Below are 57671 nucleotides of genomic sequence, written 5' to 3'. Positions count from 1 at the left end.
TTGGAGTTGGCTAGAGGATCTAGCAGCGCACGCCGGAGTCGCAGATAGTTCTGAGTGACGAGAGCCAGAAAAGCTTGATTCGTTTCGCAACTTCGCCGGGAAGGGCTAGAAGTTGTGCTTCGGTGGTGCACTATCGAGTGCATGCTGACAAACGGAAGGGAGGAAGCGTGAACAATCGAATGTTCCACAACGAGTCTGTTCGAGGCTTGGAGTTCCAGGGGCTGATAAGCGCTGACGGCCCGTACATCACGTGCAAGAGCCGATCGGGCGGTGTTGCTCTCGGGGTCTGCGGATTGCGCAAATTCGCCCCCGTCGACCCTATGAATCGTCCGCGTAACCAGGGATGGTGGCTTGTTAAGTACGACAACGAACCTCGCCTAGACCTGACCGACTTCTCAGATTCGGATGTGAAACAACTGAGCGAGGCCTTTGGAATTGCGTTGCTCCCCCCGCATCTGCTCGTCGCGCAACAGGTACGGCGGGACTACTTTTTCAAGTCCCGGGCGGGGGAGGCCTTGTTTGCATGGGTTCGGGCCCACCCTCGATTGGCAAGTCAACACGCACGCTACGACGCGTATCTGCCAGGCTGGCATAGCGAGGCAGTCGCATCGCACGAATAAGGCGGATGCAAGCGAACACCATAAAAAAACGGGAGGCAGAGCCTCCCGTTCGTATTGTTAGCTTGTTGCAATGGATTTACAGCGCTGCGTCCTTGACCTTCTTCAGCGGGCGAACCTTGACGCGCACAGTGGCCGGCTTGGCTTCAAACCACTGCTCTTGACCCGTGAACGGGTTTTTGCCGAAACGACGCTTGGTCGCCGGCACCTTCACGGAGGTCACCTTGAAGAGGCCGGGAAGCGAGAACTCGCCAGCGCCCTTCTTGTGGACCGCGCCGAGGATGGTGTTCTCCAGATGCTGAAGTACGGACTTGACCGCCTTGGCTTCGACTCCTGCCTTCTCAGCGAGGTGGCTCACCAGGCTGGCTTTCGTGAAAGTGTCCTTCAACGGTTTGATCGCAGTAGCGGCGGCTGGTTTGGCTGCTGGTGCTGCCTTCTTTGCCGGTACGGCTTTCTTTGCTGCGGTCTTGGTTTTCGTCGCCATGGAGTGAGTAGTTTTCAGAAAGTTAACCATCCAAGGATGGCGAATGACAGTGCGATTTTTCGCGTGTCAAGCATAGCAAAGCCAAAGCCTTTTTGGCGATCTACGGCTGAAGTTTCCAATCGCAAATCAATGTCTCTGCTGGAGGACATTCTAAGAGGGCAGGGCAGGGTGCCGGTTTCCTGGATCCCTCGGGTGGCTCAATTGCTGGTAGTCTCGCTGCTGCGCTAATTGAGCGCAAAAGAGGCAGGCAAGGATTCAACTCACCTCTTTCACATTCGGCATAAATTAGGAACACCATGGCAACCTATAAAGAATTGATGGCCAAGAAGGCTGCTCTCGATGAGCAAATTGAAGCCGCGCGCAAGGCGGAGGTGGAACAGGTCGTTCAACAGATCCGCCAAATCATGCAAGACTATGACCTCACCGTTGAGGATCTGGGGGTGAAGCGTGTACGGAAGGCGCACGGTAAAACGCCTGTGGCACCGAAATACCAGGATCCGAAAACAGGGGCGACTTGGTCGGGGCGCGGTCGGGCGCCTGCGTGGATCGGTAAGAACCGGGACCGATTCCTGATCGCCTAACGCTAGCGTCGACTCTCGCTTGGGTAGATCTGCACAGAGCAGCGATTCGCCGGCCGGTGAAGCTCGCTGCGCGCTGCGGGCGTCAAAATGGGTCAAATGACGTTGCGATCCACACCACGCGCCAACTGTTGTGGGGACTTAATGGATGCAGAACTGCTCGCCGTGGTCGAGGTTGATCGCGCTGAACGGGGTAGTCGTCCTTTTCGCGCAAAATCTGGCGGTTTCGTCTGAATTTCCTTTTTAGATCAGTGACTTGGAAATTCAGCAATTTCGCGGCAGTCGTCCTTTTGATGCAGAATCTGGCGGTTTCATGCCGCCGGCGCCGCTACTCCGAGCTGCGCCCGGTAGTCAGCCAGTAGCGTCTGCTGGGCTTCGAGCCGTGCTGCCAGCTTGGCCAACTCCGTCGCCGTCTGCTCACGTTCCGCACGCGAGGCCGCAAGCTCATCGGCCTGGACCTGCACCGTCGCGCGCAACACATCCCGTTCCGTCTCCGCCCGCGTGTGGTCGGCGTGCGCTTGGTTCAGCGCCGCCAGTGTTTGCTCGCCGCGTGCTTCCAGTTCGCGGGCACGCTTCGTTGTGGCCCCGGCTTCGGCGACCAGCCTCGCGCCATCCCTGTTCAACTGCGTGATTTCTCCCTGCTTGACGATCAGCGCCTGGTTGGCCTGCCGGATTTCCGCCTGCAGTTGCTGGACCTGCTGCTCGTGCCGGCGCGCGTTCTGATCCCGCTGCTCCTTGCTAGCATTGCGGAAGTGGTCCAGCGCCTGGTGGGCGTGCTGCAGCTTTTCCTCCAGTGAGCGTCGGAAGCCTTCATGTTCGGCCAGCCGGGCCGTGAGGTCCTGAACCTGCTGCGCAGAGCGCTCCGCCTCGATGGTGCGCTGCTGTAGCGCCGCTTGCGTGTCGCTGTGCGCGGCCCGCTCCTTGGCAATGGTGGCATGAGCCTGCGCCAGTTCGGCGCGAAGCGCGACGAGATCTGCGGACAGCTTGTCGGCCTCTGCCCGGACTTGCTGGCGCTGTGCCGTGGCGGCCGTGACCTGCTGGTCGACCACCGCCTGCGCCTCTTCGTGCAGGCGCGCCGCCAATCTGCCCACCAGATCCAGGATGGCGTCGGAGGTGGTGCCGGCCCGCTTGAGCGCCGCGCCTTCCTCTTCTTCCAGTTCCTTCAGGTAGCGGTGGATCGTCGTCTTCGAGCCGGTGTTACCCAGCGCGATACGTATCGCATCAATCGAGGGGTGTTGTCCCTTGGCGAGCAGCGAATCGCGAGCACGCTTAATGTCAAGACGACTGAGTCCGGCACGGGCCATGGCGTTAGAATTTGATACTGTGGTACGTACCATGTATATACGTACCTAATTGACGCGTCAAGGTGATTGGTTTGAGTCGAAATCTCACATGTGATAATGGCGGATTATCACGTGTGAAACCTCTCACATAGGGCTCCAGTCCAAACCTTCGGTACGAAACTCCAGAAAAGCGCGATTCTCGAAATGCTGGCCGCGCTCACCTGTCTCACGGCGGAAGGCGACAGTACGTTGCGGCCGGCAACGCGAAAACTCACCTTGCGTAGCCGCGGTTCGTCGTTAGGCGAGATGCCAAGTGCCACACCCCAAAAACGTTCACCTTTCCACGGCAACGTATGGTGGTGCCCCAGCAGCCAATCTCCGCTGGTCTTGCATCTGTCGGGCCGGCTCGCATGCTTGTCAAATGCGAGACGCCAAGCCTCGCTATACGCGCACCCAGCTCGCTAATCGACGAACGGAAACCGGAGTGAGAACCGGGTGACGCTGCCAGGGAATGTCGCGACCGATGCAGTGCCCGCATGCAACTCCATGATAGATCTCACGATGGCGAGCCCTAAACCGGTCGACTGATCAGAGTGGGAACGCGCTTGGTCGCCACGATAGAACCGATCAAAAACGCGTTCCCTATCCTTGTCAGGTATCGGGACGCCCTGATTCAATACGTGCACTGTGACAGAGTCTTCGTCACGCTGACAGTTCAAGCTCACGACCGAGCCATTGTCAGCATGGCGGACCGCGTTCGAGAGCAGGTTGCCGACGGCGCGCCGGAACATGGTCAGGTCGGCACTCACGCTGCCGGACACCGAGACCTCAATCTTCACGCCCTTGTCTTCACCCAGCACGGCAAAGTAACTCGCCAGCTTGGACAACTCGGTGCTGAGCTCGATTGGCACACGACCCAGTTCGACCGTCGCCGCGTCGGCGCGTGCCAGGAAGAGCATAGAGTCAATCATGCGCGAGAGGCGCTGATACTCCGCCAGGTTGTCCTCCAGCAGGGTCACGTAGTCGGCTGCTTCTCGTTCACGCGAGAGCGCCACCTCGGTGTGGCCGATCAGGTTGTTCAATGGCGTGCGCAAATCGTGCGCGAGATCGGCGGAAAAACGATACAACCGCTCATAGCCCGACTCCAGTCGCTCCAGCATGGCATTGAATGCGACGCCAATTTCGTGGACCTCCGTTGGCGCACTGGGGGCGTCGATGCGGTAGCTGAGTCGTTCGACGTTAATCCGGTGCACCTGCTGAATCAATGCCCGTGCTGGCCTGAGTTCTCGTCGGGTGATCAAGGCGCCCAGAAGCGCGGTGAAAACCGCGCCCACCAGAATGCCGACGACAATGCTATTGCCCAGTCGGGTCACCACCTGGCGCCTATCGTTACCGCTCTTGGCCACCGATACCGTGGCGAACGGTACGTCATCACTCGCCTCGACGAGGCGCTTTCCAATGATCCATGTGCCGTCGTCATGAATTCCCACCCCAGTGGCCGCCTGATCGAAATCCGATGGCAGGTCGTCAGCCGTTCGATAGACGAGCCGGCCTTGCGGTGTTCGGAGTCTCAACGTCAAACCATCGTATCCCCTGACCAGATCGAACAAGCTGTGTTCGAATTTCTCGGTCTGCTCAAGGCTGCCAGCGTCTCGGACCAGGTGGCTCACCTGCGTCAGCTTGGCCTCGATGATTTCTACGTCCCGCGAGCGTAGTTGAGTATCCAGGGCGTAGTAGGCGTAGGCCCCCATGCTAGCCAGCGCAAACGTGACCAGGATCGAGAATAGCGAGGTCAGCCGACCGATCAGTGAACGCGCCACGTCTCATTTTCCGCGATGAGGATCAAGGACATAACCCATGCCCCGGACGGTATGGATCAGTTTGGTATCGAACGGCTCATCGAGCTTGGCGCGAAGACGGCGTATCGCCACGTCCACGACGTTCGTGTCGGTATCGAAGTTGACATCCCAGACGTGCGAGGCGATGGACGTGCGGGAAAGCACCTCCCCACTGCGGCGAGCCAACAGATGGAGCAGGACGAACTCCTGGCTGGTCAACTCCACCTTGACGCCGGCGCGTACGACTTTGCGGCCAAGGACATCGATATCGAGATCGCCGACGCTCAGATGCTCGGATTCGCGACCGCTGCTTTGCCGCAGGCAGCGGCGAATTCTGGCGAGCAGTTCGGCAAACGCGAACGGCTTCACCAAGTAGTCGTCGGCGCCGAGTTCGAAACCACGTACCCGATCGGCCACGTCATCCCGCGCCGTCAGAAACAGAACCGGGACATCACTCTTCTGCCGGATCATCTTGATCACGCTCCAGCCGTCTGCACCCGGCAGCATGACATCCAGCAGGATCAGGTCGTACCGCACCTCGCTGGCGAGATGCGCCCCGTCCATGCCGTTTGCGGCAATATCGACAACAAATCCGGATTCAGTCAGGCCCTTGAGCAGGTATTCCGCGGTTCGAGCCTCGTCCTCGATGACCAGTATTTTCAATGAGAGTGTCCTTGATGACCGTGGCGTTCGTCGGGTTGGCCGCTCGTCGCAGCAGCAATAGGCTCGCTGGGCCGGAAATGCGTCACGGCATCCGCCTGCGCGCACGGCCGCAGTTCGAACTGGATGGTGATATGCGTGATGCCGAAGCGTTCGGCAAGCCGGTCTCGGGCGACCGGCAGAATGTCGCGTTCGGGATTGACGGCGGGTTCGTTGACCAAGTGCACCGTCAAGCTGGTCTTGCCGCTCGTCAAGGACCACACATGCAGGTCGTGCATGCTGCGAACGCCGGGAATTGTCAACAGCGCCTGCTCCACGGATGGTAAGTCGATATCCTCTGGCACGCCTTCAAGCAGAATGTTGATGCTGGATTTGAGCAGGATCCAGGTGCGAGGCAGCACCCACAGCCCAATCAGCACGGCGATAGCCGAATCGACCCAGGTCCAACCGGTGAACCGGATAACGATCGCCGCAAAAATGACGCCGATCGAGCCCAGCAGATCGCTCCAGACCTCCAGGTAGGCCCCCTTGATGTTGAGGCTCTGTTCTCGGCCGCCTGCGAGAACTCGCATGCTGACGATGTTGACGACGAGGCCGATGGTGGCGATCCCCAGCATGCCCAACGATTGCACTTCGGCAGGCGCGCGCAAGCGCTGATATGCCTCGTAGAGGATGTACAGCGCTACCCCAAACAGCAACAGCGCATTGAAGGCCGCCGCCAGAATCTCAAAACGGTAGTACCCGAACGTCCGCTGCTTGTCTGCCGGCCGCTTGCCGATCTGGATCGCTGCGAGCGCAATGGCCAGTGCCGCGGCATCCGTGAACATATGCGCGGCATCGGAGATCAGCGCCAAGCTCTTGGTCAAAATGCCGCCGATCAACTCGGCGAGCAGAAACGTGCTGGTCAGCGCGAGCGCGATTTTCAATGCACGCTCGTTCCCGGTTGCATGGCTGTGGTCATGTCCTGCGCCCATGGCGAAAGCTCCTTGCGTAAGCGGCGCGGACCATCGGGGTCCGCGCCGTCAACTCCATCTCCGTCAGGCGGACCGCGGTGCCATCTCGCCCGTCCGCTCCATGTCCTCGGCTTCGTCCTTGCGGTGCGCCAGGCGATAGAGGACCGGTAATACCAGCAGGGTCAGTGCCGTCGAAGACAGAATCCCCCCAATGACCACGGTGGCCAGCGGTCGTTGCACCTCGGCTCCCGTTCCAGTCGCAATGGCCATCGGGACGAAGCCAAGCGAGGCGACCAGCGCTGTCATCAACACGGGCCGCAAGCGCGTGAGGGCCCCGGTGCGGATCGCGGTATCAAGCGATTGGCCTTCTTCGCGCAACGATCGGATGAACGACAGCAACACCAGACCGTTGAGCACCGCGACACCGGAGAGCGCGATAAAGCCGACCGCTGCCGAAATGGAGAGCGGTATGCCTCGCAACCACAACGCGAGAATACCGCCGGTCAACGCAAACGGAATGCCGGTGAACACGAGAAGCCCGTCTTTCACGCTGTTGAACATCCCAAAGAGTAGGACGAACACGAGCAGCAACGCAACCGGCACGACGATCTGCAGCCGCGTCGTTGCGGACTGCAATTGCTCGAACGTACCGCCCCAGGTTATCCAGTACCCCGTGGGAATCTTGACTTGCCGCTCAATTGCGGCCTCGGCCTCCGGAACGAACGACCCAATGTCCCGGCCTCGCACATTGGCGCTGATGACGATGCGGCGCTTGCCATTCTCGCGCGACACCTGATTTGGCCCGGGGGCCAAGTCGAGCGAGGCCACTTCACTCAAGGGGATGTAGGTCGTCTTCGACTCGCCAGCAGCGCTTTTTGGTAGTGGCACCGGCAAGCGACGCAACGCCTCCAAGTCACCCCGCACGGTATCGGGCAGGCGCACCAGAATGTCGAACCGTCGGTCGCCCTGGAAGAATGTGCCTGCCTCCTTCCCGCCGATCGCAATCGCAACCGCATCCTGCACATCGCTCATGTTCAATCCATACCGGGCCGCCTTTTGACGATCGATGTTGACCGACAGCATGGGAAGCCCCGTGGTCTGTTCGATCTTGACTTCCGTAGCGCCCTGTATGCCTTGCAATACCGCCGCAACCTTGCCGGCGGTTTCATTGAGCACATCGTTGTCGTCGCCGAAAATCTTAATCGCCACATCGGAGCGAACGCCGGAGATCAACTCGTTGAAACGCAGCTGGATCGGCTGCGAGAACTCGTAGTTGTTGCCGGGAATCCTCTCAGCTTCCGCCTGAATCGCACTGAGCAGCTCCTCTTTTGTCTTCTTTGGCTTGGGCCACTGCGCCTGCGGTTTGAGCATGATGTAGCCGTCCGAGATGTTGGGCGGCATCGGGTCGGAGGCGATTTCCGCCGTCCCGGTACGGGCGAAGATGCGCTCGATCTCGGGGAACTTGGCCTTGAGCGTCGACTCGACTTGCTTTTGCATCTCCAGCGATTGAGACAGGCTCGTTCCGGGGATGCGCAGTGATTGGATAGCGATGTCGCCTTCGTTCAGATTCGGCACGAACTCGCTTCCTAACCGGGATGCCACGGCCAGGCAGAAGACGATCGCAATGCACGCAAAAGTCAGCACGATGGGCGTGTTGGCCAATGACGCGTCGAGCATCGGCTGATAGCGATGCCTGGCCCACTCCATCAGCCGGTTTTCCTTCTCCGCCACCTTGCGCCCGATGAACAGGGCGACCGCAGCCGGCACGAACGTCATGGACAACACCATGGCTGCAAGCAACGCCAATACCACCGTGAACGCCATGGGGTGGAACATCTTGCCCTCCACGCCAGTCAGGGCAAAGATCGGCAGGTACACGATCATGATGATGAACTGGCCGAAGAGCAGCGGTCGCCGCGCTTCCCGCGCTGCTGCGAACACCTCGTGGAAGCGCTCGCTGCGGGTCAGCTCTCGCTTGTGGTGCTCCTGGGCGTGCGCCAGGCGACGCACGCAGTTCTCGACGATCACCACGGCACCATCGATGATGATGCCGAAATCCAGCGCCCCCAGACTCATCAGGTTCGCACTGATCTTGTAGCTGACCATGCCGGTGAACGTGAACAGCATCGCCAGCGGGATAACCATCGCCGTGATGACAGCGGCGCGGATGTTGCCCAGGAACAGAAAAAGAATGGCGATAACGAGGATCGCGCCTTCGAGCAGATTCTTCTTGACCGTCGCGATCGCCTTGTCGACCAGCACGGTCCGATCGTACACAGTCACCGCCTTGACGCCGGCGGGCAGCGTACGATTGATCTCCGCCATTTTCTTGTCGACGGCCTGGGATACCGCCCGACTGTTCTCGCCGATCAGCATGAACACTGTACCCAGCACGACCTCCTTGCCGTTCTCCGTGGCGGCACCGGTGCGCAGCTCCCGTCCGATGTCAACATCGGCGACGTCGCGGATGCGAATGGGCTGCCCTTGCGCCGTGCCCACGATGACGTCGCGTATATCGTCGAGCGATTTGACCTGTCCAGGGGCGCGTACGAGGTACTGCTCGCCGCGGCGCTCGATGTAGCCGGCGCCGACATTGCTGTTGTTCTTGTCGAGTGCGCTCACCAGATCCGTGAGCGTCAGCCCGTAGGAAGCCAGCCGTTCCAGGCTGGGCGCAACCAAGTACTCCTTGGCGTAGCCGCCAATCGAATTGATTTCGGTCACACCGGTCACGTTGCGCAGTTGCGGCTTGACCACCCAATCCTGAATTTCCCGCAGGTCGGTGGGCGTGTAGGCTGCACCGTCGGGCTTGCGAGCGCCGTCTTCCGCTTCGACGGTCCACAGGTAGATTTCCCCCAGCCCCGTGGAGATTGGACCCATGGCGGGCGTGACCCCGCCGGGCAGCCGTTCCTTGGCCTCCTGGATCCGCTGGTTCACCAGTTGGCGGGCGAAGTAGATGTCCGTGCCGTCCTTGAAGATCACTGTCACCTGGGACAGGCCGTACCGGGACAGCGAGCGCGTTTGCTCGAGCCCCGGCAAGCCGGCCATCACGGTCTCGATGGGGTAGGTAATCCGCTGCTCGGTCTCCAGCGGAGAATACCCGGGCGCCGCGGTATTGATCTGCACCTGGACGTTGGTGATGTCAGGCACCGCGTCGATGGGAAGCTTCCCGTAGTTGTAGACGCCGAGCGCCGCCATCCCGAGCACGGCGAGGATGACGAGCCAACGTTGCTCAATGGCAAACCGGATGATGCGTTCGAACATGCCCGTCTCCGTGTCAGTGCTCATGCTCGGCGCTAGCCTTGCCGAGTTCGGCTTTGAGGACGAAGCTGTTCGCGGTGGCATAGCGCGCGCCGGCGCTCAGGCCTTCCGTGATCTCCACCACCTTGCCAGTGGAGCGCCCGGTCTTGACCGGCTGGGCGACGAAACCGCCCGGCACCGCAACGAACACTGCCGGCTTGCCATTGACCTCCTGGATCGCATCCGCCCTGACTGCAACAGGGACTTGAACGGCTGGCCCTAAAACCTGCACCGTCACGAACAGGCCTGGGCGCCAAGCAATGTCGGGGTTCGCCAGCGTGACGCGCGCCTTTGCCGTGCGCGTCTGCTCACCAAGCAGAGAGCCCACATAGGACACCGTGCCGGTCGCCTTGCTGTCGAAGGCAGTCGAACTGATCGTGACTTGCTGACCGACGCGAACATTGCCCAGATCCTTGGCCGCCATCACGAACTCGGCCCACACGGAGGACAGGTCAGAAATCGTGAAGACGTTCGCATCCTCCTTGACGGCTTCGCCGATTGCCAGATGCTTCTCCACCACCATGCCGTCGAATGGTGCACGCAGCTCGAATCGGTTCAGGGCCGTCGTGGCCGGTGCGGCCCCGATCGCAACCAGCTTTTGCTGCGCGTTCTGCACGGCGATTTGCGCCTCTTGCAGTGCAGTCTGGGCCTGCAGGTAGTCCTGCTCAGCGGAGATCTTCTCTTCCCACAGGCGCTTCTCGCGCGCGTAGGTCGTCTGAGCCAGGTTCAAGCGCTTCTGGGCGGCAAGCAGCTCGCTGCGTTGCTCGGACAGTGCAGTGCTCGCAATGACCGCCAGCACCTGTCCGCTCTTGACCTGCTCGCCTATATTGGCGGGGACACGCTCGACAACCCCCGCAAGGCGCGGTACCACATGCGCCGTACGGTCTTCATTGAAGCGGATTTCTCCCGGGAATTGCACGCCCGACTGGACGGCTGCAGCGCCTGCGACTTCCACACCCACGCCGGCTTTGGCGACCTGGTCGACGGTCAATTCGATCTTGCCCTCCTCCTTGGAGAAGGCGACCGTCATCGGTTTCTGAACGCCCGGCAACGTGACGGACGCGGTCGCGTCAAACACGTGGGGCTCGGCAATAGCGGCCTCGCTCTCCAGACTGTCCTTCCCAGCCATGAAGTTGATCGGCGTCGATTCGCCCGCCGCTCGCTTGATGGCACCAGTGGCCGAGATATTGGCAACCAAAGGCTTACCGTCTCGGACGACCCACAGCCTTAGCTTGGGCTCCCCACCGTCCTCGGCCATGCCGAACTCGACGGTAGCGTTGCCAGCAGCGTAGACATTGCCGCCGTGTGGACCCTTCTTCGGCGCGTCATGGTGCTCCTGGTCGCCATGTGCTGCCGTGTCTTCATGCTTGTCCTTCGACGGCTCGCCGTGGTGTTCGCGGTCCTGGTGACCGGCGGACTCTGCGTGTTCGGCCGCCTCGCGAGCGGACTCATTGCCCTCTGTCGAGGGCCCCAACAATAGAACGGTGCCGGTGGCGATCAGGCCAGCAGCCACTAGAGCTGCGATCGCAGTCTTCTGCTTATTCGTGATAGACATGGTTCGGATTCTGAGTTAGCGGCCTAACAGGCGGTCGATGGTCGTCACGGATTGATAGACCTTCGCCAACACGTCGAGATAACGGATACGTGCTTGGAACAACGTTCTTTGTGCGTCCAGCACATCCAGAAAATTGAACTTCCCGGCTTCGAAGCCCCGTGCCGCTGCGCTATAGGCTTGCTCGGCGGCCGGCAGGATCGTCTCTTTGAGCGTCTGCGCGGAGCGACGAGAGACCGTCAACTCGTTCGACGCTTGCTGCATCTCATTTGCCAGCCGGATGCGATTAGCCAGCACCTCGTCCTGCGCCTTGTCGGCACGCCGGATGGCCTCGTACAGGTTGCCTTGATTGCGATCGAACAAGGGCAGCGGAATCGATACGCCCAATACCGCCATATTGCGATTCGCGCTGTTGTCGCGCTTGGCCCCCACGCTGACGGTCACATCGGGGTATTGGCGGCTGCGCTCCACGCCCACCAGGGCTTGCCGGCGATCCAGCTCGACCTGGTCGGCCAATACGAGCGGCGAGTGGTCGAGCTCGGTCAGCAGCTCCGTGAGACCGGGCCGTGACGGCAGCGCGTCGAGGCTACCCTGCGCCGCGGAGAACTGCGGCGTGGCGTTGCCCCAGAGCGCTGCAAGCGAGGCCCGTGCGGAACGCAGTTCGGCGTTGGCGTTGTCGAGTTCGAGTTCGGCGTTGGCTTGCTCGACCTTTGCCTTGGTTTCTTCGACCGGCGAGATCTTGCCCGCTGCCACTCTGCGCGTTGCTGCCTGCGCGCCCTTGGCGGCCAAGTCCGCCGAGGCCTGCGCGAGCTTGACCCGTTCCTGGGCAACCAGCACTTCAAAGAAGCCGCGAATCACGTTGGATCGCAGTTCGGCCCGCGTTGTCGCCAGTTGCGCTTGCGCGAGTTCCCGGCCTTTTTCGGCCGCGACGATACGCGCCGAACGCTTGCCGCCCAGCTCCACAGGAATATTGAGCTGTCCGGTCGTCGTGCGCGACTCCGAGCGCGTGTCCTCCATGGTCGCGGCCACTTCGGGGTTGGGAATGGTGCGTGCCTGCATGACCGCACCTTCATTGGCATCGACTTCTTTCTGCGCAGCAGAAAGCGTGAAGTTACCTGCACTCGCCAATTCCATGGCGCGCTCAAGCGTCAAAGGACCAGGAGCCTCCAGTACTGTGCCGGAAGAAACAAGGGGTGCCGCGTTGGAATTCGCAGCAAAAGATGGGCTGATCACAACAGCCGCTAGCCCAAGCGGCAAAAATAGTCGTCGCATCGAATTGCACCAGGATACAAACCGTGGGAATTCGGCGAGACGCAGGCTCAGTGGGTCTCGCCGTCTATGTGAGACGGCGCCACTGGGGGCGATCCGGTGCGCGGGTGCTAGATGAGGTCAGTTTCAACGCATGTGAAACGGGCGGCGTCTGGGCGCGATCGACCGTGTCGAGGCGAAGCGGCTGACCGCAGGCCATCGCAGCGGAGACCAGATGACATACGCCGCAGTCCGTATCGATCACGGCCTTCTTGTCATGCCCCGCTTTTGTGCTGGATTGATGGTGGTGCTCGTGGTGGCCGAAATGCCACTTGGATTGGCTGGCCTCTTCATGCTGGCAATAGGCGGCCGCTACCGCCCAGTTGAACTGGAATGGCAGGATCAACAAAAGCAGGATCAAGCAGAACCGCCGCATGAATGGCTGAAGAAGTGTTGGCTGGCGCGCGCAAATGGCACCGCTTTACGAATTTGCGCGTCAGTTTACTCGAAGAGCGGGATACGGATGATGACAGGGCGAGGTCTAGCGGCGCGCGCGCCCAACACAAGACTGCATCCGGGAGCGAATCCGGCGGCTACGACCGAGACCAAAAGGCCTGCTTGTCGGAGAGAGCCGCGCAGTGCACGACGAGGTCGGCGCTACAGCGCGGTGCCGCATTCGGCACAAAATTTTGCGCCCGGCTGGGCCGCGCTCCCGCATTGGCCGCACACCACCCCAGCCAGTGACTTGCCGCACTGCGGACAAAACTGGGCGCGCTGAGATGCAATCGAGCCACACCCGAGACAAGTGGTGGGCCAAGGATTCGAGGGGATCCCCGCCTGGGCGCGGTCGTGAGCGTCACCATGGCGTCTGCCGTGGTGACCGCCGTTCGGGCGGTGGCCACCGTGGTGACCGCCGAACAATCGCTTGAGCAGACTCATGCGTTTACATCCGTAGTTTTGTAGCGCTTCAGTATGGAGGACCAGGGGCTGCCCTGCGGGACCCGCTGCGATTGGCGAGTCGCCGGCCTTTGAAAGCATCAGCGATCGTCAATTCCAATGACTGAGTTACAGCCCGTTGGTGTAGACGTCGCGTTGTGCAACGTTCGCGCCGCCGGTATAGACGTCCCGCTGCGTGACACTCTGGCCGTCGGTGTACGGATCACGCGACTGCGCACGGCCACCATCGGTGTACGGGTCGCGCGGGCCCTGGGCGCGAGCGTTCTCGAGAACCGAGTTCACCTGGGTGCCGATGCCGGCCGCAAACGAAGGCATCGTCGAAGCAAACAGCAGGATGCCGGCAACTGCAATCTTGGACGTGGTCTTCATGGCTTTGTTCTCCGTGTCAGTGGTCAACCACCGTGGTTGACCGTGTGAGCAGTCTACGGAGACGGCACCCGCACGCTCATGACGACCTTATTACAATCTTGTCATGTAGAGCGCCGAGCGGCGCTTGGCTCCGGTGTCCGTGCGCGCGAGTCGCATCGTCACGATTCATGGCGCCGCAGCGCGAGCTCGCGTAGCGCCTGCAGCGTCCTGTCGGTAGCAGTCGCTAGCCGCGCAAACTCCTCCAGGTTCGAGCGCAACAAGGCCTCATATTCTTCGGCGCTGCGAGGGGCAATCAATGTCACTTCTGTTTGCAAGGCGAGAGTATGCAGCGGAGTGCGCAAGTCGTGATTGAGATCGGTGTAAATCGAGCGCACAGCCGCCACGGTCTCTTCGTGCTTCGACGAAACGTCGCGCAAGGCATCGACCAACGGTTGAACTTCGGTCGGTATGCTTCCCGACAGCGAAAGATGAACAATCCCAAAGGCTGTCTGATCGCCCTTGGCTGCGAGGCACCGCATTGGCGACAGGCTGCGCGAGACCAGACGATGGGTGCACATACCCACAATCAGCGGCAGGATCAGCGCCCAGATGAGAGCCCAGGTGAGACTTGGGGTCGCTGCGATCTGTCCTGAGCCCGCAAAGACCGATTGGACGACTACTGCTGCCATCGTTCCCAACGTCGCAAGTGCACTTGTCCGCCACGCCAACGAGCGGGGACCGTGCATGATTTGATGGTTCTTGAAAGCTGACACGATAGTTCGGCATGGCGCCCTGAGTGCGATTCGAACGGTTGGAGCCACCGGTTGTCCGGAGGCTCCAGATTTCGGCACCAGCGTAGACCGGAAAGCATCGCCGCAACCAAAGATGACAGAAATGTCATCTTGGTATAAACGTTTTGCAATGGTGAACGTGCCTGGACGTGTGGTGGAGTACCGCAGGCTGGGGGCTGCGCACGTGAGTACTGCCTGTCACATCACTTGGACTCGATGTGAAGGTGCAAGAGCTTCTCGACGGGAACAGCCGCCACGATCCCGGCACCCGGCACCGTCGACTTTCCGACCTCGACGATGGCGTTGGTGATGGCCTCGACGTCGGCCTCGTCCGCGAAAATTTCAACCTTGGTATGCACGCTGGTCAGGTCGCTGGAAAAGAAATTCTTGTACTCGCCATACCCCTTGACCCTTGTGATCGTCAGGTCCGGGGCGTGGACGGTCGCAAGCTTCCTTTCTAGCTGCTCCAGCAGTTCGGTGGGAACAATGGCAATCACCCATTTGATGCTCATGACCGTCTCCTTGATACCCCGGCTGCTGCGCCAGTTTTCGTTACGCTCTCGATGTCTTCAAGTCCTGCACGTCCAGGAAGCCATCAGCGGCGCTATCACGCGTGCTGAACGTCGCGTGTCCTCGAGTCCTGTGAGCTTCCAGCTTCCAACGCAGTCGGCCCAACCCAACCAACGGTATGGCTAGTCTGTTGGCAGCACGTCCAACTGCCTGTCATGCAACGGTGCATCGCCAGCATGCCCAATCCCCCGAGGATCGCGATGGCGCCGACGACGGCCAGGACGATCCAGACCACCTTCCATGTCGATAGTTCGCCCATCACGCCACCTCCTGTCCTTGGCGTGCTCGTGGCGGTGCTCGCATCTGTGATACGTGCCTGCACCGCGCCACGATTCACTTTTCGATCCGAAACGGCTGCTTCCGCTCAGGCGTGTCGTCGGTTGTCGAACGCCGCTGGTCGTCTTGACCTTGCATGCCTTTCATCATCAGCCACATCGATAGCGGGCAGACCAGAATCAACAGGTAGGGGCCAATGCCCAGCACGAAGGCACGAACTGACGGGAAAACGGTATAGGCGATCGCCAGGATCGCCACCAGGGCAGCGCCCACAGCGGCCATGGTTCTCGTATTGCATTTCATAGCGGTACTCCTGTGGTACTCGGTGGTTCTCGATACGGCCGGCCACCGTCATTTCGACGAGGGTGTCTGGATATTGTCCGCGTACTTGCGCAGAATTTCTCCCATCGCCTGCATCATCTCGCCGTGCATCTGCATCGAGAGCTTCTCGTTGCCGGGCGGCAGTTGCCCCATCATCGGACAACCGCCCATCATGCCGCTGTCCATCATGTGGCTCATCATCATGGAATGCATGGGGTCTGGTGACCCCGATTTGGTGCCGTCGGCGCCACGGCTAGGGCTGGCTGCCACGCTCCAGCCACCGGCCCCAAGTAGGGCAAGCACAAGCGTTGCGGCCACGTGTGATCTCGTCTTCATGTCGATCTCCATATTCGATTGAGCTTGAAGCTGTTCGCCGCCGATGCCATGTGCCGCAAGATCAAGCGGCTTAACTCCAGGAGCCGGTGGCGTCGATATGGGCGGCCCGGCCATCAGGCCGAAGCGCACGCGCTCATTTCGCCTCGGGAGCGCCCTTCGGGCTGACGCCGTCCATCGGACGGGCATCCGTCGATTTCATCATTTCAGCGCACTGCTTCTGCATCGCCTCTTTGCTCGACGCGGTGCCGGAAACGGCGGCAGAATGCTTTGCAGCCGCGCGTGCACTGTTGATGGCGTCCCAGTTGGGACCCGCGAAGGCGGCGCTAGCGGCGACACCGAACAAAAGAGATGCGGCGATTCTGAGAACGGAATGCATGATGGTCTTCCCCACACAAGGTTTCCTTCGGGCCCGATCCAGACGGGAATCCGCAGACATCCCGCCGGGAGGCGGCTGAAATCAAGGCTCGCGGCAATGGGTCGCCGCGTGTGGGGAGGATCAGATTCGCAAGCGCGCTGTTGCGAGGTAGATGGGCCCAGGTACTGCAGTGGGCCGATAGGCCTTCGGGTAAGCCGGTCCGGCGTATGGAGTCGGAGGAAGAACATGCACGAGCCCGATTGCGGCGGGCAGCATGCCAAGATCAGGCGCATGGCCGTTGGCATCCGCCCAATGGCGGCCATCGTGCCGATGGTCCGCGCAGAGCGCAGGCTGCGCATCGTCCATGTCCTGGCAGTTCACGACGGAAACAGCCATCGCCGAGGCGTCCACTATGGCCCCTGCCTCGGGCGGGCAAACGTATCCCGCAATCGCCACGCGCGTGAACAACACCGTCGCGAGCAACGCGAGCGCAAGCAACTGCGCGAGGGGGGAATGGCGATGCTTCATGTATCCCTGCAAACAGGTGCGTTCAGTCTAGGCCTGCCAAAACTTGACCACAAGACGGGCGCGAATGGAGGCCGGTAGGCGGTGGACATGATGTTCATCCAAAATGCTGCGCCTAAGGCACTTGTGTCCTCAATCGAAGCGCATTGGAGATCACCGACACCGAGCTCAAGCTCATGGCCAAGGCCGCAATCATCGGTGACAGCAGCCACCCCGTGAACGGGTACAGCGCCCCTGCGGCCAGTGGGATGCCCAGCGCGTTGTAGACGAACGCAAATCCCAGGTTCTGTTTCATATTGGCAATCGTGGCTTGCGACAGTTCCCGCGCGCGTGCAAGGCCGCGCAGGTCGCCCTTGACCAGCGTGACCTGGGCGCTGTGCATCGCCACATCGGTTCCAGTCCCCATGGCGATGCCGACGTCGGCTTTGGCCAGTGCCGGTGCATCGTTGATGCCGTCGCCAGCCATGGCCACTACGTGGCCCTCGCTCTGGAGTTTTGCGACCAGTGCCAGCTTGTCAGCCGGTTTGACCTCGCCGTGAACCTCGTTAATGCCAAGAGGGCCGGCCACGGCTCGCGCTGTCGCGATGCTGTCGCCACTTGCCATCACCACGCGAATCCCGGCCGCTTTGAGCGCCGCAAGCGCTTCGGGAGTGCTGGCCTTGACCGGGTCCGAGACCGTCAGCAGCCCCGCCAATTTCCGGTCAACGGCCAGGTACATGACACTGGCGCCGTACTGACCAAGCACATTTGCCCGCAACGCATGTGATTCAATGGCGACTTGCTCCCGACGCATCAGGGAGGCATTGCCGAGTATCAGTTGGTGACCGTCAACCCGGCCCCGCACGCCCATACCCGCGTCCGATGCGAAATGTTCGGCCTTGCCTAACGTCAGGCCACGCTCACGCGCCGCCGCAACAATGGTGGCTGCCAGCGGGTGTTCGCTGCCCTGATCGAGACTCGCCGCCAGACGAAGCACCGTGGTCTCATCGAGCGAATCGACGGCCAATGCCCGCTCGAAGACCGGACGGCCCTCGGTCAACGTGCCGGTCTTGTCGACGATGAGAGTGTCAACCTTGCGGAAATGCTCGATGGCCGCCGCATCCCGGAACAGGATGCCCTGGGTCGCGGCCTTGCCGCTCGCCACCATGATCGACATTGGCGTAGCCAGCCCCAGCGCGCATGGACAGGCGATGATCAACACGGCCACGGCATTGACCAGTCCAAAGACCCAGCTCGGCTCGGGGCCGAAAAATCCCCAGCCGAAGAAGGCAAGCACGGCAATCGCTACCACCACCAGTACGAATACCCCCGCCACCTGGTCCGCCATGCGCTGCATGGGCGCCTTCGAGCGCTGGGCCTGGGCCACCATCTGCACGATCTGCGACAGCACTGTCTGTGCGCCGACCTTTTCCGAACGCATGACCAGGCTGCCCGACGTATTGAGTGTGGCGCCGATCACATGGTCGCCAGCATGCTTGGAAACAGGCAACGGCTCGCCGGTGATCATCGATTCGTCGATGGCGCTTGCTCCTTCGGTCACGATGCCATCGGTTGGCACCTTTTCGCCGGGGCGAATCCGCAGCAGGTCGCCGACATGTACGTGCGTGAGCGGGATATCCTCTTCGCTGCCGTCAGGATTGAGGCGGCGCGCCGTTTTTGGCGCCAGACCGAGCAGCGACTTGATGGCGGCCGAAGTCTGCGAACGTGCCTTCAATTCGAAGATCTGGCCCAGCAGCGTCAGTGAAATGATGACGGCGGCGGCTTCGAAGTAGACCGCAATGCGGCCATGCACAACAAAGCTGCGGGGAAACAGCTCGGGCGCAACAGTGGCCGCAACGCTGTATATGAAGGCCGCACCGGTGCCCAGCCCGATCAGAGTCCACATGTTCGGGCTGCGGTTGCGGAACGATTGCAGGCACCGGGCATAGATGGGGAAGCCGGCCCACAAGACTACGGGCGCGGACAAGGCAAACTCCACCCAGCCTTGCGCCGCCGGGGCCACGCCAGCGACACGCCCCCCCAGCATTACCAGCGCTACGACAGCGATCGTCAGCGGCAAGCTCCACCAGAAGCGCCGGCGGAACGCCGCGAGTTCGGGATTCTCATCCGCTTCAAGACTCGGCATCGCCGGCTCAAGCGCCATGCCGCACTTCGGGCAACTCCCGGGATGATCCTGGCGGATCTCGGGGTGCATGGGGCAGGTGTAAACGGTGTCCGGCGCCGCGTTGGCATCGTCCACAGCGGAGGCGACATGTGGATGCGTGTACCGCGTGGGGTCCGCCTCGAACTTCCGCTGACATGCTGCACCACAGAAGCTGTATCGGGTCCCCGCGTAGCTTGACTGGTACGGCGTATTGGGCTTGACCGTCATACCGCACACCGGGTCCCGTTCCTCCGTGGCGGTCACGAGCGTCAGTCGCGTCGCCGTGGCATGCGGGTGGCCTCCAGCTTGTGCACGTTCCGGCTCGCCGTCGTGCCCGGGCGCGGCGGATGACATATGCGGATGCGGTTGTTGGTTGCTCATTTTCGCGCAGCCTCAATGCCTTGTGGCCTGCGGTGCGGGCAATTGCCGTGGGGCTGCGCTGCTGATCGCCTCCAAGATCGGGCAAGCAGGTCGATCGTCGCCATCACAATGCTGCGCCAGATACAGCAGGGTGTCCCGCATGCCGCTGACCGCGGCAATCCGGGCGTCCAGTTCCTGAATGCGCTGCAACGCGATGGCCTTCACCGCCACGCTCGCGCGCCGCTTGTTTTGCCACAACCCGAGCAGCTCTCGAATCTGCTCCATGGAGAAACCCAAGGCCCGCGCACGCCCGATGAAGCGCAGGGTGTGGATGTCGATTTCACGATACATCCGGTAGTTGCCCTCGCTCCGGGCAGCCGAAGCGACCAGGCCAATACTTTCGTAGTAGCGGATCATCTTGGCCGAGACGCCGGAGACGCTCGCGGCTTGTCCGATATTCATGGCGTGCTCCTCGCTTCCTGTGCGCATGGCACCTTCGGTATCCGGTGTTCGTGGCATCTTTCACGGAACCGGCGCGTGCCCAAATCTTCACGATTTCACGGTACACCCTTCCCAAGTGGGAAGGTCAAGGACGTCGCAATCGTCCTTTTGCCCGACGCCCATGCGGGCGTCTGATCCTGTTTTCCGCGCAGTTGCATTGCGAGCAAAACACGGTATCCTTGCGAAAATCCTGCCACTGCAAAGAACCCTTGCGTCACACGCTGCGCCGGCATCCTTTCTTCGCTGGCATCCTCCTGCTGGTCTTCCTGTCAGTCCAACTGGCAGCGGCGGCGTACGCTTGTGCCGGCAGCCGATACCAAGTGGGCAGCGACAACATGAAGGCCGCCCCGACCGAATCCTGCGCCGACATGGCCAGCGGGACCGATCAGGGCAGCAGCCAGGACATGGACAACGGCGCGCTTTGCCAGGCTCACTGCCAGGCTGACTCCAAGAGCGCCGACCATGTCGCACCGCAACTGCCGGTATTCTTGCCGGTGCTGACGGGCGTCATCGAACCGGCCACCGTGGCTTTTGCCAATCTCCGCACCGTGCTGCGCGCTCAAGTGACAGCGCGCGCGCCACCGCCGCCACTGGCCATTCTTCACTGCAGTTTCCAAACGTAGCCTTCAGATCGACGTCATCCGGTGCTGCCCTCTCTAGACTGGGGTAGCTGTCGTCGTTCATGGAGGCTTTATGCTTTTTCCACGTCGCCTGACGCTGGCGTTGCTTTGCGCGCCTGCCTTCGGCATCGCGATGTCGCATGCCGCGACCTCGCAATCTGTTCCTCCGCTTTCTGTTGAGGAAACCGTTGCGCTTGCCACCGTGCATGCCGGCGACGCCGAATCCTCGCGCGGCACCATCGACGCCGCGACCCAAATGGCGGTCGCCGCCGGCCAGTTGCCGGACCCCGTACTCAAGCTCGGCATCAACAACGTGCCGGTCAATGGCCCGGACCAGTTCTCGGTCAGCCGGGATTTCATGACCATGCGCTCCATCAGCGTGATGCAGGAATTCACGCGTGCGGACAAGCGCCGCGCCAAGGCGGCACGCTTCGAAGCGGAAGCCGACGCCGCCGAAGCGCAGCGCGCGGTCGCCTTGGCCAACGTGCAGCGCAACGCCGTCGGCGCATGGCTGGACCGCTGGTATGCCGAGCAAACGGGGGCCTTGCTGGGCCACCATGGACATCCACTGGAACTCGCGTTGCAAGCGGCAACCGCCGCGTATCGCAGTGGACGGGGCACGCGCGCCGACGTGCTGGCGATGGAACTGGAAATCCAGAAACTGCAGGACCGCCTGGACGAAAACCGCGCCGCCGTGACGGCCAGTGCCGTGGCACTGGAACGCTGGATCGGCCCGGCCGCCACCCGCCCGCTCTCCGAGCCGCCGCGCCTGGACGTTCCCCCGCCGGTCGAGCGGTTGGCGCGCGGTGAGTTGGATACCGTGCCTGAGATCACCGCCGCGCAGCGTGAGGTAGGGCTAGCAGAGAGCGAGATCCGGGCCGCTGCGCAAGCCAAGAAGCCGGATGTCACGGTCGAGTTCATGTATAGCCAGCGCGGCTCTGCGTTCTCAAACATGGGTTCCGTGAACATCAGCTTTCCGCTGCCTTGGGACCAGGGCAACCGGCAGGACCGCGAAGTCGCGGCTAGGCTGGCGCAGGCCCAGGCAGCGCGCGCCAAGTCCGAAATCATCCGGCGCGATACCCAGGCCATGGTCGGCGCCAAGCTGGCCGAGTTGCAGCGCAATACCGAACGGCTCAAGCGCTACGACCAACAAACCTTGCCGCTCGCCAACGCACAGGCGGAGGCGGCCTTGACGGCGTATCGGGCCAATACCGGATCGCTGCTGGCCGTGGCTGAAGCCAATCATCGCGCCATCGACACGGAATTGGAGCGACTCGCACTGGAAGCCAAGACGGCCAAGCTGTGGGCGGACCTGACCTTCCTAGTTCCGCTGCCCACCGCGCAGACCGAGTCCGCCATCAAGGAACGCAAATGAAAAAACAGATCATCGCCACGGCTGTGGGGCTCGTTCTTGTCGGGACCGCGATCTATGGCGCCTACCGGGTCGGCGTCACGCAGGGTGCCCGGTCGGCACCATCGTCGATGCCGGCCAGCACGGCATCCGGCGGCATCGATCCCAAGACCGGAAAGAAGGTGCTGTACTGGCACGACCCCATGGTGCCCGGGCAACGTTTCGACAAGCCGGGCAAATCCCCTTTCATGGACATGCAGTTGGTGCCGGTCTATGCGGACGGGGATAGCGGTGCCAGCGGCATCACGGTCGATAGCCGTGTCGCGCAAAACCTCGGCATCCGCACGGCCGAAGTCAAAGCCGGCCGGTTGAGCGCGGTACTGGAGGCGCCCGGCAACATCGCCATCGACGAGCGCAGCGTGCAAGTAATCCAGGCGCGCACAAACGCCTTCGTCCAGCACGTCGCGGTCAGGGCGACGCTTGACCCCGTGCGGCGTGGGCAGGCACTGGTGACGCTGTATTCGCCGGACTGGGTGGCGGCGCAGGAAGAGTATCTGGCTGTGTTGCGTCAGTCGGCACACGGTCAGGCCGATCTCGCCGGTGCGGCCAAGGCGCGCATGCTGCAGGCCGGCATGACGCCGGGCCAGGTCAGTGCGGTCGAGGCATCCGGCCGGCTGCAGCCCAGCGTGGGTATCGCGAGCCCCATCGATGGCATCGTGACCGAGGTCGCGGTGCGTGACGGGATGACGGTCTCCCCCGGCATGACGCTGTTCCGCCTGGCCGACTTGAGCCAGGTCTGGGTGGTTGCCGAGGTGCCGGAAGGCCAGGCTCGCACCATCTCGCCCGGCCTGGCGGTCAAGGTGCTGCCGACCGGGGCAGCCGAGCCGCTGATCGGCAAGGTCGACACCGTGTTGCCCGACGTCAACCCGGCAACGCGGACCATCAAGGTGCGCATTGTCCTGCCCAACAAGGGCCGACACCTGTTGCCGGGCATGTTTGCCACGGTCCGCTTCGACAGTGGCGAGCAGCAGGACGTGCTTACCATCCCGTTGGAGGCCGTCATCCGTACTGGTCAGCGCAGCATTGTCATGGTCGATGAAGGCCAGGCCGGCTTTGTGGCCACGGAGATCAAGACCGGCCGCGAGGCCGCCGGCATGGTCGAAATCCTGGCGGGCCTCAAGGCTGGTCAGAAAGTGGTCACCTCCGGCCAGTTCCTGATCGATTCGGAAGCCAGCCTGCGCGGCACCACCGAGCGCATGGCGGCACCGGCTGCGGCCTCCGCGCCCGCAGCAGCCACCACCGAGCACGAAGGCGTCGGCCGCATCGAGGCCGTCACGGGTGGAGGCCTGACGATCTCGCACGGGCCGATTCCGTCGATCCAGTGGGGCGCCATGACGATGGACTTCGCGGCGCCGCCGGCAGGTCTGCCAAAAGGCCTGAAGTCGGGCGACCGGGTGCGGTTCCGCTTCCACCTAGACAAGGATGGCATGGCGGTCCTGTCCTCGGTCGCGTCCGCCAGCACGGATCAGGGAGGCAAGCCATGATCGCCCGGCTGATTCTGGCGTCCATCCGCAACCGCTTCCTGATCCTGCTGGCGACGCTGATGCTGACCGCGTGGGGATTGTGGGCCGTGCGTAGCACGCCGCTCGATGCGCTGCCCGATCTTTCAGACGTGCAGGTCATCATCCGCACGCCATTCCCCGGTCAGGCGCCACAGATCGTGGAGAACCAGGTCACCTATCCGCTGACCACCACCATGCTGTCGGTGCCCGGCGCCAAGACGGTGCGCGGCTATTCGTTCTTCGGAGATTCCTTCGTCTACGTGTTGTTCGAGGATGGCACGGACCTGTATTGGGCCCGCTCACGCGTGCTGGAATACCTGAACCAAGTGCAATCCCGCCTGCCGGCCGCCGCCAAGCCGGCGCTGGGCCCGGACGCGACCGGCGTGGGCTGGATCTACGAGTACGCACTGGTGGACAAGACCGGCCAGCACGACCTCAGCCAATTGCGCGCACTGCAGGACTGGTTCCTGCGCTTCGAGCTCAAATCGCTGCCTAATGTGGCCGAGGTGGCATCGCTTGGTGGGATGGTCAAGCAGTTCCAGGTCGTCCTGATGCCGGACCGGTTACGCGCCTACAACCTGTCCCAAGCCAAGGTGCTGGCGGCGCTCAAGGGCGCCAACCAGGAGACCGGCGGCTCGGTGCTGGAACTGGGCGAGGCGGAGTACATGGTTCGCGCAAGCGGCTACTTGAAGACGCTCGATGACTTCCGCCAGATTCCACTGACGACAAGCGATGCAGGCATCGCCGTTCGCCTGGGCGATGTCGCGACCGTCCAGCTCGGGCCAGAGATGCGCCGCGGTATTGCTGATCTCGATGGCCAGGGTGAAGTCGCCGGCGGCGTCATCGTGATGCGCTCCGGCAAGAACGCATTAGAAACCATCGAAGCCGTCAAGGCCAAGCTCGCCACGCTGCAGAAGAGCCTGCCTGCCGGCGTCGAGATCGTGCCGACCTACGATCGTTCCGAGTTGATTAACCGCGCGGTAGAGAACCTGACGCACAAGCTGATCGAGGAGTTCATCGTCGTCGCGCTCGTGTGCCTGGTGTTCCTGTTCCACTTGCGCTCGGCGCTGGTCGCGATCGTTTCGCTGCCGCTGGGCGTGCTCGCCGCCTTCCTGGTGATGCGCTATCAGGGCGTCAATGCCAACATCATGTCGCTGGGCGGCATCGCCATCGCCGTCGGTGCCATGGTCGACGCAGCCGTGGTCATGATCGAGAACGCGCACAAGCATCTGGAACACTGGCATGCGGACAATCCCGGCCGGGAGCTGACCGGACACGAGCGCTGGAGCGTGATCGGCGAGTCGGCGGCGGAAGTGGGCCCGGCGCTGTTCTTCTCGCTGCTGATCATCACGCTGTCGTTCATCCCCGTGTTCACACTGGAGGCGCAGGAAGGCCGGCTGTTCTCGCCGCTGGCTTTCACCAAGACCTACTCGATGGCCGCTGCCGCGGGGCTGTCCGTGACACTCGTGCCGGTGCTGATGGGTTACCTGATCCGCGGGCGCATCCCGACCGAGCAATCGAATCCGCTCAGCCGCTGGCTGATCCGGCTTTATCAACCGGTGTTGGCTAGGGTGCTGGCGTATCCCAAGACGACGGTTGTCATCGCCGCCGTGCTGCTTGCGGCCACGGCCTGGCCGATCCTGCGCACGGGCGGTGAGTTCATGCCGCCGCTGGACGAGGGCGACCTGTTGTACATGCCATCGGCACTGCCGGGGTTGTCTGCAGGCAAAGCGGCCCAACTGTTGCAGCAGACCGACCGCCTCATCAAGACCGTCCCGGAGGTTGCCACCGTGTTCGGCAAGGCCGGCCGCGCTGATACCGCGACCGACCCGGCGCCCATCGAGATGTTCGAGACCACCATTCAATTCAAGCCGCGCGACCAATGGCGGCCTGGCTTGACGACCGACAAGCTGGTCGAAGAGCTGGACCGCGTGGTCAAGGTGCCGGGCCTGTCTAACATCTGGGTGCCGCCCATCCGCAACCGCATCGACATGCTGGCCACCGGCATCAAGAGCCCGGTCGGCATCAAGGTGGCGGGCACGGACTTGAAGGAAATCGACCGGCTGACCACGCAGATCGAGGCGGCGGTGAAGACCGTGCCCGGTGTCACTTCGGCGCTGGCGGAGCGGCTGTCCGGCGGGCGCTACGTCAATGTCGACATCGACCGGATGGCCGCCGGGCGGTATGGCCTCAATATCGAAGATGTCCAGAGCATCGTGTCGTCGGCGGTGGGCGGGGATAACGTGGGTGAAGTGGTCGACGGCCTGGCCCGGTTCCCGATCAATGTGCGTTACCCGCGCGACTACCGCGACTCGGTCGAGCAACTGCGCGGCCTGCCGATCGTCACCGACCGCGGCCAGCAGATCACGCTGTCTGATGTCGCCCGAATCCAGGTGGTGCAAGGGCCACCGATGTTGCGCAGCGAGAACGCCCGCTTGTCCGGCTGGGTGTACGTGGACATTCGGGGGCGCGACCTGCGCTCGGCGGTGCAGGACATGCAGGCGGCGGTGGCCAAAGCGGTGCCAATGCCGGCTGGCTACGCGCTGAGCTGGTCCGGCCAGTTCGAGTACCTGGAGCGCGCCAGCGCCAAGCTGAAGGTGGTCGTGCCGTTCACCTTGCTCATCATCTTCGTGCTGCTGTACCTCGTGTTTGGCCGCATCGACGAGGCGCTGCTCATCATGGGCACGCTGCCGCTGGCGCTGATCGGCGGCTTCTGGCTGCTCTACGGGCTGGGCTACAACCTGTCGGTGGCCGGGGTTGTCGGCTTCATCGCGCTGGCCGGGGTGGCAGCCGAGTTCGGCGTGATCATGCTGCTCTATCTCAAACAGGCTTGGACGGAGCGACAGGAAGCCGGCCGCAACACAACCGAGGCGCTGCTGGAAGCCATTCAGGAAGGCGCCGTCCTGCGCGTGCGCCCGAAGGCCATGACGGTCGCCGTCATTCTGGCCGGTCTGATTCCGATCATGTGGGCGCACGGCACAGGTTCCGAGATCATGCAGCGCATTGCCGCTCCGATGGTTGGCGGCATGGTCACCGCGCCATTGCTGTCCCTGTTCGTCGTCCCGGCCGTGTATCTGCTGATCCGCCGTCGGCAGACGGAATCGTCACCGCTTTCCACCCACCCCTCACATCAAGAGGAATCACTATGAAACACATCAAGACCTTTGCAATCGTGCTTGCTCTCGCTGCTGCACCGGCGGCATTTGCGGCCGAATCCATGGATGGCATGGACATGAAGCCGGCGGGCCACGCCAAGCAGGCGCCGAGCCCGGTTGCCGCGGATATCCAGAAGATCGACCTGCAAGCGGGCAAGGTCACCCTCAAACATGCTGCGATTGAGAACCTCGGCATGCCGGCCATGACCATGGCGTTTCCGGTCAAGGACCGCGCTTCGCTGAAGAACTTCAAGGAAGGCGAGTCGGTCTCGGTCATGTTCGATAAGGTCGGTGGCAAACCAACCGTGGTGGATATTCAGCGCAAGTAAATGCCAGAGTGCGCTCCCGCTGATGAGCGCGGGAGTGTGCCTCAACGCGCAGCGGCTCGAAAAATGATGAGCCGCAGGATTTCGAATATTTTCGATGCACCCCCTGACCTTCCCACGAATGGAAGGTTTATCTTGAAGTCATCGCTTCGACTACCAAACAGGAATCCCCGTCGTGAGAACTCAGGTCATGGACATGCTCCCCACACCGGCTGGCTTTGCCGGGCGGTGGCATGCGCGCGGCCGGTTTGATGTCCACGGCCGCAACCTCGTCGCAGGTTTGCAAACGGGGTCGCTCCGATGAGGGCCGGCAGCGGGATCCTCCGCCGATTGGCCGGCTGGGTCGTCCTGGCCAGCTTACTTTTCACCCGTCTGGCGGCAGCAGGGTATGTGTGCCCGATGGAATCGGTGTACGAGCCGGCGCACCAGAATCTGGTGTCGCGCGACGACTGCCTGAATGCCGGCGGCGACCAGTTGGTGCTGTGTGCCGACTCGTTTGGCGATGGGCGTCTCTGGGCCGACAACAAGGGCCATCCACCCGATGGCGATGGGCCACCAGTGCGGGAAGCTCGCTATCCCCGCCCGGAGATGTTGGGGCGCAGCGATGCCTTGCATCCCCTGTCGCTCTACACGGTGGTATCTGCGCCGATCTATCTTCAGACGGCCAGACTACGACTCTGATTGACCCCGAATGGCAGCAGTTGCTGCTGCCAATTGCAGAAACCATGCGCACACCTTGCTGCGAACAATGCACGCCATGTGGTGTCGCGCCTCTGACAGTCAACATTCGGGATCAATCATGAAAGCTATCCAAGTTCTTTCCGCTATTACCTTCGCCGCACTCAGTGCATCCGCCTTTGCAGGCCCAAACTGGGACGCCATCAACAGTGCCCGCAAGGCCGCGCAACAACAACGGGTTGCGAGTGCGGGCGATGCGAGCGATCAAGCGATGCGCGATCACTGCGCAATGATGGGGCAGATGTCTGCAACAGGAGACAAGATGCACCAGCAAATGATGCATCGGTCGGACAGCCAGCCGAGCAATGCGGGCGCCGCGCTGTTCGGCGAGCGGGCTGCGGCGATGCCCGTAGGCTCGCGCACGGTTGTCGTCGTCCCGGGGATGAAAGCCGTTCCCGTGCGCGCTGGCGAAACGGTGCGCTTTGACTTCGGTCAGAGCTCAACCGCATGGACCTTCGCCGCGCGGCAGGGCAACTCCGCCGTCGAGCTGAGCACGCTCTTTCCGGAGATTCCTGCCGCCAAGGGTGTCTGGGCCTATCCAAACGGCACCGGCCTGTACGCCGGCCACTAAATCAACTCGCGGTGAGCTGACGGAATCTCAGGAGCCGGCGCATTTCGCGCCGCATCACTGGATATGAGCAACACGGGATTCTGAGCGATGGCGACGCAGCCCACTCAGATCCGCACGATTGGAGAAATATCATGCAAACGATCAAGAAGATCATTCTCGCCAGCACGGTACTGGTGTCTCTTGGCGCAACCGCCGGTGTGGTGATGGCCGCGCAGAAGGTAGACCCCTACCACGATGGTGCGCACATCGCAGACAAGCGTGATATCTACACCGACGGCGCACGCTCGGTGAACGATCCGCGCGACCCGTACACCGATGGCCGCAACGCGCTGACAGGTCGGAACACATCAGCGGCCTGACGCTGTCCCGCCAACTGCATGATGAAGAAGCAAGGGATGCTGAGGCGTTCCTGGCTTTCAGTCGACCGTCGATGCAAATCGCAATGCGTGTGACTCACTGTGAATAGAGCCCCCGTCTTCGATCTTCCGCTCAATGTCATTGTGACCATCTTGGTCGCCGTGGCGCTGACATTTTGTGCGATCTGTTTATTCGCTTGGTACCTGCGCCGACGATATGGCACCGGTCATCCGCGTGGACAAGCCCGCGCGCGCACGCGTTCTCGCAAGACCGCGAGCCGCCGCCGCAAGTAAGTCACCGCCCTGCGGCCCCCATTGGGTAAAGCCTGGGCCGCTTCGAAGCATCCAGTCGCATAAATCGCGGCATGCGCTCGAGTCAGGAGTGCGGCGACCCGGACATCCATCGGCCAGACACAACATCTGTTTCCCAACCACCCTCTCATGACGAAGTCTCACGATGAAATACGTTTCCGCTCTTACATTCGCCCTGATGCTGGCATCCGCCCCCGCAGCCTTTGCCGCCACGCCGATGGAAGGTATGGATATGAAGCCGGCAGCGCAGTCTCAGCAAGCACCCAAGCCCGTTTCAGCAGAAGTCCGCAAGGTCTACCCCGACACCGGCAAGGTCACGCTCAAGCATGGCGCCATCGACAACCTCGGCATGGGCGCCATGACGATGACGTTTTCCGTCAAGGACAAGGCGTCGCTGAAGAATTTCAGGGAGGGCCAAGCTGTGTGGGCGGTCTTTGATACGGTCGATGGTCAGCCGACCGTCGTCGATTTGCGGAGCAAGTAAGCCGTCGGCGGCGTACGGGCCAACGGTCGTGCGCCACCCGGCTGAGCGGGATCAGTCGGGTGGGCTGCTCACGAAAGCGCCTTGTCGTGGCATCCACAGGGAAAGCAATGGCCCGTCGCAGCAACGTGGCTGTCCCTGAGTCATGCGTGGCGTACCTGGATGTATTTGGGTTTTCAGGACGGCTTTTTAAAGACAAGGTAGTCGAGATAAAGCCAAATTTCGCGCCACAGAAAGTTCGCTCGAGTGGTCAAGGATTCGAAACGGCTAGAGGACGTAGGCCCAGGCAGGGCCTGGAGTCCAAGATCGTTAGCCATTGCCGTTGCTCTTCGCAAATGTAGCGGATCGCTGACCAACAGAACCGTGCGAATCCCAAGTGGGTCTAATAATTTCTTTGCATTGACAAGGTTTTGCCAAGTCGTACGCGAGGTGGTCTCCGCCAAGATCGCGTCAGGTGGAACACCGTGCTTGATCGCATACTCGCGGCCGACCTCGCCTTCGCTGGGATAACCTGCCCCCGGTGTCCCGCCGGTGAAAACCAGGTATTTCACCTGCTTGTTCTGGTAGCGTGCAATCGCCTCGTTAATCCGCTCCCGATAAACGGGAGACGGCCTATTCCCCCATGCTGCAGCGCCAAGAACAACAGCCGCATCCACGGGAGCATTAAACGACTGCTCTCCGTAACTGACAATCTGCCATGCCACTGTGAGGAATCCAATGGCGATCAAGAGGGCCAGCATCGCTGGCCCGATGACAATGGCGCGTCGAAGTAACATGGAGCGTCGATTCACATCACTCAACCGGCTGACCTCGCTATAGCGAAAGGCCGAATATCGAAGCCTTCTGAAAAAGCTCCAATTCGGCAGAAGCACATGACAAACGTGGTTAGCCAATCCACAGTACCAACAGCGAAGCCAACAAGCAGTAACAGCCGAAGAAATGCCATCGGCCTTGCTCCAGCCAGCGTGACAGCCACCGCAGCGCAACCAAACCTGCCAAGAAGCTCAGCGCCATGCCGATCATGCTTGGCCCCATGAGGTGCAAGAGTCCATCCGAGTGCATTGCTGTGGTGGTAGCTGCGTATTCTTTGTAGAGTCGATACGCTTCTTTGGCGATCACTGCTGGGGTTAATACTACGGCCAACGCAAAGCTAAACTCTTCGGCACGCCGCCGCGTCACACCTAAGGCAAGCCCGGTCGAGATAGTGGCTCCCGAACGAGAGAAACCGCGAAATGGAAGACACAGCCCCTGCACGGCGCCAATCCATGCCGATTGGCGCAGGGTGAGGTTATCGATCCCCCGATCCTGGAGACGGGAAGACACAATGATCAACAGGCCGGCTGCAGCCAAGGCAGCGGCTATCAGACGCGAGTTGCCAAACAGATGTTCGATCTCGAAATTCGATGAATCAGCTACCACTACGTGCTTAATGAATTGCAGCAGCGCCACCCCCACGATACCGGTTGCGAGCGTTGCAACCAGTATGCACAGGGCGTTAGTGCGAAATGCCTGCCCTGAACTGAAATAGGTGGTGCGCCACGATTTCCAGAAATAGGCAATGACCGCGAACATCGTGCCGGTATGCAGCATGACCAGCAAAAGCGTCATTTGAGGCGCCGTTGGATCCAGCCCCATCAGCTTCTCGGCCGCAATGACATGGGCCGAGCTAGATACCGGCAGGAGTTCGGCTGCCCCTTGAATGACGGCAAGGACAAGAATCTGTAGCAAGTTCATCTGTGTGGCTTAGCGGTAATCTAAAATTGAAGCACGGGTGTAAAGGGTAGTACTTGGTATCGTTCAACTTGACTCGGCGCCCGACCGGGCGCACCGACTTTGCGTCCTGGTGGCCCCCAAGAGACAGATCACGCCAAGTGAAATCGCTACATCAGCCAAGTTGAACGCGGGCCAGTGCCACGCTCGCCAATAGAAGTCCAGATAATCGACGACCTGCCCACGCCCCATCCGGTCCGCTGCATTGCCGAGAGCGCCCGCGAGAATCAGCGCATAGGACACAGATTCCAATCGAGGCAACTTGCGGCGGAGCATCCAGATCAACCACGCAGATGCGGCGAAGGCGAGTGCGATCAAGAAATATCGTTGCCAACCGCCGGCCCCGGCCAGAAAGCTGAACGCCGCGCCAGGATTGCGCACATGCACGAGATTGAAGAACGGTGCGATCTCCAAACGCGTGCCGAGCGGTATGAAGACTGCCACGCCGAGCTTGACGGCTTGATCGAACAGCGCGATCAGCCCCGCCAGCAACAGCCAGCGCGGCCACTCGTCTGTTCGTGATGAATGAAGCATGACCATGGCGCAATCAAAGAGGTCCTTCCAGAAGCTTTTGCGGTGTCACGGTTGTCGCTGGTTGGAACTTCCCAGTCATTTGCGCAGCAACCTCAGCCCATTGCCGACCACCAGCAGGCTGGCGCCCATGTCGGCAAACACCGCCATCCACATGGTGGCCTGGCCGGTAAAGGTCAGCACCAGGAATACGGCTTTGATGCCGAGCGCCAGCGCAATGTTCTGCTTCAGAACACCCGCCGTAGACCGGGACAGCCGCACAAAGGCCGGGAGCTTGCGCAGATCGTCGTCCATCAGCGCGACGTCGGCCGTTTCGATCGCCGTGTCCGTCCCGGCGGCCCCCATCGCGAAACCGATATCGGCCCGGGCCAATGCAGGCGCGTCGTTGATGCCATCGCCGACCATGCCGATGGTCCCCTGTGCGGATAGCTGCTCGATTTCGCGCTGCTTGTCTTCCGGCAGCAGGTTGCCCCGAGCTTCGTCGATACCGACCTGCTGAGCGATCGCCTCTGCGGTATGCGGGTTGTCTCCGCTCAACATCAGGGTTTTGATGCCCAGCGCATGCAAGTCCTTGATCGCTTGGCGACTGCTGTCCTTGACGGTGTCGGCCACACCGAACAGCGCGCGTACGCCGTCCGGACCGATCAGCATCACGACCGTTTTGCCCTGAGTTTCAAGCGCGGCAAGGTTGGCTTCCAGCGCCGGCGAGCACACCGCGAGTTCCTCGACCAGGCGATGGTTGCCCAGGTGATAGAGCGCACCGTCGATATAACCCCGGACGCCACGCCCGGGCAAGGCCGCAAAGTCGGTAACGTCGCGCAGGGCTCGACCTTGGTCCCGCGCCGCGCGGGCCACCGCCTGGGAGACTGGGTGGTCGGAGCGAACCGCCAGACTGGCGGCGAGCCTCTCGGCGGCCGAAGTGTCCGCACCGCTCCAAGCCACGACGTCGGTCTGCGCCGGCTTGCCATGTGTGATGGTGCCGGTCTTGTCCAGCGCCAACCATTTCAGCTTGCGGCCTTCCTCGAGATAGGCCCCGCCCTTGATGAGGATGCCGCGCCGCGCGGCGGCGGCCAGACCGCTGACAATGCTCACCGGCGTCGAGATCACGAGGGCACAGGGGCAGGCGATCACCAGCAGCACCAAGGCCTTGTAGATCCAATCCAACCAGGAGGCACCGAATAGGAGCGGCGGGAAAATCGCCACCAGCAGCGCGACCGCAAACACGATGGGCGTGTACAACCGGGCGAACTGGTCAACGAAACGCTGCGTAGGTGCACGACTGCCTTGAGCGGCCTCCACAGCGTGGATGATGCGCGCCAGCGTGGAGTCGCTTGCCGCCGCGGTGACACGGTACTCGAACGACCCGGACTCATTGATGGTGCCGGCGAACACCGGGTCGCCTTCAGCCTTCTCGACCGGCAGGCTCTCGCCCGTGATCGGCGCTTGATTGACGGAGGAGCGCCCCTGCAGGACCGAGCCATCGAGCGCGATACGCTCGCCCGGCTTGACCCGCACCCGGCTGCCAACCGCAACGGTCTTGGCATCAACGTCGGACCAACTCCCATCGCTACGCTGAACCGTGGCGGTCTCGGGCGCGAGATCCATCAGACCACGAATCGCGTTGCGAGCGCGGTCAAGCGAGCGGGCTTCGATGACTTCCGCCAGCGCGAACAAGACCATCACCATCGCCGCTTCTGGCCAGTGGCCGATCACCATCGCGCCCGTGACCGCAATCGACATGAGGGCATTCATGTTCAGGTTGCGGTTCTTGAGTGCGATCCAGCCTTTCTTGTAAGTGGACAGCCCGCCGGTCAGGATCGCGGCCAGCGCCAGGATCACCACCACCCAGTGATTGCCGCCGTTGAGCCAGTAGACCACTTCTGCCAGCACGGCGTTCGCACCGGCAATGGCAAGCAGCCACCATTTGGTGGGCGCAGCATCCTGGACGTGAGCGGGTGCGGCAGCAGAGGTGTCACGGACCTCGGCATCGAAACCGAGCGATTGAATGGCAGCCAGCACTTGCGGTAGCGCGTCCGCAGCGTGCTGAACGGCGAGTGTGCGCTGTACGAGATTGAACTGCATGCCTGACACGCCGGGCATACCCGTCAGCTTGCCGCGAATCAGCGTTTCTTCTGTCGGGCAGTCCATCTGACGAATGGTCAGGACCGTGCTCTGCCCGGCGGGGCTTTCATCCGCGCGAACCGCCCGCATGCCGATAGCTGAGAGCGCCTGGTCGATCGGCGCCGGGGATGGCAGCCGGTGCTGGACGGCCAGCGAACGCTGCATCAGGTTGAACTCAAGGTTGACCACGCCCGGCAGCGCCGCCAGCTTATTGCGAATGAGCGCTTCTTCCGTCGGGCAGTCCATGTTGTCGATCCGGTAGCGAGATCGTTTCAGGTCGACAGCCGCCGTATCGCCGTCCGCCGGCGTCACCATGTTGGCGGCAGCACAACCGCATCCCTTGGAGCCGCAATCACTCACAGCATCTCCTTGTCGCTTGAAATGGATCGGACTCAAGTACACACTCTATAGTTACTATAGAGTCAAGATCTCCCTGTCCGACATCATGAGCATTCAGATTGGCGAGCTAGCCAAGCGCACAGCCTGCTCGGTTCAAACCATCCGGTATTACGAGCGCGAGGGCCTCTTGCTCCCGCCGGACCGCAGCTCGGGCAACTTCCGGCTGTATGGCGAGCGGCACATCGAGCAACTGCAGTTCATCCTCCACTGCCGGTCGCTGGACATGCCGCTGAACGACGTGCGGACGCTCCTGCGCTACCGCGAGCGACCAGACGAGGATTGCGGCGCGGTGAACACCCTCCTAGACAAGCACATCGAGGAAGTCGAGCGGCGTATCGACGCGCTGACGGTTCTAAAGCGCCACTTGTGCGTTCTGCGTGAAACCTGTTCCGATGGGCGAGCCGCTGAAGCCTGTGGAATCCTGCAGGGGTTGTCCGACGGCGGCTGCGCATGCGCTGGAGACGTCACGCACCCGCACTGACACGGGGGGGTGTGGCGAGGTGGGTTCGCAGCATGACCGCACCTCGGCCGCTTGTTTTTCGGTCAGCGCGATATCCGCGTCGCGAAACATGAATTACAATCATTCTCATTTAAAGCCATTTCTCCCGCTTCGCCGGTAGGCTCTTCATGCAACTGCAGCGCGTCGTCTCCCTCATCCTGTTTTACCTGCTGACATCGGTCTCAAGCGCGTACGCCGACACGCTGTCCACCCAAGACAAGACCAAGCAAGTCTGGCAGTTGCTCGACTATCTGGCGGTCGATTATGGTCGCTCCGTCAAGGACGGCCAGGTGGCCAATGCCGACGAGTACGCCGAAATGCAGGAGTTTGCGCATGCGGCGGAACGTCAGATTGCCGAGTTGCCGGCGGGGCCGCAGACGCAAGCCTTGCTCAAGGATGCAGGGGCATTGCGCACGCTCATCGCCGACAAAGCCGCACCCACCGTCGTCGGTGAACAGGCACATAAGCTCGCGGACAGCTTGCTGGCCGCCTATCCGGTGCCGATGGCGCCCAGCAAGGTGCCGGACCTCAAGCACGGGGCCACGCTGTATCAAAGCCAGTGCGCGTCCTGCCACGGCAGCTCCGGACACGCAGATGGCCCGCTGGCCGCCAAACTAAGCCCGCCGCCCATTGCCCTGGCCGACCATCAGCGGGCCCAGGAGCGCAGCGTCTTCGCGCTCCAGCAGATCATCACGCGCGGTGTTGAGGGCACCTCCATGCCCAGTTTCGCGCAGCTCACTGACGACGATCGCTGGGCGCTGGCTTATTTCGCGTCGACCTTGTCGTATTCCGATGCGGATCGGCAAGCCGGCGCCAAACTGTGGGCTTCCCGCCCGGAGCTGCATAGCGCAGTGCCCACACTCGCCAAGCTCAGCCAGACACCCGAGGCGTCGCTCGCCAAGACAGTCAGCCCGGATGCGGCACGGCAATTGACGGCGTATTTGAGAAGCGCGCCGGACGTGCTGAGCGCCTCCAATACAGACAGTCTCGCGATCGCCAAGGACAAACTGAAAGAAAGCGTGGCCGCCTTCGGCCAGGGCGATAAGGCAACTGCCTCACGCCTAGCGCTTTCCGCCTACCTCGATGGCTTCGAGCCGGTTGAACCCGCCTTGGCCGCCAAGAACCAGGCACTGTTCCAGGACATCGAAAAAACGATGGGCCTGTATCGCAACGCGATCACTACCGGTCAGGCCGAGCAGGTACGGGACATCGCGCAGCATCTGCAGACGATGCTGACTGAAGCCCAGGATGCACTGGGTGGCACTAACGATCCGCTCTCTACGTTCCTGGGCGCCTTGACGATCCTTCTGCGTGAAGGCCTGGAAGCGCTGCTCGTCGTGGTCGCCATGATGGCCTTCCTGAAGAAGGCCGAACGCACCGACGTGCTGCCGTACGTCCATGCGGGCTGGATTGTTGCGCTGGCCGCCGGTGGGCTGACCTGGGCCGTCGCTACCTACCTGGTGGACCTGAGCGGTGCCAGCCGCGAGATGACCGAAGGCTTCTCGGCAATCTTTGCGGCCGTGGTCCTGCTCGGCGTGGGCATGTGGATGCACCAGAAGAGCCTGGCCGGCCGCTGGCAGGCCTACGTGAAGCAGAAGCTGTCCTCCGCGCTGAACAAGCGCTCGGCGATCATGCTGTTCGTGCTGTCGTTCGTGACGGTGTATCGCGAGGTGTTTGAGACCGTGCTGTTCTACGCCGCGCTGTGGAGCGAAGGGAACGGCATCTACCTGCTGGCCGGCTTGGGTTCGGGGATTGCGATCCTGGCGGTCATCGCCGTCGTTCTGCTGCGCTCCTCCGCGCGCCTGCCGATCCGCCAATTCTTTGCCTTCAGTTCGGCCTTGGTTGCTGTCCTGGCGGTGGTGCTGATCGGAAAAGGGGTCGCTGCACTGCAGAAAGTCGGCTTCCTGCACATCACGCCGATTTCGATGCCACGCATCGACATGCTCGGCATTTATCCCTCCGTGCAGACGGTAATCGCACAAGTGGCGATCTTGTTCATTATTGCGCTCAGCATCGCGTATAACCTACGATCGCAGAAGGCATCGAGCAAAGCGTAGTCCCCACCTGTATTTGACAGTTCAATGGCGGATATCGACAGGTATTTGCAGGCTGCGACCCGCGATCACACGCGGCGCAGCTATCAGTCCGCCATCCGTCATTTCGAGCGGGAATGGGGTGGCTTCCTGCCGGCCAGCGCTGACAGCATCGCGCGCTATCTGGCCGAGCACGCGCAGGTGCTCTCCATCAATACACTGCGCCAACGGTTGGCTGCGATCGCGCAATGGCATGTTGCGCAGGGCTTTCCCGATCCCACCCGAGCACCGCATGTCCGCAAGGTGCTCAAGGGCATTCAGGCACTGCACCCAGCGCAGGAGCGGCGTGCCAAGCCGTTGCAGCTCGCCCAGTTGGAGCAAATGGTTGCCTGGCTGGATACGCAGGTCGCCGCCTCGTCTGAGGGCAACGCCCATCAACTCCAGGTGCATACCCGCAACAAGGCGCTGGTGCTGATCGGCTTCTGGCGGGGCTTCCGGTCGGACGAACTGAGTCGGCTGCAGATCGAGCACATCACGGTGGAGCCCGGCCGGGGCATGACGATTTTCCTGCCGCGCACCAAGACGGATCGCAACCATGTCGGCACGACCCACAAGGCGCCCACGTTGTCGCGCTTGTGCCCAGTCGCCGCCTACGAGGCCTGGCTGGCGGCGTCCGGCCTGACTGAGGGCCCGGTGTTCCGCAGGATTGACCGCTGGAGCCGAATCGCCACCGATGGACTGCAGGCCAGCAGCATCGTGCCTTTGTTGCGCGCGCTGCTCCATCGCGCGGGACTGCCGCAATCGGACCGCTACAGCAGTCACTCGCTGCGACGCGGCTTTGCAACCTGGGCGAATTCGAACCAGTGGGATCTCAAGATGCTGATGGAGTACGTCGGCTGGAAGGACGTACGCTCGGCCATGCGCTATATCGACGCGGCCGACCCCTTTGCACAGCATCGGATCGAAGCAGCGCTGTCGGTCGCACCGCCGCCGGGCATTGCAGGCTGACAGGTTCGATCAAGCGGACCTCTTCAATTGCTTTGGCGAAGCGACCTTGCATGACCCGCTAACGGGCACGATTGGGGTTGACTAGGGCGCATGAGACGTGACGCCGCACCCGCACCAAGTTGTCCGTCACGCTTGGCTTGCGCGTCGCCGAGGTGCCGCCTCCAACAATGCGTCCTGGTACTGGTGGATCGGGAAGCTCAGAATGCCCCGGAAATTCACATGTGCGAAGTGTGCCGGCCCCATGCGTCGGAGCCAGTCATCGTCGACGCGTTGCCCCTTACCGCGCCATGCGTCGACTGTGACTTGCATCCGTTGCGTGTTCCAGCCGATCACCAGATTCGTCAGCAGCGTGAGCGATCCGGAAATCGCCATCATCTCGTCCTGACGCCGCCCACGATCGTGCTGGACTTTGCTGGAGTAGATGGCCCGCTGGAGCTGGTGTACCGATTCGCCACGGTTGAGCAGCGTGCGCAGCTCCCGCCGAAACTCGCTGTTGCTGAAGAAATCGCACAGGAACAGCGTGCGCAACAGCTTGCCGAGGTGATCGGCTGCCCGGTGGATCGGGTCGCCCTGGGCAGCACTGCCAAATCGCTGCAGCGCCACGATTGCGCTCACGCGCCCAGAGTGAATGGAGGCCACCAGGCGCAGCAAACCATCCCAGCCTTCACGGATCGCCTTGGGCGAGATGTCGAGCGAGACGGCACCCTCCAAACCGTCTGGCACCTGCAGGCCGCGCGGCAGGTACAGCTTGCGCTCCGACAGATTGCGCAGCCAGGGACACAGATCGAAGCCGAGCAACTTGGCTACCGCCATCCCCACGTTCGTGTATCCATGGGTATCCACGGCAAGACGGAGCAACCCGCCGTCGGCGCGGGTCTCGTTGTGGCGCATCACGCCTTCGATCGCAACGCCAGTCTGGCGCTCGTTGAGCACCATGGGCTGGTTGTAGACGATCCCGTGCTGGTCCAGCACGTGCGTATAGATCCCGACAGCATGGGTGCGGCGGCGTGGGTCGGCGCGAGCGTAGAACAGGTGGGGTGAGGTATCCAGGCTCATCGAATCGCTCGACGCCAGTTGCCCCGTTCCCCACAGCTCGGTGATCGGGTGCGTGCGCTGGAATTCCACCACCCGCTCGTTCGCACGGCGCAGCCGCCCAGGCATCTCCAGGGCGCGCATCGCGGTTGAGACGTGAGCGGGGTCCAGTTGCGGGATCATGGCCGCCACACCCTTGGCATCCAGTTCGGTGCCGTGGGCAATGAGCCCTGCGTAGAGCGCGATCAGTTCTTGCGAGTCTCTGGCCTTGCGGGCCAGCAGCACTTCACTGAAATTGGTACGCGCATCCATCTCCAGGATCATGTCGGCAAACTGCGCGTTGCCGATGTCCTTGAACAGCAGATCACGGGTGCGCGTGGGTATGCCGTCCGTGTCCGCCGCTTCGAGCGGCGACTGATGGAGCACGCCATTTGCATCAATGGTGAAGTGGCCGGCTTCGCGGGCCTCGTTCAGTGCGGCGAGACTCGCTTTCAGGTGGTCCGTCAGCCGGTTGAGATAGGTGTCCGCTTGGCTCGGCAAGCCGAGCGAGGACAGATACCGGTCACGTTCGGCATCCCACTGCGCAGGTGGGATCAGCAACTGATCGCGCTCACGGAACGACAGGCTGTGGTTGATCCACACCGTGCCGCGGCGCAGCCCTCGGCGCAAGCCCAGCATCGCGCTGGCTTCCATGGCGCGCATCGCGCGCTGACGGTCTTCGCTGTTAACCAAGTCGCGCCAACTGGCACTGACTGGCACCTGGCAGTCGGGCGGCAACTCCGTCGCCCCTCGATCATGCAATCTGCCGACGAACTCTAGCTGCTGCACAGCAGGATCGGCGCCGTTGCTGGCAAACTCCAAGCCGCGCAGAGCAGTCAGGAGATTGCGGATACGGTGTGGGTCTTCGGTGAGCGTCTCTCGCACACTGGCCGCGTGGCTCGCGGGTGGTTTGGTCGAGAAGCCCTCCAGCAACTTGCCGATGTCGGCCAGCCGGTCTTCCGCTGAACGACGGGTATCGTCAACCAGCGCTTTGATGTCGACCAACTGCTGCCGGTATTCAACCGCCGAGCGCACTTGCTTGGCCGTGGTCTTGTTGTAAGCCCGGCGGACCAGGTCGGAAACGCGCCGCCCGGATTGGTAGGCCATCGCATCCGTCAGCTCCAGCAGGGTCACACGCAGGAAGAACACCAGTTCGATCGTGCGCGTGGAGGTTTTCAGTTCGCGGACTTTGGCGGGGCGGCGAGCCTGGATGCGCTGGCCGTAGGCGCGCTGTTTTTCGATGGGGACAGCATCGAATGCCCAGGTATGTGCGCCGAGATCCTTCAGGAAGCGGATCTTGTCCAGCGTCTCGGTCATGGTTGACGGGCTGTGCCGGGCTGGTGGGGTCTTGAGCCATTCGAGTATGGTCGTACCCGATGTTGCATGCTGAACGAACACAGCCGCTTCGGCCTGTGCGATCTGCGTTAGCGGAACAACCGCCTCAATCATGGCCAGCAATTCGCGCTCGATGCCGGCCCAAATGGAGCGGGCAATATCCAGCAGTGCGCGGGTAGAAGGGATCAGAATCCGTCGCTCATACAGCCAGAAGTGAGCGTGCTGGAGCAACTCATCGATCGTCAGCGATTCGGCGGCATCCTGCCGCATCCAGGCTTCCAGCCCAGTCCACTGGTCGCCATCAAGCCGCGTCAGGCCAAGGTAGTCGCATGCCCAAACCTGATGTTCGTAAAGGGTCTTGTATCGCTGATAAATGGTGCGCAGCGAAGCAATGGTTGGCGTCGACACCCCCAGCCTTGCGCCGACATAGCGCAGCAACTGCCGGGGAAGGGTGTTGAGTTGGTCGAGGGTATGACCGCTGGCGCGAAGAAAGACCAGTTGGATGGCGGCTCCTGCGCGGCCGTCACGCCGGAATTTCTGGTTGATCGCGAAGATATCGCTCTCGGTCAGCGCGAAGTAGCGGTCGACGTCGAACTCTGACAACCGCGTGGGCAAGGAGTCCTTTCCCACATAGCGAAATTCCAAGCCCGGCATCTTCAGCCCCCATCAAGGTGGCGCGATCCGAAATCGCGGGCGAACATCGTACTCCTGAAGTCACTTGAGGACAGCAGACAATTGTCGACAAAGACCTGGGAGCCTTATGAATAAAGGCCTTGTGGGGAAACCGCCAGATTTTGCACGAAAAGTACGATTACCCCTGAACGGGTGACGTGCCAAGCGCCTGGATGTGGACATGCCGTCTACAAGCGAATCCATGTCGTCCGTCACGACGGTCTTGTCAGAGTGTACGGGTCCGATTGCTTTGATCGCTTATTCAGGCACATAACCAGGGCGAGTTCTCCTCGCTATGGCAGCACCATTGGTCGCTTGCTTAGTGCTGATGAGCGGCAGATTCTTGCGCAGAATGCAGAACAACTGGTCGCGCGATTTGAGGCGGAGTTTCAGCATGCGCAGGAAAGGTTGCGCCGCCACTCCCGCGGAGCGCGCCCGCTTGTTCAGTCCGTGCGGACAGGCGCAATGTTTATTGCGAGGCCGTCGGCTGCGCGTGACGTGCCGGCACCGGGACCAACAGCCGCAGAACTGGCGGCTGTCGAGAGCGAAGCAAAGCAGTTGGTGCGGGCAAGGTATGGTGTTGATCCTGACGCACCAGGCTGGCAGGGACTCGTCATGGCATGCCAACGCGAGTTGCTCGCAAAGCTGGCAGATACAGACGCCCTACGGGAACGGACCTCAACGATGGACGGGACGGGCAGTCGAGAATGAACAACTGCTTCCGTCCACCAGCACGTCGATGTGCCTGACAGTCGAAATGTGCTCTATGGTTAACATAATATACATTATGCGCGTCAGGACGGTAGGTTTACGGCTGTTGCGTTGCTGGGCGCTCGAGGCTGCTCTTTGGCGCTACGCTGACCTGGTTCACCGCTTCAGCTGCTCAAAATGGCTTAGTAAGTCAGATGGCAATGACTGCTTGATCGAGTTGAGACGGCCTGCAAAGTATCTCGCGTCAAAGTGAGCACCAAGTTCGCACAGGGCTCTGCACACATCCCACTTCTTTGTTTCAATGGCTTTTGCTAAGGGCGTGGAAAAATCAAGTGCTTGCACATTCAGGTCCGCGTATCTTGTCGACAATAAAAACACTGTCTTCTGTTCAAAGCCTGTCGGCTTGTAATCGTCCTCGCACAAGTGCCACAGAAGGTGTGTAGCAGATTCCTCTGAAAACTCTGGTTCGTGCTCAGTAATCAGGTGGCATAAGAGATCAAATCTACTGGCAATGGCAAGGAGATGTTCTAGTTCCACGCCGTCACTGTCGAGATGGTTTACGAGACTTGGTCGGTCGCTAAGAAAATGGACCGCTGCAGCCAGCATTCGCCTATCCAACAATTCTCGGTAAAGCACCGAATCGTCTAACGCCCTTCCGGGCTCCTCTACAAGTTGCTCCACCGCTTCCAAAGCAATCGTCAAGGCGGACTGCAGCGCAACCATTGGTGAGGACTCAGCGGCAATCACAACATCTCGCAGGTCGTCCGCCAATTCGTCTACTGCCTGGCTGTCATCTTCCTCTTCGAGGCCTGCTCTGAGATCCCCCATATGCTCATGGAAAGCAATAGCAAGCAACTGCGGCCCCAATACCTGCATATGCGGTTCAATCCACCGATTGAAGATGTCTGCCGCCCACCGCATCCTTTCTAGAACACTGAGGTTTTCGTTCCATGATCGAATTGCATCACGAAGCTCGGGCTCACGCTCCACGACTGCACTCAGGAACTCTGATTCCATTAACTCGCCGGGGCTAACTTCCAACTTGATCTCGCCCGTATCGATTTCGGCAACTAAGGCCCCAGGCAACCCAACGATAATGTCGCCTTCCGAGTCAATATCCTGACCAAGAAGAACTCCCCACTTGGCCAGATTTGGGTCTGCAAGTGGCGCAAGGGCTGCAAATGCGTCGAAGATGCTAGCGAACCTTGCAATGACTAAAGAAACCGTATCGTGATCCTTCGGTGGGATGTAACTGCTGACCTTCCATAATGTGTGATAGGGCCCCTGGATTGCGGTCTTGCCGTCCAAGGTTATGGCGTTCACGCACGGTTTAGACTCCATTCCGAAGCCTGCCGCCGACAATACACCACTGTCCAAGGCAAACGCCGCCTCTGACGTGGAAATACCGCCGATCATGCCCACGCTCGAAAACATCTTGGTGATGGCGAGGATCTCGCTGTCGGCACGCGCTCGATCAGACTCCTCGCGAAAGGCTGGATCAACTAATACTGCGATACCGTTGACGAGCGCAAGATCGAGTGACCGCTCCTCCAGGATGGCCTGGACTCCGGAGAAATCGGCAGCAATTCGGCGGATCTGCCCCGGATTTTGATGAACCGGAAGTCCTGTACTTCGAAGCCGCCTTCCTGGTTCATGGCTTCCAACCAAGAATCGCACATGCAGCTGAGCGTTGCCGAGTAGAAATGGCAGTGAAAGCAACCACTCGCCTTGATCGGGGAAAAAGTGATCTCCAAGGAGAGCGATGGTTAGCTCAGATTTCTGAGCGAGCCCGGGCCTGAATGTCATTATCCATAGTGCAATCGCAACCGGCAGCTCCATAGCAGCCATTGCGGCTTCAAGATCACGTTGCTCCACTGGAGGCCAAACTTCTGCCAAGTACTGCAGCGTCAGGGACTCTAATGACTGGTGCTTTTCAAGAGGGCTCATCGTTCGGATCAATAGTCTAGGATGCTGCTTTGAAGTTCAAAGTCGAGCCGTGAGAGTTTGCAGCAACCAAGCGTTGCTCGGAAGCATAGTGACAATCCAGAGCATGCCGCAAGAGTAATCGTGTCGCAGAACCTCGAGCGATGCCAACGCTATCGTGCGTCCCTAACTCAGGGGGCTTGAATAGGAGCAACCGGTTCCATGATCTGGAGTCCAGATTCATCGACGTACAACGACTCTCGTCCACTTCGCATCTCAAATTTAGGTGATTGACCAGTCATGATCCTGTTCGAGCTAGCACAATTCTCTGAACTCCCCTCGTTGCTAAATGACGAAACGCGCGCGATGTCGTTGTACGTCATGCAAAACATGCACGGGCTGATCAAGATCGGCCGTAGCGGCAATCCAGCTCAGCGCCAGCAACAACTGCGAGTGGTCGGCCAGTGTGCGATTAGCCTTGTCGCTGTTTTTCCTGGCGCTGGCCATTTCGAGGAGCTCGCTCACTCGCAACTGAGGAAGCACCGCGTTGCATTCGAATGGTTCCGAGGCGACCGTCTTGCTCGTCGAGCCGTCGAAGATTTGTTCGGTGAACAGTTTGTCTGGCCCTTTGAATACCAACAGGATGCGGCCACAGCTTGGATCGAACGCCAACTCGACGCAGGTGTAGATCGCTACTGGCGCCGCAGGGAGCGACGAGTGATCAAGCTGCTGAAGTCCGCTGCGTTGGGGATCGGCGTCTGTGCACAGTACGGTGATGGTCACTACCAGCTTGACGCGGACATTGGCTTGCTACAGGGCTACCCGACCGTCTGTATCGACTCGCGCAAGGGTGAAACGATCGTTACCGGGCAACGGGACGGCGATCGCAAGCGAAGCGAGGTTCCCCGATACACCCGCTCGATGGACGATGCACAGACCCTATGGCTACCAGACGTCGTAGTCGAACACCAGGCCACCTATAGGAGGCCTGTCGACTGTTGTCTCGCCGCGCTTTGTGATCGTTGGGCACTTGATGTTGAGCGCCTTGCGCCAGCAAGGGCTTGGAAATAGGCCGCGCGGAGTTCATTGGCTCGTCGCTTCGCACCTGCCCCTATGCTTGGTTGCGGGTGTTCAGCCGCGGAGCGGCGCAAGGTGTCTAGAGATTAAGCCTGCCCGTTAATTGCATTTGGTGTGCGCAGGGGGTATAGACGTCTACAGCGGCGACAGCCGATTCATTGCGCCTGGCTGTCAACTTTTTGCTCGACGCATCGGATTCCCGGCGGCTTCATCTAGGAGCCCAACTTGACTCCTGTGAATGCCACCTGGGCTTAAACAGGGCGCCGATCTTCCGTGGCCCATAACCCGCGTCGCCGGGCAATCCGAAACAGCTGGTAGTCGGTCTCCAGGCCCATCCAGGAGCGCAGATCGTTCTGACTGGTGTTCGCCACCAGGTTTCTGAGCGCGAAGGTATTTCTCAAGATCGCTGCGCCTTTGTCGGCGCCGGCATAGCCAACAGCGACGAGTGCGGTGCTAATCAACGAGTACACGCTGTTCTCAGCGAGAGGCTCATCGATTGGATCCGGATTCAATCCGCCCGTGCTGGATGGAAACAAGAAGGTCCAGTCGTCCCCGCGAAGATGCAGGCACTTAATCCAGTCGGCCAACGGCTCTACGCACCATTCAGCCAGCGGAACGTCGTGCACTTTTCGCGAGCCGCTAGGAGTGGCTGGAGTGACCAGGCGTTTTTTTTCACCCTTGGCCAAGTGAACATCTTGCAAACGCATATGAATGCCTTCGTACAGCGTCAGGCCGGCACCCGCAAACAACGCCAACATTGCCCGATTCCTGCAAGCGGTCCAAGTGTCGGTTGGCATTTGGAGAATGTGTCGCCGTAGATTTGCATCCTGCTCCGCATCAAGACACTCCGGAAGCTTGTCGGCCGACCTATCAGCACCTCGCTCACTAAACTGCTTGAGCAGTTCCGACGAAGGGTTCGAATCACGCAACCCAAGCGAGACAAGCTGATCGATCACGTCACTGATCAAGCGCACATAACGCTGGGACGTACTTCGATTCGGCTCACCGGTCCCTGCACTGTTGGTGAGCGACGCCAAGAACAATTCGATTTCTGCGCTACCAACGGTGAGTACCGAGAGAGGAACCTCACGCGCATATAGAAACTTCAGGAACTTGCCATACATGGCTAGCCGCTGCTTCCGCGTTTGATCGCTCAACGCTTTGCCGTTGGCATTGCAAAGCTCACTCTGCCACTGTTCGAAGGCGGCGGTGCTCGCTGAATCCCAATTCAAAGTCTGATCGCTCATTGCTCTCGGTTTCCGTCTGTGTTCGAGGCGGCTGAAAACGACGCTTTTGGACTAAGCTCGATGCTGAAGCAGTTGCTCAAGCCTTCCCGGCACGGCGCCCTTGTCGACACCCTTCGGAAGGAATGCGTCTGGATCGTTCGCAGCATCTCGCAGGCAGGCAACTACCTCATCAACCTCCGCGGGCCGATTCTCCAGCTTGCATGTCATAGCGAGTCCGACAAGCAACGCCCGATCGTGTTCGGGCAGGCTGTCGATTGCTGGTAACACGAGTTGCAATCTTTCCTTTGCTCGCTCCCCTGCACTACTACCGGCTTGGTGCCCCAAGAACGCGCCACCAGCTGTCAACAGGACAGCAAGAGCCAGGAGTCCTTTCCATTTCGATCGAATACTGTTCCACATAGTGCGGTCACCGCCTAAGAGCCGCCGGCCGTACGCTCAGCAGCGAAAAAAATATTCCGTTAGGAAAACACGTACACGTTGAAGAACTGACCAACCTTGCTGACGTCACGTTCCACCACAGCCGTTCTCAACATTTCAAGATGCTTGGCCATGGTCTCTAGTGAGTAGGCCGAGAGCCCAGGCTGCGCTTCGTCAAGTCGATCTTGATGCGTTTCGCGAAGATAACCTGCGTCATGCTCAGTTTCATCGAAGGGTTGCGCGAGCTCCTTCAGCGCGCGCGCTGCGATGGTCAGAACGCCAGGGGCACTAATCACCATCCCCCCTCCCCTGTTCGGACGACGTGCCGCTTCCAATAGAAGTTCTCCCAGGGCACGCATGTCAATGTTTCCGTTCCCACAAGCTGCTCGCGAATCCGTGCTTACGTCACTGGGAAGGCGCGGATGTTCCACTCCCTCGAATACACCAGGTGGAGCGTCAGGCCAATCCCGCCGGATTGCAGCGAAATCGCCCTCCTGCCAGCAGCGTAAGAACTCAATGCCTTCGGTCGTCTGCACTGCAAATTGAATCGCTGCAGTAGCGGCGCTGTCAGACTCAGCCATATTCTTCCTCTCCTCTATTCGCCAGCTGCAAGCGCAGTGCGAGCGGGCCCCTGTTCTTTGAAAGCTGGTTTTGGGCGAATCGGAGATTCGCCTCAGCTTTGGGTTACAAGCGCCTGTGCGTATATAACCCACCTTGCAGTAACCACTCAATCACCCTAGTGGAATCTCGGCACCGGCCGCAAACACTGCTTCGTAATCACCCATACACCGCTTCAAATTCTGCCTGTCAACTACGCGGATGCAAGTCTACTCAGCGCTGCCTCCGAAAACCCTTCGGTTCCTGTCAAGAATCAGCAGCGCTGGTGGCTAGGAGCTGACAATCTATTCAACCCTAGCCTGGTGCCCTACACTTCGTCGCGCAACCGCGTCGATTACATCGAGGAGCGTATGAACAGGAAGGATCTGGCCAAGGCAATTGCGAACCACAGCAACACTTCTTCAGCGCAAGTCATCCGCTGGTTGGACGCATTTGAAAAGGTGGTTGCCGATGCTGTTGCAGGGGGCGACGTTGTACAGATCATGGGCTTCGGCACGTTTTCGGCTACACGACGACGCGCACGAAGCGGCCGCAATCCTGGTACCGGAGAGAAGATTCAGGTTCCGGCTGTAACAACCGTTCGATTTTCCGCCGGCAGCCGTTTCAAGCAGGCTGTAAACCGCGAGCGGAATTCACCGTAGACAATTTTGTCCACGTGCTTATGCGGCCCAGCCAGCGCGAACATACCGGCGAGCCGATTCCTCGCTCCCACGAACGACGACTGACTCGTCGTTCAGCATTCCCGGGATGTCGTAATGCTCGACGAAGTCCGCCAGGCTCTCACTGAGTTCACGGTAGTTCACGCGCCTGGTGTCCAGGACATCGAACTTGAGTATCTCGCCAGCGTAGGAGCCCTCAGTGAGTTCCGCGCCAGCTCGTTCGATATCAGCAAACTTCGCCTCGATGACTCTCCCGACGGCGAATTGAATTGCTTCCGCATCGAATTCGGACGTGAGTCTTCGGGTACTCTCAGCAGTGGCGACTCCCTCAAGCGATTTGAGTACGAAGACGAGCGAAAACGACGGCGGAGTATCCGCCTCGTCGTGCCGCGCGATGATCCTGCCCCAGTCCATTGAGACCGTTGCAGCCGGCTGGCCAAGCTCGGCAAGGAGCCCCTGGCGACGTGCGTCATAGGAACGATGTCCTTTCCGAATGCCTAGGCACTCGAGTTCCTGAACGACAATGTCATCAAGCAGGAACTGAGGAAGCGCAATCTGTGGCCAGCGCCTTATGTCTTCGGGTTTCAGCCCATTGCGAATGAGTTGTGCAGCTTGCTCACGCGATTGAACACGGATCGCCATGTCTCTCCTGGGCCCTTAGCCTTGTACTGGTCTTTGTCTGTCGCCCCACCCGAGGGAGGCCGCAAGTATCTTCTCACCGGCTTCTTCCCCCTGCCATCTCGAAACGCGTCGTATTGGCGGGCTTTTTCCAACTGCAGTAGCACACACCTTTATCGATCTGGCACGAGAATGAAAAAAGGCCACCCCGGGGGGGGGTGGCCTTGTTCACGCTAATACGATCAAGGATGCAGTTAGATGCATCCGTCGCAGGACTGCCGTCCTGAAGGGCAAGCGCTGCTTTACTGCGTCACCGGCAGTTCCCGACTGGGGATTGCCAATCCACGCTTAGGCGGAACCTCGCGCAACTTTGGTAGCACCAAGACGTTGCCGCGCCTCCGCGCAGGCGTCTGCAAGCAAACCGCGGGACAGCCCTTGGAAGTCAGTTTGCCCGACTAGATCCTCCCACCGGCCGCTCGATGAATGTCCGCCGCAGTGTGCAGAGCCGACTTCGATACCGGCATGCTCGATCACAACCGACACAGCGACTGCGCTGGAACGGCCATTGGCGAATTCGAACAAATCAATGACGTCGAAAAGCGCTTCGCCGCTCTCAGGGGCCGGGAAAAACTCGTCACGGTCGACGATCACCTTCGCCGTGATGTCCCCGATCTCCCGGCGCACCAGCACTTCAGCGCCATAAGGCGATGACTCGAGTATGGCGTACCCTTTGTTCCGTAGGTCCATTGAGACATTGACGATGTCTTCCTTGACCGACGAAAGCAAGAGACTCATGGCCTTATCCTCGGCCAGTGTGAGCTCCGTATCGAAACTGCGGTCAGCCTCCATCGAGTTCTCGTGCACATAGTTGCTACTACGCAGTGCAGAGATGCTGATCGTCTCACCCTTGTCGATCGCGGAGAGAGCGAGCCCAAGAAATACCGGGCGGTCGCGCAATAGCCGCTTTGCGACAACACGATCAGCAATCTTGCCAGTGAATCGCATGCCGTCACCCTGGCAGTGCGAAAGGCTCCACAGGATGTCATCGATCGGGTACCCCAAGCTCGCCAAAACGAACTGGAAATATTGCTTGATGATTTCGTTCATGATTCCGAATCTCCAAAACAATAGGGGCCGACGATCGTCGGCCCCCAATATGCACACGGGTTACTTCACATAGATCGCGTCACCGAACATCGCTGCTGCCGCGAGCAATGCCGGGAACGCGAAAACGACGAGTACCCCACCAAACACATGCACGTTCATTCACTTCTCCTAGAAGAGGCGAAGACATGCTCCCCGATGCTGGGGAACAAAGTCCCCGCAACGGGTTGAAAAATGTCATTAGAGCAGCCAGTTCACGGCCCCTTGGAGGGACGTAACCGTGAACACCAACTGCATCGCTAGCAGGCCGAACGCCCGCTTCTTCAGCGCGAACACGATCCAAAGGACGTTGGAAACGAGCCAGATAACCCAGCCGTAGGCTGAGTACGCAGACTTCTGCGCCAACACCTCCGCACCAAGTACGCCTAGGCCGGCGCCGCACCACTCAACGAGCAACAGCGGCCGCGCCCAAACTTCCGACTTCCACAGCCGAAGCCGTTCACCGATCGACCGCATCAATTGTGAGGTCATCGAGCGGCAAGCCCCAGGATCTCCTCATCAGAGAGCAAGGGAACGTCGTCATATGCCTCGATTGGGATGAATGCATGGATCTCCGCAGTAGTCTGCTCGGGCATGCTCTCCATCGACATGACAGTCGTGGGTTCCGAGAACTTGCCCGGTCGACGAGACTTGGCCACGCCTTTCTGAGCTCGCAGTTCTGCGCGCTGGGCACGCTCAATTCGGCGTTGCTCTTTCACATACTGCTTCTCGAACGACTTGCAGACCGTCGCATAGAAAGGGGCCGGATCGTAGTTCGGAACATCCATTGCGACCGTCGAAACCGTAAAGAAGTCTCGTCGATTTGATGGATTGCGCCGCGCCATTTCTGCTTCGAACGCCGACTCCTTCACCTTGCCCCTTGGGGGAGTTTGAGTAACAGGCATTACGCCTCCACGAAGTACTCGGCGAAAGGAGACGTCGGGACCATCTTGGTGAAGCCCTGACTGGAGAACTTGGTTTCGTCCAGCAGAAGCGACTCATCAACATGTGCCTCGAGGTCTTCTAGGTAGTGAAACCGGAGGAAATCGCCTTCCGGCTTCACGATCCCCTTGTCACCGATGACCTTTCCGAACTTAAAGCCCATAACGAGGGTTTCGCCCTCGGCGTAGGCCCTCAATGCTGCGTTATGGACATCCTGAAACTGCATGATCTTGATCCTCCTGTGTACGCCACAGGCAGACCCACTTCCCGCACGGGAAATGTGTCTCCCGTGGGGATTGACTGAATGCGTCAGCTCGCATCTCGGACATTTCGTCCAAAATTCCTTCCCGGCATTTTTTGCGCCTGTTGCCAGACCGGTTTGCCAATAGCCCTCGCTCGAAGGTCATTGGCGAACCCGGTCGAGGGTTCGCGGCAAGTCTTTCCGACGTCGCGTGTCAGCTCGTCTGGTTCAGTTCGCTACCCGGACGAGTCTCCACGTAGCGCGAATATGAGCCGTCTCCATTGAGAGTGCGCATGAACGCCGGCGCCGGACCATAGAACAGCTCCATGTGGGCAAGCTCAGCGGCGAAACAGAAAGCCGTCGGACAGCTGACAAGGATGCAATCACCCTCTGCGTAGGTGAACACCTTCCGCTGAATGACGTTGACCCACACGCCAAACCATTCGGCGTCCTGATCGGTCGAGTACCGTTGGTACTCACGCAGCGTTGCGTCGAACGTGAAGCTTGAGCTTGGCCTAAACCAGCGCTCGACCTCGTTGCCGCGCTGATTGGTTTCGCGCGGTGCGGACTTCAGTGCACGCTTCAAATGTCGGAGGCGTCGCTGGCCACGCGCGTAACTCAAACGAGTATTTGGTACACCAGGAAACCAAGGATAGTCAGCGCGCCGGCGGTACAGCTCTTGCCGGGCCAGTAGATCGTCGATCAAGCCCTGCAGCTCGGTCTTGTTGAGGCGGCGGGAACGGCTGCACAACCGCTTCGGTTTGCTGCTGAAGGAGTTATGAATTGAAGGCATGGTTTCTCGCTGGAAGATGCAGAGAAAGCCATACCCAGCGCGGGAATGGCTTCCCCGCTTGGGTGATGTAGATGCGATGCCGCAAAACAAAAACTGAGTTTTTCGGCGTGCGACGTGAAACTGCAGAAACTGTCGGCCGCGCAGCAACCTACAGTCTTAGGCTAGTGGCCCTAGCTGGCATGACGAGCGTCGTCGACACTCACTATGAGACGAGGATACCTCACCCTGTTCACGGGCGTCAACGAATTGAGTTCCTGTTAGGAAGCTCTATCGCGGCGCCAACCTGGCGGACAAGCCGGCTTCTGAACCGATCGGCTCGACGCTGCAGCAACGAAAGCCCCCCCTCTTTAGTTGGGTGCGCGCCGTCAAAACTTAGTTAACCGGTAAATATCGCTTAATACCGTCTTAAGCATCTTTTATTTCTGGACGAAAAAGGTGTAGATAACCTTATTACCCCCCTCCACCGGGGTATTAAGTTTAGTCTCGATAAGCTCGATATTTCGATCTATTAACATTTCCCTGGAATCGTGTTGATACCCAGGAGCCCCACTTCGGTGGGGTATCGAACCTAGCGGTAACTGAAAGGCAGGCCTCAAACACGGAAGTTACAACATTCGTCAAGTCGCGCAACTCGACGTTGACCCTATAGCGGTTGGAATACCCCCCAGCTTGGAAGCCGATTCGATGTTTCTCATCGAACGGCAGGCTGACAGAATCAGCCCATGATCGCATCTGAACTGTTCTTCATGGGCTTGATGGATGTCTCCCTGGATTCACGGGAGGGATATCGGTCGATCTTCCACTATTGGGAAAGCGAAAAGTACCGCGGCGTTGATGAAGTCGTGCGACAAGAAATTCTTGCCGCTCCGACATTGCGTGAACTCAGGAAGATGCTTCGGCGGCTACCTGAGACGTGGCGCAAAGATTGGAAACAAGTGCGCGGGCGGGTGTTTAGGAGTGCTCTCTTGTATGCGGTTGAGAGCCACCCCGACCTGCAGAATGAACTGGTCGAGCCCGGCAGCCTGATCGAAGCATGCAGTAGCTGGGGAATTCCAGATGCCTTCGTGATGAACGAACTCAAAGCCGTTCGTCAGGAGATCGAGAGTCCTTTCAGATTGTTGGCAATTGGGTCCGTCGACGCACCACCCGAACACGTTCAGGTAACGCTTGAGCGATTGATTGGCAAACGCAGCGACTGCCAGTACGTGACCTTTGCAGGGCGACGAATGGATGTCGGACTACATCTTTGGGCTGCCCAGAAGATGTACCCCATTCATTACGTTAGAACGAAGTTGAACAGTGGAATCGATGGACATGTTGTACAGCAACTCATTGCCAAAAGCACGCACGTTGTCTTCTTCACTCGTGAAGGCACAGCTCCTGACGCGGATTACATCGAACGAGCTCGACGGCAAGGCTGCTCGGTTCGACTCTCCCAGTACGCCCCGCCTAACGTTGGTCGATCCGTCACCGCAACGGGTGCCCGCACTGGACGCTCAGCCGCTGCCGGCACGTCCAGCACAACAACGCAGCGACGACCTCTTCGAGTCGTTCAAAAGTCGGGGGTTTAGTGTCTTGCGCGAAAGCGAAAGCGCTATCGGCCTGATCAAGCACGTGCGCTCAAAGGGCCGAATCGCCTACACGATTGACCTCACGATTAGCCTCGATAGCAGCGCGACAACGATTGCTGCCGAGGGCGCGTACTGCCTTGCGCTTGAGGATGACATGCAGTTTATCTGTCGCTCCTTCCCGCTCGAGGCGCCGGCCCGCGAGATCGAGGCCTATTTCGCCCGCGAATACGACCCGCAAAAGCACGCTCCGCTGGATTGAGTTCGCTTGGGCGGCAAAATCGCCTTCTTCCATCGGTGCATTGAGCAACAGCCTTCTGGCCAAACCGATGAGAGGATCATTTGTCCGCCAATCCTGAAGTCCGCATCGGAAGTCTCCGCATAAGACTCGCTGCCTTGCGCGAAGCGCCGGCACGCTACTCACACGCGTTCGCAGAGGCGAAAGTTGATCCCGGCCATGGCTGGTGCCTCTGTGGTCCAGTTCCCCAGCGACTGGTGATCCGACGCAAGTCAAACAGTGGCTCGGCTGCAGTTTTCTTCTTGGCCGGCTGGCCAGATGAAGGTGAAGCTCATGACGTTCTGAGCTGCCCCTTCTACAAGGAACCGGAGCATGAGTCGGGGCAGTCTTCCGAAAGCAAGTCATGCTTTTCTGAAGACGCAGACGGGACGTTCCACATCACTCCGGCCTACTCGGTGTCGCTCAAAATCAATGCGGCGACGCGCACCCCGGATCCCATCGAACAATCTGACAAACCCTCGACATCGACACGCGGATCCACGCTTCTCGCCACGCTCCAATATCTTTGGAACAAGGCGGGGCTGCATCGCTGGCGAGCAGGCTGGGAACGAGATTGGGGCCGAGTGCGATACGAACTGGAATTGACCGCGCAAACTGGGAAAATCGGGAAGCGCTCACTGCCTGACGTTCTGTACATTCCTCCACGATACTCGCCGGCATCGGCCGACCGGAACAAGGAGTTACTGAACGCTCGCCTTGAGCCGCTCTTCACTTCCACGAGAGCCTATCTGGACGCCCAAGCCAGGCTTGCAGCCGGCAAGTCGGCGACGGCCGTCAAGGAAACGCTCTTCATCATTGCTCCGCTCAGATCGGTCAAGCCGGGAAAGTACGGCAGCCATGTACTCCAACTCGGACACATGGGCCAACCGGTGTATTGCAAGGCGCCCCTTTTGGCGCGACTGGAACGAAGGTTCGGCCGGGTGTTGAACACACTATCGAGCGGAGAAGGCCACGTTGTAGGCATTTTCCAAGTCGAAGGAACGACGCACGGGAATCTACAGCTGATAGATGCCGGCCTCTTGCGCGTGTCGACTCGGTTCATCCCGGTGGAATCCTCGTACGAGGAAACGGTCGCAGACGCACTTGTAGCCGCCGGCCGCGACTTCACCAAACCCATCCGCCTTGAGATCAGCGACGACACCTTAGCCGGAAAGGTGCTCCCCGACTTCATTTTGTACGACACGTCCGCGCGCCGATGCTACATGGAGATTTTCGGGGTGCAAGGGCGCGAAGACTACGATGCGCGCAAAAAAGAGAAACGCCGTTTCTACGAACAGAAGGGTGTAATGCTGTGGGATTGGGATCTTTCCTCGACTGCTGAAATGCCCACACTCCCGACTCGAGTCGAGGGACGCGCAAGCCCCACCTAGGGAAGGAGCGTCGCCGGCCGCCTGGGCCGGTGTGGGGTGCTGCAGCATAGCGTCCTACTCGCTCTTGCACTCCCATTGCGCATTCGCTACAGTTGGCTCGGGCCTATCGCCCAGGGCCCTCGCCCCGAGTTGCAGCCGACTCCAGAGACGCGACCAAGTGTCGCGAAAAGCATTTCGATCGACAAGTGATCTCCATCGTGGGGCTTCGCTTCGTAATCGGCTGAAAGCGAAGAACAAGCGGAGATTTCTATGTCGTTCCAATTGCGCCGTCGCGCAGACCTTCGGGCGAGCATGCTCGCCATCAAATCGGCAATCGCCGAGAACATCCCTGTCAAGGAACACCATCTGAATGAAGCGATCGCGTTCGGCTATGGCCTGCCGACGTACGCATCGCTGGTTGCCTCCCTTGCGTCAGGTCACACTTATGCGCCAAGCGATTTCCGACACCTCGCATTTCTCGAGCACTTGGAGACGTTGTCGGACGACCGCCCTATGGCTGAGTCCGCCGCCGCAGCCGCCTGCGGTATCACTATCCAAATCGACATCACCAAACGCTCGCCGGAACGCCAACGCTCTGACGACTATCTCGACATCGCATACGACGTTGATCTGATGGTGAACGGACTGTCACCCGAATCGCTCGAGGCCTCCCCCACCTTTTTGGTCCCGTCGAATTTCGGCGGGCCACACATCCGCCTTGCGTCTGCTTCGACGCACAAGGTAGACGGTGAGTTTGCCGTTACGCGCAACCGCAACAAGCGCGACCTGGTGAGCGTGAAACTGATCCGTGGTCAGTGGGCGGGCGGTCTGTTCCTGGACATTCGTCCAGATGCGGACGCTGCACGCTACCTTCGCTCTGCCAAGGCGGCCCTAGTTCGGGAGATCATTCAGGTGGTGAATCCATGGGTGAACTGTCGAATTTTCCGTCCGGACGCGTACGATTACGGCGCGTGGCGCGTGGAGATGTCGCTTGGCCAAGCTGGTTTGGCCGCTCTCGGCTCCTCGCGGTTGGTGTTTGACATTCCCCGTCACCAGGAGCGCCTGGTCGTTCCCGACAAGGAATATCTGTTCGACATCAACCCTGCTCAGGCGAAGCATCTCGGACAGTTCCAGGACGGCATTTGGGCCGCTGATGTCTACTCGAACGGCATCTCTGAGGATGCCAACGATGTGAAGATCGACCAGCTTCGCAAGCAGTTTGTGCGCAGCGTGTACCAGAAGCTGGCGCCTGTTTAGGCTTGGCGCCAGAACCCCCGCTCACTGGCCAAACCAGCCGAGCGGGGGACGGTTCGGTCAGCAGGTACGTTGCGAGCCTACGCCTTTCGATGCATCTTCTGGCGTCTATTGTCGGTCGTACAATGCGCTGAAAGAGCCAACGGAGCGGCAATGAAAACCTCGACGACTTCCACCGGCGCCGCAGTGGCCATAGGGGTTCTTGCCATAACTGCTCATGCCCAGAAGATCCCCCCCGCGGACGTCTATACGCCTCCGGCTGGGTTCATCTCCGGAAGCCGTTTCGAAGCGTTACCCGCCCCGGCTCGGCTGCATTACCTGGAGGGGTTGATGGACGGCTTCTTGTTCGCACCGATGCTTGCAGCTCGAGGCGACCTCGACAACACGCGCACACAGAAACTCAGCCAATGCAACGAGGCCATTGGACTGACAGACGTTCAGCTACTCAAGATCGTCGACGAATACATGGCGAAGCATCCGCAAGAATGGGGGGCGCCGATGCATGACTTAGCCTATTCGGCAATCGGTCAAACTTGTTCAAAGGTCGGGCGCTCTATCTACTAGGCATGAAGGCAGGAAGCTCCTCCGAAGCCTTTCGAAGCTGCGGAGAATCACTTTCGGGGTGCCGATTGACCCGGGCCTTTCGATCGCCCAGCACTACATCAGCCAATAGGGGATATCACAGTGGGAGAAGCAAAACAGAAAAGGCTGCTGGCCGCAAGCGGCCAAGAAGCCAAAGCATCAGCAGTTGCGGGCCCCTGGCAACTAAGCGACTCGAATACACAACTCGAACTCGAGGCCTGGTTCAAACAGCGCGGCATCGACCCTTCAAAGCCCGGATTGCATGACACCCCGGCGTTTCTCGTCGCAGAAGCACAAGCTCCGGCGGCAATGAATCTCGTTGCTCGACTTGTCGAAGCAAGAAGCTACTCTCCTGACGAGCTAAAGCACGCTGAGCACAGGATCCTGGTGGCTGCGAGTGCCATCGCAAATCGTGTGGCTCGAGATGGCCGCCCTGGATTGTGCGTTACCGCGTCGAGCGTTCTCTCGAGGATTCTGGACGAGCTTCACGTCTGGAACTACACGGCGAAGAGCAATCTGACCATTCACTTCCCACACTCGGTATCGGCTAGGCCCCGCTACTTCTACTCCATTGATGAAGGCAACTTCATCGCACCTCACGCAATCGTGGTCGCCCCTCCATTCGCGGTGGTAGACGTCACCGTGAAGTACCAGGCATACGACAACCCTGCGATGTCGGCATATCTACCAGAGGTGGCAGCTTCGAAGGATTTTCGCCCATACAAAGTCAACCCCGATGAGCTAGCATCGCCCGTGGCACGCGCCCAACTTAGGCAACTAGGCATGACTGTTGAAGCTTTTATGACGCGCATGAGGTCCTCCACGGTGGAGCTCATGAAGCAGTTGCCACCGCGCGAAATCGAACTTACCGGCGGGCGCCTGGGTTACGCGGTGATGGGCGTGGCGGGCTACCAGGAACAACTCCGTGATCTTCCCTCCAACGCCATGATCGATGGAATGCTGCCGATGGAAATTTTCGAGAAGGACGTGCTGCCAAAGATCTGAATTCACGCAGCATGATGGCTCCCCACCGTCGCTGGCCGGGTGCAAGTCAGAAGCCTATTGCTTGGCAAGCCATTCCCTGTATCGCAATTCGAGCTCATGTTTCACGCCTGCGATCTGCTGCTGCACGGGTCGAGCGTCAGTACGAGCCTCTGCCACGCGCTGCGCTGAATTGATCACCTGCCATGCCGGGTAGTCATGGAAGGGGTTCAGGCCCATCAAATTGCCGTCGAGGCCATTCGGAAGCGGCGGCAGTATCTTCAGGCGGCAATAGAGAGCGCTCGCACGCTGCAGATCCCAATCGGATTTGTAGAGCAGCAACGCA

55 protein-coding genes and 1 pseudogene are annotated in these 57671 nt (G+C 60.4%); 22 read left to right on the top strand and 34 right to left on the bottom strand.

Translation table 11 applies throughout. The features are described from left to right. Positions 1 to 696: 696 nt before the first annotated feature. On the bottom strand, positions 697 to 1101 hold the full coding sequence (locus BG83_RS0125345) for an HU family DNA-binding protein (protein ID WP_024979381.1): 405 nt from the start codon (positions 1099 to 1101) through the stop codon (positions 697 to 699). 296 nt (positions 1102 to 1397) lie between these two features. On the opposite strand from BG83_RS0125345, the gene BG83_RS0125340 reads away from it, so the two are divergent. Continuing rightward, positions 1398 to 1682, top strand: coding sequence for an H-NS family nucleoid-associated regulatory protein (locus tag BG83_RS0125340; protein WP_024979380.1), 285 nt, complete (start codon positions 1398 to 1400; stop codon positions 1680 to 1682). Positions 1683 to 1990: 308 nt separating this feature from the next. On the opposite strand, the gene BG83_RS0125335 is transcribed toward BG83_RS0125340, so the two are convergent. The 18 genes from BG83_RS0125335 to cueR form a co-directional block, all read right to left on the bottom strand. After that, positions 1991 to 2983 carry a DNA-binding protein gene (locus BG83_RS0125335; protein ID WP_024979379.1) on the bottom strand — a complete coding sequence of 331 codons (993 nt, stop codon included), beginning with the start codon at positions 2981 to 2983 and terminating at the stop codon, positions 1991 to 1993. Between the two features lie 440 nt (positions 2984 to 3423). Then, complete coding sequence (locus BG83_RS0125330; protein WP_024979378.1) at positions 3424 to 4782, bottom strand: heavy metal sensor histidine kinase; 1359 nt, start codon at positions 4780 to 4782, stop codon at positions 3424 to 3426. 3 nt (positions 4783 to 4785) lie between these two features. Next, on the bottom strand, positions 4786 to 5463 hold the full coding sequence (locus BG83_RS0125325) for a heavy metal response regulator transcription factor (protein WP_009240707.1): 678 nt from the start codon (positions 5461 to 5463) through the stop codon (positions 4786 to 4788). Further along, positions 5460 to 6434, bottom strand: coding sequence for a cation diffusion facilitator family transporter (locus tag BG83_RS0125320; protein ID WP_009240708.1), 975 nt, complete (start codon positions 6432 to 6434; stop codon positions 5460 to 5462). Before BG83_RS0125320 ends, BG83_RS0125325 begins: the two co-directional genes overlap by 4 nt. Before the next feature lie 63 nt (positions 6435 to 6497). Beyond that, entirely contained in the window at positions 6498 to 9674 is a 3177-nt protein-coding gene (locus BG83_RS0125315; protein WP_024979377.1) for a CusA/CzcA family heavy metal efflux RND transporter, read from the bottom strand. A 13-nt stretch (positions 9675 to 9687) separates the two neighbouring features. Next, positions 9688 to 11265, bottom strand: coding sequence for an efflux RND transporter periplasmic adaptor subunit (locus BG83_RS0125310; RefSeq protein ID WP_024979376.1), 1578 nt, complete (start codon positions 11263 to 11265; stop codon positions 9688 to 9690). A gap of 15 nt (positions 11266 to 11280) precedes the next feature. Continuing rightward, complete coding sequence (locus tag BG83_RS0125305) at positions 11281 to 12534, bottom strand: TolC family protein (protein WP_024979375.1); 1254 nt, start codon at positions 12532 to 12534, stop codon at positions 11281 to 11283. A gap of 64 nt (positions 12535 to 12598) precedes the next feature. Next, a complete protein-coding gene (gene czcI / locus BG83_RS0125300) occupies positions 12599 to 12946 on the bottom strand; it encodes a cation efflux protein, CzcI family (protein ID WP_009240712.1) in 348 nt (115 codons plus the stop codon). A 221-nt stretch (positions 12947 to 13167) separates the two neighbouring features. After that, a complete protein-coding gene (locus BG83_RS29065) occupies positions 13168 to 13449 on the bottom strand; it encodes a zinc ribbon domain-containing protein (protein ID WP_080693739.1) in 282 nt (93 codons plus the stop codon). A 126-nt stretch (positions 13450 to 13575) separates the two neighbouring features. After that, complete coding sequence (locus tag BG83_RS0125295; protein WP_009240713.1) at positions 13576 to 13836, bottom strand: hypothetical protein; 261 nt, start codon at positions 13834 to 13836, stop codon at positions 13576 to 13578. A 158-nt stretch (positions 13837 to 13994) separates the two neighbouring features. Then, entirely contained in the window at positions 13995 to 14588 is a 594-nt protein-coding gene (locus BG83_RS0125290) for a histidine kinase (protein WP_139181143.1), read from the bottom strand. Positions 14589 to 14809: 221 nt separating this feature from the next. After that, on the bottom strand, positions 14810 to 15118 hold the full coding sequence (locus BG83_RS0125285) for a P-II family nitrogen regulator (protein WP_009240715.1): 309 nt from the start codon (positions 15116 to 15118) through the stop codon (positions 14810 to 14812). Positions 15119 to 15509: 391 nt separating this feature from the next. Further along, positions 15510 to 15755, bottom strand: a complete 246-nt coding sequence (locus BG83_RS0125275) for a DUF2933 domain-containing protein (RefSeq protein ID WP_024979374.1) — start codon at positions 15753 to 15755, stop codon at positions 15510 to 15512. A 48-nt stretch (positions 15756 to 15803) separates the two neighbouring features. Beyond that, a complete protein-coding gene (locus tag BG83_RS0125270) occupies positions 15804 to 16238 on the bottom strand; it encodes a hypothetical protein (RefSeq protein ID WP_231973573.1) in 435 nt (144 codons plus the stop codon). Positions 16239 to 16242: 4 nt separating this feature from the next. Continuing rightward, entirely contained in the window at positions 16243 to 16500 is a 258-nt protein-coding gene (locus tag BG83_RS0125265) for a hypothetical protein (protein ID WP_024979372.1), read from the bottom strand. Positions 16501 to 16605: 105 nt separating this feature from the next. After that, positions 16606 to 16992 carry a hypothetical protein gene (locus BG83_RS28405; protein WP_024979371.1) on the bottom strand — a complete coding sequence of 129 codons (387 nt, stop codon included), beginning with the start codon at positions 16990 to 16992 and terminating at the stop codon, positions 16606 to 16608. 112 nt (positions 16993 to 17104) lie between these two features. Next, positions 17105 to 19513, bottom strand: a complete 2409-nt coding sequence (locus BG83_RS0125255; protein ID WP_024979370.1) for a heavy metal translocating P-type ATPase — start codon at positions 19511 to 19513, stop codon at positions 17105 to 17107. Positions 19514 to 19525: 12 nt separating this feature from the next. Then, positions 19526 to 19954, bottom strand: coding sequence for a Cu(I)-responsive transcriptional regulator (gene cueR, locus BG83_RS0125250; protein ID WP_024979369.1), 429 nt, complete (start codon positions 19952 to 19954; stop codon positions 19526 to 19528). Positions 19955 to 20202: 248 nt separating this feature from the next. Between cueR and BG83_RS0125245 the strand changes: the two genes are divergently transcribed. The 9 genes from BG83_RS0125245 (at position 20203) to BG83_RS0125205 (ending at position 29468) form a co-directional block, all read left to right on the top strand. Beyond that, positions 20203 to 20616: a hypothetical protein gene (locus BG83_RS0125245; protein WP_024979368.1), complete on the top strand. Its 414-nt coding sequence runs from the start codon at positions 20203 to 20205 to the stop codon at positions 20614 to 20616. Positions 20617 to 20686: 70 nt separating this feature from the next. Next, positions 20687 to 21988: a TolC family protein gene (locus BG83_RS0125240; protein ID WP_024979367.1), complete on the top strand. Its 1302-nt coding sequence runs from the start codon at positions 20687 to 20689 to the stop codon at positions 21986 to 21988. Beyond that, the gene (locus BG83_RS0125235; RefSeq protein WP_024979366.1) at positions 21985 to 23508 is read left to right on the top strand and encodes an efflux RND transporter periplasmic adaptor subunit; all 1524 of its coding nucleotides are present in this window, start codon (positions 21985 to 21987) and stop codon (positions 23506 to 23508) included. The genes BG83_RS0125240 and BG83_RS0125235 overlap by 4 nt, the downstream gene beginning before the upstream one ends. Further along, the gene (locus BG83_RS0125230; protein WP_024979365.1) at positions 23505 to 26675 is read left to right on the top strand and encodes an efflux RND transporter permease subunit; all 3171 of its coding nucleotides are present in this window, start codon (positions 23505 to 23507) and stop codon (positions 26673 to 26675) included. Before BG83_RS0125235 ends, BG83_RS0125230 begins: the two co-directional genes overlap by 4 nt. Further along, positions 26672 to 27010 (top strand): copper-binding protein, encoded by a 339-nt coding sequence (locus BG83_RS0125225; protein ID WP_024979364.1) that lies wholly within the window; start codon positions 26672 to 26674, stop codon positions 27008 to 27010. The genes BG83_RS0125230 and BG83_RS0125225 overlap by 4 nt, the downstream gene beginning before the upstream one ends. 396 nt (positions 27011 to 27406) lie before the next feature. After that, on the top strand, positions 27407 to 27688 hold the full coding sequence (locus BG83_RS0125220; protein ID WP_024979363.1) for a hypothetical protein: 282 nt from the start codon (positions 27407 to 27409) through the stop codon (positions 27686 to 27688). Positions 27689 to 27806: 118 nt separating this feature from the next. Further along, positions 27807 to 28316, top strand: a complete 510-nt coding sequence (locus BG83_RS29060) for a CzcE family metal-binding protein (RefSeq protein ID WP_160169402.1) — start codon at positions 27807 to 27809, stop codon at positions 28314 to 28316. 131 nt (positions 28317 to 28447) lie between these two features. Then, positions 28448 to 28675, top strand: coding sequence for a hypothetical protein (locus tag BG83_RS0125210; protein ID WP_024979361.1), 228 nt, complete (start codon positions 28448 to 28450; stop codon positions 28673 to 28675). A 454-nt stretch (positions 28676 to 29129) separates the two neighbouring features. Continuing rightward, entirely contained in the window at positions 29130 to 29468 is a 339-nt protein-coding gene (locus BG83_RS0125205) for a copper-binding protein (RefSeq protein ID WP_024979360.1), read from the top strand. A gap of 173 nt (positions 29469 to 29641) precedes the next feature. Here the strand turns inward: BG83_RS0125205 and BG83_RS0125200 are convergent, their stop codons facing one another. The 4 genes from BG83_RS0125200 to BG83_RS0125185 form a co-directional block, all read right to left on the bottom strand. Next, a complete protein-coding gene (locus BG83_RS0125200; protein WP_037032491.1) occupies positions 29642 to 30241 on the bottom strand; it encodes a YdcF family protein in 600 nt (199 codons plus the stop codon). A gap of 109 nt (positions 30242 to 30350) precedes the next feature. Beyond that, positions 30351 to 31199 (bottom strand): undecaprenyl-diphosphate phosphatase, encoded by an 849-nt coding sequence (locus tag BG83_RS0125195; RefSeq protein WP_024979358.1) that lies wholly within the window; start codon positions 31197 to 31199, stop codon positions 30351 to 30353. A 63-nt stretch (positions 31200 to 31262) separates the two neighbouring features. Then, the gene (gene lspA / locus BG83_RS0125190; protein ID WP_064809139.1) at positions 31263 to 31775 is read right to left on the bottom strand and encodes a signal peptidase II; all 513 of its coding nucleotides are present in this window, start codon (positions 31773 to 31775) and stop codon (positions 31263 to 31265) included. A 69-nt stretch (positions 31776 to 31844) separates the two neighbouring features. Next, on the bottom strand, positions 31845 to 34247 hold the full coding sequence (locus tag BG83_RS0125185) for a heavy metal translocating P-type ATPase (RefSeq protein ID WP_024979356.1): 2403 nt from the start codon (positions 34245 to 34247) through the stop codon (positions 31845 to 31847). Between the two features lie 85 nt (positions 34248 to 34332). Here BG83_RS0125185 and cadR point away from each other — a divergent pair, with 85 nt between their 5' ends. The 3 genes from cadR (at position 34333) to BG83_RS0125170 (ending at position 37826) form a co-directional block, all read left to right on the top strand. Then, a complete protein-coding gene (gene cadR / locus BG83_RS0125180; RefSeq protein ID WP_024979355.1) occupies positions 34333 to 34767 on the top strand; it encodes a Cd(II)/Pb(II)-responsive transcriptional regulator in 435 nt (144 codons plus the stop codon). Between the two features lie 146 nt (positions 34768 to 34913). Then, a complete protein-coding gene (locus BG83_RS0125175) occupies positions 34914 to 36842 on the top strand; it encodes a cytochrome c/FTR1 family iron permease (protein ID WP_024979354.1) in 1929 nt (642 codons plus the stop codon). Positions 36843 to 36866: 24 nt separating this feature from the next. Further along, on the top strand, positions 36867 to 37826 hold the full coding sequence (locus tag BG83_RS0125170; RefSeq protein ID WP_024979353.1) for a site-specific integrase: 960 nt from the start codon (positions 36867 to 36869) through the stop codon (positions 37824 to 37826). A gap of 126 nt (positions 37827 to 37952) precedes the next feature. On the opposite strand, the gene BG83_RS0125165 is transcribed toward BG83_RS0125170, so the two are convergent. Then, positions 37953 to 40886 (bottom strand): Tn3 family transposase, encoded by a 2934-nt coding sequence (locus BG83_RS0125165; protein WP_024979352.1) that lies wholly within the window; start codon positions 40884 to 40886, stop codon positions 37953 to 37955. A gap of 885 nt (positions 40887 to 41771) precedes the next feature. Then, positions 41772 to 43562 carry a hypothetical protein gene (locus BG83_RS0125160; protein ID WP_024979351.1) on the bottom strand — a complete coding sequence of 597 codons (1791 nt, stop codon included), beginning with the start codon at positions 43560 to 43562 and terminating at the stop codon, positions 41772 to 41774. A 276-nt stretch (positions 43563 to 43838) separates the two neighbouring features. Between BG83_RS0125160 and BG83_RS0125155 the strand changes: the two genes are divergently transcribed. After that, positions 43839 to 44609, top strand: coding sequence for a GIY-YIG nuclease family protein (locus BG83_RS0125155; protein ID WP_024979350.1), 771 nt, complete (start codon positions 43839 to 43841; stop codon positions 44607 to 44609). A gap of 257 nt (positions 44610 to 44866) precedes the next feature. Here the strand turns inward: BG83_RS0125155 and BG83_RS0125150 are convergent, their stop codons facing one another. Beyond that, a complete protein-coding gene (locus tag BG83_RS0125150) occupies positions 44867 to 45862 on the bottom strand; it encodes a tyrosine-type recombinase/integrase (protein WP_024979349.1) in 996 nt (331 codons plus the stop codon). 60 nt (positions 45863 to 45922) lie between these two features. On the opposite strand from BG83_RS0125150, the gene BG83_RS0125145 reads away from it, so the two are divergent. After that, entirely contained in the window at positions 45923 to 46126 is a 204-nt protein-coding gene (locus BG83_RS0125145; RefSeq protein ID WP_024979348.1) for a hypothetical protein, read from the top strand. Positions 46127 to 46320: 194 nt separating this feature from the next. On the opposite strand, the gene BG83_RS0125140 is transcribed toward BG83_RS0125145, so the two are convergent. Beyond that, positions 46321 to 46860 carry a hypothetical protein gene (locus BG83_RS0125140; protein WP_024979347.1) on the bottom strand — a complete coding sequence of 180 codons (540 nt, stop codon included), beginning with the start codon at positions 46858 to 46860 and terminating at the stop codon, positions 46321 to 46323. 339 nt (positions 46861 to 47199) lie between these two features. On the opposite strand from BG83_RS0125140, the gene BG83_RS29055 reads away from it, so the two are divergent. Beyond that, a complete protein-coding gene (locus BG83_RS29055; RefSeq protein ID WP_235193281.1) occupies positions 47200 to 47538 on the top strand; it encodes an HU family DNA-binding protein in 339 nt (112 codons plus the stop codon). An 18-nt stretch (positions 47539 to 47556) separates the two neighbouring features. Here the strand turns inward: BG83_RS29055 and BG83_RS0125135 are convergent, their stop codons facing one another. From BG83_RS0125135 to BG83_RS0125105, 6 genes are all read right to left on the bottom strand, one after another. Next, positions 47557 to 48198 (bottom strand): hypothetical protein, encoded by a 642-nt coding sequence (locus tag BG83_RS0125135; RefSeq protein WP_024979346.1) that lies wholly within the window; start codon positions 48196 to 48198, stop codon positions 47557 to 47559. A 324-nt stretch (positions 48199 to 48522) separates the two neighbouring features. Next, positions 48523 to 49281 (bottom strand): hypothetical protein, encoded by a 759-nt coding sequence (locus BG83_RS0125130; protein WP_024979345.1) that lies wholly within the window; start codon positions 49279 to 49281, stop codon positions 48523 to 48525. Between the two features lie 237 nt (positions 49282 to 49518). Next, complete coding sequence (locus BG83_RS28110) at positions 49519 to 49809, bottom strand: hypothetical protein (protein ID WP_024979344.1); 291 nt, start codon at positions 49807 to 49809, stop codon at positions 49519 to 49521. After that, a complete protein-coding gene (locus BG83_RS0125115; protein ID WP_024979343.1) occupies positions 49806 to 50222 on the bottom strand; it encodes a hypothetical protein in 417 nt (138 codons plus the stop codon). Before BG83_RS0125115 ends, BG83_RS28110 begins: the two co-directional genes overlap by 4 nt. After that, the gene (locus BG83_RS0125110) at positions 50222 to 50485 is read right to left on the bottom strand and encodes a hypothetical protein (protein WP_024979342.1); all 264 of its coding nucleotides are present in this window, start codon (positions 50483 to 50485) and stop codon (positions 50222 to 50224) included. Before BG83_RS0125110 ends, BG83_RS0125115 begins: the two co-directional genes overlap by 1 nt. A 229-nt stretch (positions 50486 to 50714) precedes the next feature. Next, positions 50715 to 51293, bottom strand: coding sequence for a hypothetical protein (locus BG83_RS0125105; protein ID WP_024979341.1), 579 nt, complete (start codon positions 51291 to 51293; stop codon positions 50715 to 50717). A gap of 722 nt (positions 51294 to 52015) precedes the next feature. Between BG83_RS0125105 and BG83_RS29960 the strand changes: the two genes are divergently transcribed. From BG83_RS29960 to BG83_RS0125080, 6 genes are all read left to right on the top strand, one after another. Next, on the top strand, positions 52016 to 52864 hold the full coding sequence (locus tag BG83_RS29960; RefSeq protein WP_231973456.1) for an NADAR family protein: 849 nt from the start codon (positions 52016 to 52018) through the stop codon (positions 52862 to 52864). Positions 52865 to 52868: 4 nt separating this feature from the next. Next, on the top strand, positions 52869 to 53123 hold the full coding sequence (locus BG83_RS29955) for a hypothetical protein (protein WP_231973457.1): 255 nt from the start codon (positions 52869 to 52871) through the stop codon (positions 53121 to 53123). Positions 53124 to 53203: 80 nt separating this feature from the next. Then, entirely contained in the window at positions 53204 to 54529 is a 1326-nt protein-coding gene (locus BG83_RS0125095; RefSeq protein WP_024979339.1) for a DUF1173 family protein, read from the top strand. 249 nt (positions 54530 to 54778) lie between these two features. After that, on the top strand, positions 54779 to 55765 hold the full coding sequence (locus BG83_RS0125090) for a hypothetical protein (RefSeq protein WP_024979338.1): 987 nt from the start codon (positions 54779 to 54781) through the stop codon (positions 55763 to 55765). 150 nt (positions 55766 to 55915) lie between these two features. Continuing rightward, on the top strand, positions 55916 to 56326 hold the full coding sequence (locus BG83_RS0125085; protein WP_024979337.1) for a hypothetical protein: 411 nt from the start codon (positions 55916 to 55918) through the stop codon (positions 56324 to 56326). 120 nt (positions 56327 to 56446) lie between these two features. Then, a complete protein-coding gene (locus BG83_RS0125080) occupies positions 56447 to 57349 on the top strand; it encodes a hypothetical protein (RefSeq protein ID WP_231973459.1) in 903 nt (300 codons plus the stop codon). A gap of 54 nt (positions 57350 to 57403) precedes the next feature. Here BG83_RS0125080 and BG83_RS28105 read toward each other — a convergent pair. Then, positions 57404 to 57671: pseudogene (locus tag BG83_RS28105) on the bottom strand (hypothetical protein); the annotation flags it as partial.

The sequence above is a fragment of the Ralstonia pickettii genome (genome assembly GCF_000607165.1).
Taxonomy (GTDB): Bacteria; Pseudomonadota; Gammaproteobacteria; order Burkholderiales; family Burkholderiaceae; genus Ralstonia; species Ralstonia holmesii.
The sequence above is the reverse complement of the archived record's forward strand: the minus strand, read 5'-3'. Positions and strand labels throughout refer to the sequence as shown.

Bases quoted from the DNA above. Each gene is read 5' to 3' on its own strand.
- BG83_RS0125345 (WP_024979381.1), bottom strand. From the start codon at position 1,101: ATGGCGACGAAAACCAAGACCGCAGCAAAGAAAGCCGTACCGGCAAAG.
- BG83_RS0125340 (WP_024979380.1), top strand. From the start codon at position 1,398: ATGGCAACCTATAAAGAATTGATGGCCAAGAAGGCTGCTCTCGATGAG.
- BG83_RS0125335 (WP_024979379.1), bottom strand. From the start codon at position 2,983: ATGGCCCGTGCCGGACTCAGTCGTCTTGACATTAAGCGTGCTCGCGAT.
- BG83_RS0125320 (WP_009240708.1), bottom strand. From the start codon at position 6,434: ATGGGCGCAGGACATGACCACAGCCATGCAACCGGGAACGAGCGTGCA.
- BG83_RS0125315 (WP_024979377.1), bottom strand. From the start codon at position 9,674: ATGTTCGAACGCATCATCCGGTTTGCCATTGAGCAACGTTGGCTCGTC.
- BG83_RS0125310 (WP_024979376.1), bottom strand. From the start codon at position 11,265: ATGTCTATCACGAATAAGCAGAAGACTGCGATCGCAGCTCTAGTGGCT.
- BG83_RS0125305 (WP_024979375.1), bottom strand. From the start codon at position 12,534: ATGCGACGACTATTTTTGCCGCTTGGGCTAGCGGCTGTTGTGATCAGC.
- czcI (WP_009240712.1), bottom strand. From the start codon at position 12,946: ATGCGGCGGTTCTGCTTGATCCTGCTTTTGTTGATCCTGCCATTCCAG.
- BG83_RS29065 (WP_080693739.1), bottom strand. From the start codon at position 13,449: ATGAGTCTGCTCAAGCGATTGTTCGGCGGTCACCACGGTGGCCACCGC.
- BG83_RS0125295 (WP_009240713.1), bottom strand. From the start codon at position 13,836: ATGAAGACCACGTCCAAGATTGCAGTTGCCGGCATCCTGCTGTTTGCT.
- BG83_RS0125285 (WP_009240715.1), bottom strand. From the start codon at position 15,118: ATGAGCATCAAATGGGTGATTGCCATTGTTCCCACCGAACTGCTGGAG.
- BG83_RS0125275 (WP_024979374.1), bottom strand. From the start codon at position 15,755: ATGAAATGCAATACGAGAACCATGGCCGCTGTGGGCGCTGCCCTGGTG.
- BG83_RS28405 (WP_024979371.1), bottom strand. From the start codon at position 16,992: ATGAAGCATCGCCATTCCCCCCTCGCGCAGTTGCTTGCGCTCGCGTTG.
- BG83_RS0125255 (WP_024979370.1), bottom strand. From the start codon at position 19,513: ATGAGCAACCAACAACCGCATCCGCATATGTCATCCGCCGCGCCCGGG.
- cueR (WP_024979369.1), bottom strand. From the start codon at position 19,954: ATGAATATCGGACAAGCCGCGAGCGTCTCCGGCGTCTCGGCCAAGATG.
- BG83_RS0125240 (WP_024979367.1), top strand. From the start codon at position 20,687: ATGCTTTTTCCACGTCGCCTGACGCTGGCGTTGCTTTGCGCGCCTGCC.
- BG83_RS0125235 (WP_024979366.1), top strand. From the start codon at position 21,985: ATGAAAAAACAGATCATCGCCACGGCTGTGGGGCTCGTTCTTGTCGGG.
- BG83_RS0125230 (WP_024979365.1), top strand. From the start codon at position 23,505: ATGATCGCCCGGCTGATTCTGGCGTCCATCCGCAACCGCTTCCTGATC.
- BG83_RS0125225 (WP_024979364.1), top strand. From the start codon at position 26,672: ATGAAACACATCAAGACCTTTGCAATCGTGCTTGCTCTCGCTGCTGCA.
- BG83_RS0125220 (WP_024979363.1), top strand. From the start codon at position 27,407: ATGGAATCGGTGTACGAGCCGGCGCACCAGAATCTGGTGTCGCGCGAC.
- BG83_RS29060 (WP_160169402.1), top strand. From the start codon at position 27,807: ATGAAAGCTATCCAAGTTCTTTCCGCTATTACCTTCGCCGCACTCAGT.
- BG83_RS0125210 (WP_024979361.1), top strand. From the start codon at position 28,448: ATGCAAACGATCAAGAAGATCATTCTCGCCAGCACGGTACTGGTGTCT.
- BG83_RS0125205 (WP_024979360.1), top strand. From the start codon at position 29,130: ATGAAATACGTTTCCGCTCTTACATTCGCCCTGATGCTGGCATCCGCC.
- BG83_RS0125200 (WP_037032491.1), bottom strand. From the start codon at position 30,241: ATGTTACTTCGACGCGCCATTGTCATCGGGCCAGCGATGCTGGCCCTC.
- BG83_RS0125195 (WP_024979358.1), bottom strand. From the start codon at position 31,199: ATGAACTTGCTACAGATTCTTGTCCTTGCCGTCATTCAAGGGGCAGCC.
- lspA (WP_064809139.1), bottom strand. From the start codon at position 31,775: ATGGTCATGCTTCATTCATCACGAACAGACGAGTGGCCGCGCTGGCTG.
- cadR (WP_024979355.1), top strand. From the start codon at position 34,333: ATGAGCATTCAGATTGGCGAGCTAGCCAAGCGCACAGCCTGCTCGGTT.
- BG83_RS0125175 (WP_024979354.1), top strand. From the start codon at position 34,914: ATGCAACTGCAGCGCGTCGTCTCCCTCATCCTGTTTTACCTGCTGACA.
- BG83_RS0125170 (WP_024979353.1), top strand. From the start codon at position 36,867: ATGGCGGATATCGACAGGTATTTGCAGGCTGCGACCCGCGATCACACG.
- BG83_RS0125165 (WP_024979352.1), bottom strand. From the start codon at position 40,886: ATGCCGGGCTTGGAATTTCGCTATGTGGGAAAGGACTCCTTGCCCACG.
- BG83_RS0125160 (WP_024979351.1), bottom strand. From the start codon at position 43,562: ATGAGCCCTCTTGAAAAGCACCAGTCATTAGAGTCCCTGACGCTGCAG.
- BG83_RS0125155 (WP_024979350.1), top strand. From the start codon at position 43,839: ATGATCCTGTTCGAGCTAGCACAATTCTCTGAACTCCCCTCGTTGCTA.
- BG83_RS0125150 (WP_024979349.1), bottom strand. From the start codon at position 45,862: ATGAGCGATCAGACTTTGAATTGGGATTCAGCGAGCACCGCCGCCTTC.
- BG83_RS0125145 (WP_024979348.1), top strand. From the start codon at position 45,923: ATGCTGAAGCAGTTGCTCAAGCCTTCCCGGCACGGCGCCCTTGTCGAC.
- BG83_RS0125140 (WP_024979347.1), bottom strand. From the start codon at position 46,860: ATGGCTGAGTCTGACAGCGCCGCTACTGCAGCGATTCAATTTGCAGTG.
- BG83_RS0125135 (WP_024979346.1), bottom strand. From the start codon at position 48,198: ATGGCGATCCGTGTTCAATCGCGTGAGCAAGCTGCACAACTCATTCGC.
- BG83_RS0125130 (WP_024979345.1), bottom strand. From the start codon at position 49,281: ATGAACGAAATCATCAAGCAATATTTCCAGTTCGTTTTGGCGAGCTTG.
- BG83_RS28110 (WP_024979344.1), bottom strand. From the start codon at position 49,809: ATGACCTCACAATTGATGCGGTCGATCGGTGAACGGCTTCGGCTGTGG.
- BG83_RS0125115 (WP_024979343.1), bottom strand. From the start codon at position 50,222: ATGCCTGTTACTCAAACTCCCCCAAGGGGCAAGGTGAAGGAGTCGGCG.
- BG83_RS0125110 (WP_024979342.1), bottom strand. From the start codon at position 50,485: ATGCAGTTTCAGGATGTCCATAACGCAGCATTGAGGGCCTACGCCGAG.
- BG83_RS0125105 (WP_024979341.1), bottom strand. From the start codon at position 51,293: ATGCCTTCAATTCATAACTCCTTCAGCAGCAAACCGAAGCGGTTGTGC.
- BG83_RS29960 (WP_231973456.1), top strand. From the start codon at position 52,016: ATGATCGCATCTGAACTGTTCTTCATGGGCTTGATGGATGTCTCCCTG.
- BG83_RS0125090 (WP_024979338.1), top strand. From the start codon at position 54,779: ATGTCGTTCCAATTGCGCCGTCGCGCAGACCTTCGGGCGAGCATGCTC.
- BG83_RS0125085 (WP_024979337.1), top strand. From the start codon at position 55,916: ATGAAAACCTCGACGACTTCCACCGGCGCCGCAGTGGCCATAGGGGTT.